The 57,671-nt window shown below is 50.5% G+C and carries 49 protein-coding genes, 4 pseudogenes and 2 other annotated features (1 of these 55 running past the window's edge); of the genes and pseudogenes, 23 read left to right on the top strand and 30 right to left on the bottom strand.

Features of this window, described 5'->3' with window-relative positions:
* The 16 genes from C1H71_RS20320 to C1H71_RS20255 form a co-directional block, all read right to left on the bottom strand.
* On the bottom strand, nucleotides 1-452 hold the start of the coding sequence (locus C1H71_RS20320) for a hypothetical protein (RefSeq protein WP_130108413.1). The gene continues 2,470 nt to the left of window position 1, outside the view; the window shows 452 of its 2,922 coding nt (coding positions 1-452); the start codon lies at nucleotides 450-452; the stop codon falls past the left edge of the window.
* Between the two features lie 12 nt (nucleotides 453-464).
* Nucleotides 465-2,906: a hypothetical protein gene (locus C1H71_RS20315; RefSeq protein ID WP_130108412.1), complete on the bottom strand. Its 2,442-nt coding sequence runs from the start codon at nucleotides 2,904-2,906 to the stop codon at nucleotides 465-467.
* Nucleotides 2,899-3,519, bottom strand: a complete 621-nt coding sequence (locus C1H71_RS20310) for a hypothetical protein (protein ID WP_130108411.1) — start codon at nucleotides 3,517-3,519, stop codon at nucleotides 2,899-2,901. Before C1H71_RS20310 ends, C1H71_RS20315 begins: the two co-directional genes overlap by 8 nt.
* 11 nt (nucleotides 3,520-3,530) lie before the next feature.
* Nucleotides 3,531-5,156, bottom strand: a complete 1,626-nt coding sequence (locus tag C1H71_RS20305) for a baseplate J/gp47 family protein (RefSeq protein WP_188053782.1) — start codon at nucleotides 5,154-5,156, stop codon at nucleotides 3,531-3,533.
* Nucleotides 5,157-5,281: 125 nt separating this feature from the next.
* Nucleotides 5,282-7,132, bottom strand: a complete 1,851-nt coding sequence (locus C1H71_RS20855; RefSeq protein WP_188053780.1) for a hypothetical protein — start codon at nucleotides 7,130-7,132, stop codon at nucleotides 5,282-5,284.
* 18 nt (nucleotides 7,133-7,150) lie between these two features.
* Entirely contained in the window at nucleotides 7,151-7,591 is a 441-nt protein-coding gene (locus C1H71_RS20300) for a hypothetical protein (protein ID WP_130108409.1), read from the bottom strand.
* Nucleotides 7,588-7,986: a GPW/gp25 family protein gene (locus C1H71_RS20295; protein ID WP_130108408.1), complete on the bottom strand. Its 399-nt coding sequence runs from the start codon at nucleotides 7,984-7,986 to the stop codon at nucleotides 7,588-7,590. Before C1H71_RS20295 ends, C1H71_RS20300 begins: the two co-directional genes overlap by 4 nt.
* Before the next feature lie 7 nt (nucleotides 7,987-7,993).
* The gene (locus tag C1H71_RS20290) at nucleotides 7,994-9,598 is read right to left on the bottom strand and encodes a phage baseplate assembly protein V (protein WP_130108407.1); all 1,605 of its coding nucleotides are present in this window, start codon (nucleotides 9,596-9,598) and stop codon (nucleotides 7,994-7,996) included.
* On the bottom strand, nucleotides 9,595-10,344 hold the full coding sequence (locus C1H71_RS20285) for a CIS tube protein (RefSeq protein ID WP_130108406.1): 750 nt from the start codon (nucleotides 10,342-10,344) through the stop codon (nucleotides 9,595-9,597). Before C1H71_RS20285 ends, C1H71_RS20290 begins: the two co-directional genes overlap by 4 nt.
* An 11-nt stretch (nucleotides 10,345-10,355) precedes the next feature.
* Nucleotides 10,356-10,517 carry a hypothetical protein gene (locus tag C1H71_RS20850; protein ID WP_188053778.1) on the bottom strand — a complete coding sequence of 54 codons (162 nt, stop codon included), beginning with the start codon at nucleotides 10,515-10,517 and terminating at the stop codon, nucleotides 10,356-10,358.
* Nucleotides 10,514-11,035, bottom strand: a complete 522-nt coding sequence (locus tag C1H71_RS20280) for a phage tail protein (RefSeq protein WP_130108405.1) — start codon at nucleotides 11,033-11,035, stop codon at nucleotides 10,514-10,516. The genes C1H71_RS20850 and C1H71_RS20280 overlap by 4 nt, the downstream gene beginning before the upstream one ends.
* A 64-nt stretch (nucleotides 11,036-11,099) precedes the next feature.
* Complete coding sequence (locus tag C1H71_RS20275) at nucleotides 11,100-11,546, bottom strand: phage tail protein (RefSeq protein WP_130108404.1); 447 nt, start codon at nucleotides 11,544-11,546, stop codon at nucleotides 11,100-11,102.
* Nucleotides 11,547-11,559: 13 nt separating this feature from the next.
* Nucleotides 11,560-12,957, bottom strand: coding sequence for a phage tail sheath family protein (locus C1H71_RS20270; protein WP_130108403.1), 1,398 nt, complete (start codon nucleotides 12,955-12,957; stop codon nucleotides 11,560-11,562).
* Between the two features lie 252 nt (nucleotides 12,958-13,209).
* On the bottom strand, nucleotides 13,210-13,671 hold the full coding sequence (locus C1H71_RS20265; protein ID WP_130108402.1) for a hypothetical protein: 462 nt from the start codon (nucleotides 13,669-13,671) through the stop codon (nucleotides 13,210-13,212).
* Nucleotides 13,671-14,687, bottom strand: a complete 1,017-nt coding sequence (locus tag C1H71_RS20260; protein WP_130108401.1) for a hypothetical protein — start codon at nucleotides 14,685-14,687, stop codon at nucleotides 13,671-13,673. The genes C1H71_RS20265 and C1H71_RS20260 overlap by 1 nt, the downstream gene beginning before the upstream one ends.
* Before the next feature lie 94 nt (nucleotides 14,688-14,781).
* Entirely contained in the window at nucleotides 14,782-15,051 is a 270-nt protein-coding gene (locus tag C1H71_RS20255) for a hypothetical protein (protein WP_130108400.1), read from the bottom strand.
* Nucleotides 15,052-15,174: 123 nt separating this feature from the next.
* Here C1H71_RS20255 and C1H71_RS20250 point away from each other — a divergent pair, with 123 nt between their 5' ends.
* Entirely contained in the window at nucleotides 15,175-15,456 is a 282-nt protein-coding gene (locus C1H71_RS20250) for a hypothetical protein (RefSeq protein WP_130108399.1), read from the top strand.
* A gap of 30 nt (nucleotides 15,457-15,486) precedes the next feature.
* On the opposite strand, the gene C1H71_RS20245 is transcribed toward C1H71_RS20250, so the two are convergent.
* The 3 genes from C1H71_RS20245 to C1H71_RS20235 form a co-directional block, all read right to left on the bottom strand.
* Nucleotides 15,487-16,965 (bottom strand): hypothetical protein, encoded by a 1,479-nt coding sequence (locus tag C1H71_RS20245; RefSeq protein WP_130108398.1) that lies wholly within the window; start codon nucleotides 16,963-16,965, stop codon nucleotides 15,487-15,489.
* Between the two features lie 324 nt (nucleotides 16,966-17,289).
* On the bottom strand, nucleotides 17,290-18,186 hold the full coding sequence (locus tag C1H71_RS20240) for a ParB/RepB/Spo0J family partition protein (RefSeq protein ID WP_130108397.1): 897 nt from the start codon (nucleotides 18,184-18,186) through the stop codon (nucleotides 17,290-17,292).
* Nucleotides 18,186-18,989 carry a ParA family protein gene (locus tag C1H71_RS20235; protein WP_308418319.1) on the bottom strand — a complete coding sequence of 268 codons (804 nt, stop codon included), beginning with the start codon at nucleotides 18,987-18,989 and terminating at the stop codon, nucleotides 18,186-18,188. Before C1H71_RS20235 ends, C1H71_RS20240 begins: the two co-directional genes overlap by 1 nt.
* A 299-nt stretch (nucleotides 18,990-19,288) precedes the next feature.
* Between C1H71_RS20235 and C1H71_RS20230 the strand changes: the two genes are divergently transcribed.
* A complete protein-coding gene (locus C1H71_RS20230) occupies nucleotides 19,289-19,633 on the top strand; it encodes a hypothetical protein (protein ID WP_130108396.1) in 345 nt (114 codons plus the stop codon).
* Nucleotides 19,634-20,167: 534 nt separating this feature from the next.
* On the opposite strand, the gene C1H71_RS20225 is transcribed toward C1H71_RS20230, so the two are convergent.
* A protein-coding gene (locus C1H71_RS20225) for an IS3 family transposase (protein ID WP_374704445.1) occupies nucleotides 20,168-21,387 on the bottom strand; the annotation gives its coding sequence in 2 pieces (ribosomal slippage) (nucleotides 20,168-21,108 and nucleotides 21,108-21,387; 1,221 coding nt in all).
* Nucleotides 20,996-21,112, bottom strand: a sequence feature (AL1L pseudoknot). (Overlaps the previous gene by 117 nt.)
* A 40-nt stretch (nucleotides 21,388-21,427) precedes the next feature.
* Here C1H71_RS20225 and C1H71_RS20220 point away from each other — a divergent pair.
* Nucleotides 21,428-23,401, top strand: coding sequence for a DUF4132 domain-containing protein (locus tag C1H71_RS20220; protein WP_188053800.1), 1,974 nt, complete (start codon nucleotides 21,428-21,430; stop codon nucleotides 23,399-23,401).
* A 78-nt stretch (nucleotides 23,402-23,479) separates the two neighbouring features.
* Here the strand turns inward: C1H71_RS20220 and tnpA are convergent, their stop codons facing one another.
* Nucleotides 23,480-23,911 carry an IS200/IS605 family transposase gene (gene tnpA / locus C1H71_RS20215; protein WP_130108394.1) on the bottom strand — a complete coding sequence of 144 codons (432 nt, stop codon included), beginning with the start codon at nucleotides 23,909-23,911 and terminating at the stop codon, nucleotides 23,480-23,482.
* A gap of 366 nt (nucleotides 23,912-24,277) precedes the next feature.
* On the opposite strand from tnpA, the gene C1H71_RS20210 reads away from it, so the two are divergent.
* The 6 genes from C1H71_RS20210 (at nucleotide 24,278) to C1H71_RS20185 (ending at nucleotide 34,676) form a co-directional block, all read left to right on the top strand.
* Nucleotides 24,278-27,931 carry a DUF4132 domain-containing protein gene (locus tag C1H71_RS20210; RefSeq protein ID WP_130108393.1) on the top strand — a complete coding sequence of 1,218 codons (3,654 nt, stop codon included), beginning with the start codon at nucleotides 24,278-24,280 and terminating at the stop codon, nucleotides 27,929-27,931.
* A gap of 64 nt (nucleotides 27,932-27,995) precedes the next feature.
* The gene (locus C1H71_RS20205) at nucleotides 27,996-29,087 is read left to right on the top strand and encodes an ATP-binding protein (protein ID WP_374704469.1); all 1,092 of its coding nucleotides are present in this window, start codon (nucleotides 27,996-27,998) and stop codon (nucleotides 29,085-29,087) included.
* Nucleotides 29,084-31,483: a DUF5682 family protein gene (locus C1H71_RS20200; protein ID WP_130108391.1), complete on the top strand. Its 2,400-nt coding sequence runs from the start codon at nucleotides 29,084-29,086 to the stop codon at nucleotides 31,481-31,483. Before C1H71_RS20205 ends, C1H71_RS20200 begins: the two co-directional genes overlap by 4 nt.
* On the top strand, nucleotides 31,484-32,623 hold the full coding sequence (locus C1H71_RS20195; protein ID WP_130108390.1) for a vWA domain-containing protein: 1,140 nt from the start codon (nucleotides 31,484-31,486) through the stop codon (nucleotides 32,621-32,623).
* Nucleotides 32,620-33,663 (top strand): SWIM zinc finger family protein, encoded by a 1,044-nt coding sequence (locus tag C1H71_RS20190; RefSeq protein ID WP_130108389.1) that lies wholly within the window; start codon nucleotides 32,620-32,622, stop codon nucleotides 33,661-33,663. The genes C1H71_RS20195 and C1H71_RS20190 overlap by 4 nt, the downstream gene beginning before the upstream one ends.
* Nucleotides 33,612-34,676, top strand: a complete 1,065-nt coding sequence (locus tag C1H71_RS20185) for a hypothetical protein (RefSeq protein ID WP_130108388.1) — start codon at nucleotides 33,612-33,614, stop codon at nucleotides 34,674-34,676. Before C1H71_RS20190 ends, C1H71_RS20185 begins: the two co-directional genes overlap by 52 nt.
* Nucleotides 34,677-34,694: 18 nt before the next feature.
* Here C1H71_RS20185 and C1H71_RS20845 read toward each other — a convergent pair whose 3' ends face one another.
* Nucleotides 34,695-34,868 carry a hypothetical protein gene (locus C1H71_RS20845; RefSeq protein WP_188053798.1) on the bottom strand — a complete coding sequence of 58 codons (174 nt, stop codon included), beginning with the start codon at nucleotides 34,866-34,868 and terminating at the stop codon, nucleotides 34,695-34,697.
* Nucleotides 34,869-35,174: 306 nt separating this feature from the next.
* On the opposite strand from C1H71_RS20845, the gene C1H71_RS20180 reads away from it, so the two are divergent.
* From C1H71_RS20180 to C1H71_RS20840, 3 genes are read left to right on the top strand one after another with little or no spacing between them, the layout of a single operon-like run.
* The gene (locus C1H71_RS20180) at nucleotides 35,175-36,899 is read left to right on the top strand and encodes a type I restriction-modification system subunit M (RefSeq protein WP_130108387.1); all 1,725 of its coding nucleotides are present in this window, start codon (nucleotides 35,175-35,177) and stop codon (nucleotides 36,897-36,899) included.
* The gene (locus C1H71_RS20175) at nucleotides 36,892-37,926 is read left to right on the top strand and encodes a PDDEXK nuclease domain-containing protein (protein ID WP_130108386.1); all 1,035 of its coding nucleotides are present in this window, start codon (nucleotides 36,892-36,894) and stop codon (nucleotides 37,924-37,926) included. The genes C1H71_RS20180 and C1H71_RS20175 overlap by 8 nt, the downstream gene beginning before the upstream one ends.
* Nucleotides 37,927-37,950: 24 nt before the next feature.
* Nucleotides 37,951-38,832, top strand: coding sequence for a restriction endonuclease subunit S (locus C1H71_RS20840; protein ID WP_188053796.1), 882 nt, complete (start codon nucleotides 37,951-37,953; stop codon nucleotides 38,830-38,832).
* On the opposite strand, the gene C1H71_RS20165 is transcribed toward C1H71_RS20840, so the two are convergent.
* Complete coding sequence (locus C1H71_RS20165; protein ID WP_130108385.1) at nucleotides 38,833-39,432, bottom strand: IS630 family transposase; 600 nt, start codon at nucleotides 39,430-39,432, stop codon at nucleotides 38,833-38,835.
* A 28-nt stretch (nucleotides 39,433-39,460) separates the two neighbouring features.
* Entirely contained in the window at nucleotides 39,461-39,736 is a 276-nt protein-coding gene (locus C1H71_RS20160; RefSeq protein ID WP_130108384.1) for a helix-turn-helix domain-containing protein, read from the bottom strand.
* A 40-nt stretch (nucleotides 39,737-39,776) separates the two neighbouring features.
* On the opposite strand from C1H71_RS20160, the pseudogene C1H71_RS20155 reads away from it, so the two are divergent.
* The 6 genes and pseudogenes from C1H71_RS20155 to C1H71_RS20125 all read left to right on the top strand — a co-directional run bounded on the left by C1H71_RS20155 (nucleotide 39,777) and on the right by C1H71_RS20125 (nucleotide 46,414).
* Nucleotides 39,777-40,996: pseudogene (locus tag C1H71_RS20155) on the top strand (IS3 family transposase).
* Nucleotides 40,052-40,168, top strand: a sequence feature (AL1L pseudoknot). Its footprint overlaps the pseudogene before it by 117 nt.
* A 39-nt stretch (nucleotides 40,997-41,035) precedes the next feature.
* Nucleotides 41,036-41,173 (top strand): annotated as a pseudogene (locus tag C1H71_RS20150) (DUF1016 N-terminal domain-containing protein); the annotation flags it as partial.
* A 352-nt stretch (nucleotides 41,174-41,525) separates the two neighbouring features.
* Complete coding sequence (locus tag C1H71_RS20140; protein ID WP_130108383.1) at nucleotides 41,526-42,494, top strand: site-specific integrase; 969 nt, start codon at nucleotides 41,526-41,528, stop codon at nucleotides 42,492-42,494.
* Between the two features lie 682 nt (nucleotides 42,495-43,176).
* Nucleotides 43,177-44,031 (top strand): ParA family protein, encoded by an 855-nt coding sequence (locus C1H71_RS20135; RefSeq protein WP_130108382.1) that lies wholly within the window; start codon nucleotides 43,177-43,179, stop codon nucleotides 44,029-44,031.
* A complete protein-coding gene (locus tag C1H71_RS20130; RefSeq protein ID WP_130108381.1) occupies nucleotides 44,021-44,968 on the top strand; it encodes a ParB/RepB/Spo0J family partition protein in 948 nt (315 codons plus the stop codon). Before C1H71_RS20135 ends, C1H71_RS20130 begins: the two co-directional genes overlap by 11 nt.
* A gap of 213 nt (nucleotides 44,969-45,181) precedes the next feature.
* Nucleotides 45,182-46,414: a replication initiation protein gene (locus C1H71_RS20125; RefSeq protein ID WP_130108380.1), complete on the top strand. Its 1,233-nt coding sequence runs from the start codon at nucleotides 45,182-45,184 to the stop codon at nucleotides 46,412-46,414.
* Nucleotides 46,415-46,671: 257 nt separating this feature from the next.
* Here C1H71_RS20125 and C1H71_RS20120 read toward each other — a convergent pair whose 3' ends face one another.
* Together C1H71_RS20120 and C1H71_RS20115 are read right to left on the bottom strand one after the other, a co-directional pair.
* Complete coding sequence (locus tag C1H71_RS20120; protein WP_130108379.1) at nucleotides 46,672-48,564, bottom strand: GNAT family N-acetyltransferase; 1,893 nt, start codon at nucleotides 48,562-48,564, stop codon at nucleotides 46,672-46,674.
* Nucleotides 48,565-48,972: 408 nt separating this feature from the next.
* Entirely contained in the window at nucleotides 48,973-49,215 is a 243-nt protein-coding gene (locus C1H71_RS20115; RefSeq protein WP_046353892.1) for a hypothetical protein, read from the bottom strand.
* Between the two features lie 968 nt (nucleotides 49,216-50,183).
* On the opposite strand from C1H71_RS20115, the gene C1H71_RS20110 reads away from it, so the two are divergent.
* From C1H71_RS20110 to C1H71_RS20100, 3 genes are all read left to right on the top strand, one after another.
* On the top strand, nucleotides 50,184-50,513 hold the full coding sequence (locus tag C1H71_RS20110) for a helix-turn-helix domain-containing protein (RefSeq protein WP_130108378.1): 330 nt from the start codon (nucleotides 50,184-50,186) through the stop codon (nucleotides 50,511-50,513).
* Complete coding sequence (locus C1H71_RS20105) at nucleotides 50,506-51,741, top strand: type II toxin-antitoxin system HipA family toxin (RefSeq protein WP_262488488.1); 1,236 nt, start codon at nucleotides 50,506-50,508, stop codon at nucleotides 51,739-51,741. The genes C1H71_RS20110 and C1H71_RS20105 overlap by 8 nt, the downstream gene beginning before the upstream one ends.
* Nucleotides 51,742-51,963: 222 nt before the next feature.
* Complete coding sequence (locus C1H71_RS20100) at nucleotides 51,964-52,668, top strand: transposase (protein ID WP_130108377.1); 705 nt, start codon at nucleotides 51,964-51,966, stop codon at nucleotides 52,666-52,668.
* Nucleotides 52,669-53,502: 834 nt separating this feature from the next.
* Here C1H71_RS20100 and C1H71_RS20095 read toward each other — a convergent pair.
* The 4 genes from C1H71_RS20095 to C1H71_RS20085 form a co-directional block, all read right to left on the bottom strand.
* Nucleotides 53,503-54,267 (bottom strand): hypothetical protein, encoded by a 765-nt coding sequence (locus C1H71_RS20095; protein WP_130108376.1) that lies wholly within the window; start codon nucleotides 54,265-54,267, stop codon nucleotides 53,503-53,505.
* A 224-nt stretch (nucleotides 54,268-54,491) separates the two neighbouring features.
* Nucleotides 54,492-54,866, bottom strand: a complete 375-nt coding sequence (locus C1H71_RS20090; protein ID WP_130108375.1) for a hypothetical protein — start codon at nucleotides 54,864-54,866, stop codon at nucleotides 54,492-54,494.
* 8 nt (nucleotides 54,867-54,874) lie between these two features.
* Complete coding sequence (locus tag C1H71_RS20835) at nucleotides 54,875-55,012, bottom strand: hypothetical protein (protein ID WP_188053794.1); 138 nt, start codon at nucleotides 55,010-55,012, stop codon at nucleotides 54,875-54,877.
* Nucleotides 54,982-55,413 carry a Pvc16 family protein gene (locus tag C1H71_RS20085; RefSeq protein WP_188053792.1) on the bottom strand — a complete coding sequence of 144 codons (432 nt, stop codon included), beginning with the start codon at nucleotides 55,411-55,413 and terminating at the stop codon, nucleotides 54,982-54,984. Before C1H71_RS20085 ends, C1H71_RS20835 begins: the two co-directional genes overlap by 31 nt.
* A 464-nt stretch (nucleotides 55,414-55,877) precedes the next feature.
* Here C1H71_RS20085 and istA point away from each other — a divergent pair.
* Both istA and C1H71_RS20075 read left to right on the top strand, forming a co-directional pair.
* Nucleotides 55,878-57,396, top strand: a pseudogene (istA, locus tag C1H71_RS20080) (IS21 family transposase).
* Between the two features lie 38 nt (nucleotides 57,397-57,434).
* Nucleotides 57,435-57,670, top strand: a pseudogene (locus C1H71_RS20075) (ATP-binding protein); the annotation flags it as partial.
* Nucleotide 57,671: the final 1 nt, after the last annotated feature.

Raw genomic sequence — 57,671 nt, 5'->3', positions numbered from 1 at the left:
GCGCTGATATTTCCTTTCGCCGTGAATGGTTGCTGAGCCAGAATTGCGCTGGCGCTGGCTTCAAACTGGCCGGGTAGATTTAAGCCGCCTTTGAGTGTAGCCAGCCCGCCAACCTCAAGGGATTTCCCTAGGCTGACCGCTTCTTTGGCTGTAAGAGGCAAATGGGCGTCGATGCTGTCTGCATCCACCACAAACTGATTAGGCAGGGAAAGCCCGCCATTGAGTGTACTTAGGCCGGTAATGCTGATGTCTTTATTGAGCGTGATATCTCGATCCAGCAGCACATTGGTGGGGCTGATGCTAAAGCCGTCGTCTTTTTGAATAATGGCCGACTGGATAAAGGTATCGAAATCATTCCCGCTGGGGGTTCGATTATCGGCAAACAGGGTTTTAAGTTCATTCCGGGTTTGCATGATGACGGGTGCTTTCGCTTGATTTTTAGCTTGGGGCATGGCGGTTCCTTGTCAGTCGGCCAAAGGGAGAGGGGTAGAGATGGCAACAACGTAGGGGTGATCGGGATCGTTGATTTTTCCGGATGGTGAAACTGTCCTTCGGCTTGCAATGGTTGGATAGCCGATGGTGAAGTCGGTCTGAATATGGTGTATGCCGATTTTGGTGCGCCATTGTTCCCAATCAGGATCGGGGATGGTTTTTTCATCCGAAAGCAGCAGCGCGCGCAGCGCTGTTGAGGTGTAGATAAAGCGCCGCAGGCGTTCAATATCTGAGGATGGATCTGCTGCAGGGAGCGCCTCTGGGAAATCATTTAAATGTTGATCCTCAGACAGCTCTCTGAAATGAGCCCGCCAGTGCCGGTATAAAATTTCAAACTTATTCATTTGGCCTGCACTGAGGTAAATCACCTCCGGCGTGAGATGCAGCGGGGTTTCTGTATGAATACTGCTATCCACTAGGCGGCGAAAACTGGGCTCGCCTAAGCGTGATCCGTAAGCGGGCAGCACCCAGAATACGGTTGAGGCCAGTTTTTCATTCAGCCCTTCCGGGAGGTTGCTGTTGTTGATGAGCAAGGTGCCTTCAATCAGATACAGCCCTTCACGATTGCCCAGTGATAATGGTTTTTCGTCTTGCAGAACCATCCCTAGCCGGCTGGCCACGCGCTTTTCAGCACCACTGCGGCTGGTGAGCGATGCCATGATGTCGGCCCCTTGCCCTCGGGCGCTGCTTAGCTCTGGGAAGGTGAGCAGTGCAAAGGCCAGATCCAGTACCAGCTTAAGCTGAACTAAATTGGTGCTGAGCTCGCTTTCAGTAAAGGGCAATGCGCCGGGGCCACTAAGTAAGCATGGGCTGTAATGGCTGAACACGCCTCGGTAGCGCAGTACGGCATCATCGAGCGGTGTTTCACCAAAGCGGGCCAGTAAATGTTGCAGGCGTCTTAGGGTGCGCTCCAGCCAGCGCGGGCTGAAAGCACTTTCAATTACGCTGGCCTGCTGCTGATGCAGATAGGCCGTGCGGTCTTCTTCATTTAGCAAATAAGCCAGCGTGGGCACGCTTTGCACCGGCTGACGCAGTATGGTGGGGGGCAGGCTGGAAACGGCTTGCCAGAAATCATGGCAATCGTCCACCGATAAGAGCTCGCTACCCAGCATACGGCTGTAGAGCGTATGTAACGTTTGTAGCCAGTTGCCCGCAGGCAAAGCCAGCAGCTGGCGAATATTCTCTAGCTGGGCGCTTTGGTCAGCCAGTAGTTGCTCCATAAACAGCAAATACGCTTGTAGCTGTAATTGCTGGGCATGGCGCGCCGGTGTATCGCCTGCTGATAAGCCGCTGGCGGTTAAGCCAAACAGCGATGGTAAATCCTGTGTTAGAGCCGGAAAATCAGAAAGCTGGCGGTAACGCCCCGCTGGGCTGTGGATGGCCGGTGTGACAACAGGCTGCGTTTGCGCTTCCAGTGCTTGCCTTAATAGCAAAGCATTGGCTCTGACCTGTTGGCCATCACGCAATAATGGCGGGCTGTTGATGCTGGCTGGCTGCGGGATCTGGCCGCTCCACCAAGCAATTAAGTGCTCTTCATCTAGGCAGATGCTGCTGCCTGGCTCAACAGGCCAGCGCCAGTCTGCATCTTTGCGGTTGCTGGCTGATTCACCATATTGCAATTGGTTTAAGCGGTGTATGCCTGGCAAGGTGTGTGCCAGCCGTATGAGCTCGCTGCTTAATAAAACGTTTTTATACTCAGCTGAGTTTGTTTTTACGCCGCTCTGTAACAGGGGGCCGTTAAATACCTTATCACCACTTTGCCCTTCTGCGAGCAGGGCTTGCGGTGTGCGATACACAGGGGGTGAAGCCAGCTCATTGCGCCATGCAATCAGCAGGCTGGCGAGGGTGGTTTCGACGGGCTGCCCTGCTTGCAGCTCTAAAACGGGGAATAGCTTGAGTGGCGTTGGTGAGATGACGTCAATCTTAGTCAGGCGTGTGCCCAGCGGGCGCTGAGCCTGAAAACGCTGCCACAGCTCGGTTTTAAGTTGGGTTTCTTCTGCCGTAGTGAGCACGCGTATCGGGCTAAGCAATACTTTGTAAAGCCCGTTGTTTGCTGAGGCTAGCTTGGCTGAATTGAGTAGCGGGTGGTCTGCCAGTGTTTTTTCTAGATCTTCCTGACTAACCGGCAGGCAAGAGAGGGCTGTTGCTGCATCGGGCAGCGCTTGCCAGCTTTCATTGGCCTGGCTTGGCGCTAATAAATCGGTGAGCGGGTGAGCTAGCCGATAGCCCAGATCGCTGAGCGCATAGGTGGCCGTTTCCAGCAGGGTGAGCCCCGGCTCGGAAGCATTCATATCGCTCCACTGCCCGCCCGCTAGCTCGGTGACGAGTGCGACAGCTTCGTCTCTTAGCGTGGCGTAATTCTCAGCGGCGGGCAGAGTGAGCGAAGGATCGATGGTCTGTGCGGGCTCAGCCACGTTTCTTTTCCTTACGGCTGCCGAGTGCGCCTAAAAGCTTGCGCAGCGGAGAGCTGCTGGGGGCGCTTTCTGGCGGGGTGAGTGTTTCTGCTGAAATCTCGGGTGCGGGCTCTGCGGCGATTTCGATAGCGGGGGTGAACTCGGCATCGCTGTTTTCGGCCAGCGCTGGCGAAGGCTCTTCAATCAGCGGTGTAATCAGCTCGGCCTCTGGGGCATCTGCTAAGACGGGCTCAGTGGGTGCTGGCGTTGGCTCTATGGCCAAGGGGGCCGCCTCAATCACTGCTGGCTCAGGGTTTTCTAGTAGATGCATACGTTCGGTCAGTTGAGCGAGGCGTGTTTCTATATGGTGGCCTTGCTCGATGGATTGATCCAGGTGTTGCTCAAGCTGATCAAGTTGAGCAATGTGCTTGTTCAGATAAGGCAGCGTTTTTCTGATGTCAAATACAAGATCGATCAACTTGGCAAAGTCATTTTCGCTAGGGATATTGCCCTTTACGAAACGCTGCTTCATTTTGGTTTGCATGTCTTCTAGCTCGGTAATGGATGTTGTATCCAGAGTCAGCGGCGTTACCGGGCGAGTTTCGTCAGCGTGTAGGGGGGGAAAGTGAGTCATAGAGCGTCCTGTTACGAAATCGCTAAGTTGATACCAACACGGGATTGCCCGATGCCGGTGAGCGGTGAAGAAATGGGTAATAAATCCGGATAAACTTGGAAATCAAACTCCAGCGCCGTGGTGCTCAGCCCTTCAAATACGTCATCAGCGTGGGCCAACTGTTGGAAGAGGTGCTGGCCGGCTGGGACTAGGATCTCCATATTGCTTTGGGTTTCCAGCCAGGGTTTGGGGCTGCTTAGCCAGTGCGTGCCATCCTGGCTGGTCTCGCCACGAATGGCGACAACATGGCTGATTTCTATTTGGGCTGCGAGAAAGTCGCTTGCTTCACTTAGATAAAAGCGAGCGCCTAAGCGTTGTGTATTGGCCCATGGGGATAAAAATTGAATCAGCCTTTGATTGAGCTTTTGTAATGTTGCGCCCGCTTCATAATCAGGATTGAGCACCAGATTGCAATTTAAGCGGTAAACCAGATAGCTGGGCGCGCTGATATTAAGCTGCGTATCGGGCGGCATAATGGTTTGGATTTTGGCCAAAATATCGGCTTGCAACTTGCGGCTGGGCAGGGGTTGCAATAAATCAGCGCTTTCTGGCTGGGGGGCCACAATCAAACGCACGCCTGATCGCGTTTTGCCCGCCTGTGGCTGGCGAATTGCTTTGACCATGGCCACGCTCGGAAAATGATCCAATACCAGCTTTTCATAATCGCGTGCGGTGAGTACTCTGCCTTTATGAGCCAGCCTTTCGGCGGCGCGGACGGCAAAAGTGTCGTCGCTTTCACTGGGCAGCCCGTCCTGAGACATGGCGGGCTGTGTGATGCTGGCAACGGCAGGATGCGGTGGCTGTTGCTGGCTGATTAGCCCTGCGGCTAAAGCTTGGCCGAGATGCTGATCATTCTGGCCTTGATAACGTACCCGTACGGCGTGAAGCCCGATATCACGTAAGAGCGCAAATTGCGGTGGTGAAAAGGGGGCCGCACTTGCGGGCGCTTGCCGCACGGCCAGCCAGCTGAGCCCCTGAGCATCTTTCCAGAGTGCGGGCAGGCTTAAGCGCACAATGCCGCTATTGTGCAAACCATTGCTTTGATCACTCAGGATACTTGCCAGTTCTTCGGTCTGGCCTTGCTTGCTGCTTTGCAGCTCTACCCATTTTTGCCCAGTAAGGCAAAACCAGCGGGCTACAGGGCTGTTGTCTGTGGCATTTTGCGCAATAAGATCAGGGCGCAGCGAGAGCACGCTCGAGCCGGGCAAATTTTCTATGCCAATAAATAAACAACTGTCTTTGCCCCAATTGGCGATGGGCGAGAGCGGCTCTGCTGGGTTTTCTGAGCCAATTTGCCGGATCAGGCCAATGGGGTGTGCTTGCCACAGCTGGATATTGTTTTCACGTAGGCTGGCACTGCTGCTATAGCCCAAAGTGAGCTTGCTTAGCCTTGGGGTATAGGGGGTAGGCAGAGTTTGCAGCTGCGGTGGGGCCGCGTGCCCATCCTCTAAATGCATGTAGTCAATGATGAGCGCTGATTCACTTTCGGCACTGACACGATAATGGCTATAGCTGGAGAGCGAAGGAAGTGGAAGCGTGCATAGTGCAGTTTTATTTTTTTGGTCAAAGATGAATATTGCAGCGGTGAGTGCTTGCAAAGTTACCCAGTGGGTTCCATCCGTACTGCCTTCCAGCTTTGGATTTTTCCCCAGGCTGTACTCCTTTTCACTATTGGCCTTGACGACGAGCTCAAAGACGGATGGGGTAAAGCTTTGATCGTAGCTTAGCTGTAGCCACTGGATCGTTGGAGCCTCTGGAGCTGGGGATGGCAGACCATTCCAGAACTTCTGATCGTGCTTGAGCGCATTCTGCGGAATGTTGTCATTTTGAGAAATGCTTGCGCTGATCGAAAGTAATTTAGCTTTGGGGGGTGTGCCTGTTGGCTCCAGCTCAGCATTTCGCTGGTAAAGCGGCTGGCTAGCCAGGTGCTGGCATCTCTTTCTATTTGGTGGCCCAGCGGATCGCCGCCGTATTCCAGCGCAAACCAGAGCGGCCATTCAAGAGGATCGGCGGAAAGCGCTTCTGGTAAGGCAGGCAAGCCTGATGAGGCTGATTTTTTTTCTAAGGCAAAAGAAAATGTTTCTCTGTCAGTGCCTAAAAATGGGGTGATGGTTTTATTTTTATCCTGATAAGGGCTGCTGATGCTTTGAGCAAGTTGTACGGAGGGTTGCGGCCATGTTGCTAATACGGAGTGCTCCGTTGTATTAAGGTAGTCGCGGTAGATTTTGTAATGGGTATTTAAAGACGCCGGCCGCTCTTCCCATTGCAAGGCGAGACGCAGGCTTGAGATGGGTTTAACTAGGCATTCTTTGTGCGCAACAGCCAAGCGGTGCCCTGCTGAAATGGGGCCGGGGAAGGCATCAAAGGGTGCGCTGATATCGGCCACACTGCTGTTACTGCGTACTGCATCTGGGGTGAGGCCATCGCATTCTACCGCCAGCACCATGTCATTCAGTTGTAGTGTTTGCCAGTTGGCTAGGTTGGCGATTCCTGAGCCGGTGCGTAACTGGAAGGCGAGCCAAGGCGTGGCCTGCTCCTCCGTACCAATGGCCGCTGCGGATTCATCAAGCAGCCATGAAACGGTCAGTTTTTCCTGACCTGTGTATACACCATCCGCTGCAATTTTTCTGCTGACTATTGCCTTGTCCAGCACCATTTCGCCCTGCGCCGTACTGGCGCTGACTTGCCAGCAGCGATTAAAAGGATCGCTCAACCCGGTATCAGATCCAAGCGGACTTAGCTTGCTGATCCAGCTGCGGGCATCATTACCATAGAAAGAGATATGGATGCTTCGCTTGCCTGCGGATAGCCAAAGCTGTGGGGAGACCAGACGAAAGCCGGGGGCAAAGAGGGTGCTGCTGGCATCGGGCCTGTCGCTGCCAAATACTGCGCAAGCCGCTTCCGGCCATTTAATGCCAGTGGCTTCGTTGAGGCAATGGCGCTGCCAAAGTTGGGCGTTTAGATCACTGTCGTAACTTTGGCCCAAGGTGATGACGCGGCTTAGCTTGGCTGCTGAAAGGGGTAAGGGATCCAGACTGCTGTAAAGCAATTCTTTTTCCTGCTGATCCAGCCCAGCAGAAAACACGCTGCCTGCAGGTAGCACGGTGCGCTCTGCGCCTTCGGCTAGGGTGAGCAGTAAATCTGCTTCATCGGGTGTGCCAGGCTTGGGGGCCAGATGCAGTATCTGCCGGTAGTAATGCTGGCGATGCTGCTCTGTGAGTGCGGCAAAGGCGGCACGGGGATGGCGCTGCAGCTTTAAAAAAGCAAGCAGTAAAGCCAGATCCGGGCGGGCAATGCGTTGTTTTAATAAAGGCGGTAGCGCCGTGCCATGATCCAGCCAGGCGGCCAGTGCTGGCCAGTCGTCTCTTGCTGGCAAGAGCGCCGCCCAGTTGCCCGCAACGGATCCTGACGGCGCATAAAAGCGTAGGCGCTCGGCAAGGTCTTGCCATTGTTTGAGCCAGTCTAGGCTGTTACGTTCTTCAATGCTGAAGTGGGTGGCAGCCTGCGCGGGCAGCTTGCGCTGATCCTGCAGGCTTCCTGTAGAGGACAGGGAGATGAGCGTGTCTTGGTCCATATCAGCTTTAAGAGAGGTTTAGACGGTTTTGAGTTTGATGGGCGCAGGAAGCGCTTTACCAATTTGCGGTGCTTTGTATTCGCTGTGGTCATCCGGCTTGGGCGGCCCCGGTGGATTGGGCTGCATGGCGGGTGCTGTGGTTTTTCCTACAACAGGCACAGGCGCTTGCAAAAGCACGGCTTTGTTTTCAACTTTCAGTTTTTTACTGAGCTGCTCGGGTTTTTCTGCGTCGGCCTGTACCAATAAAGCGCCGGGAATCACAAAGGCACCGGCCATATAGGGACTGGGCATTTTGACTTTGGCGATGTCACCCTGGAGTACCACTGGTTTGCCCATTACTTTTAGTTTGCTTGCACTGCTGCTCAGTGTGAGCATCACCGGCGCTAAAAGTATGGCCGCACCCAGCTGTGGCTTGCACATGATCTGCTGGCTGGTGCACAACACCGGTTTACTGCTCACAAAACGGCCTCGGATAAATAAAACGGATAGACCATATTGCTGCGGGTATTGGTTGCCCGCACGGTGTAATCAATGTGTAAATTGATACAGCCATCGCCTCCCGATTGCGCCATAACGCTATTTAGATCAATGCGCGGCTCATGATTGAGCAGGGCGTCGTGCACGCTGAGCTCCAGCTGGCGAATCGTAGATGCCTCAATCGAGCCGAACATTTGCTGCGCAAGCTGGGAGCCATAATCTGGGCGCATGACGCGCTCGCCCAGGGTGGTGCCAAGGATCAAATTCAGGGCTTGCTGTATCAGTGGCTCGCCCTGATGCATAAGTGGTGATACGCCAGGGGCGGTAAAGGTGGGAGGAAACGCCCAGCCTGAGCCTAAAAATGGATAGTTGTTCATCGTTGCCTTAGCTGATGTTGACGAAACCAGATACTTTTATTTCGACATTGCTTGCGCTTTTGATGGCGATTTTTTTTCCTTCGATGCTTACATTTGCATCTTTGCTCTTGATGGCAATGCCTTTATCAAAAACCAGCGTGCTTTTCTCATCGCCTATCGATAGCCCTTTTTCTGCAGAGAGTTTGATCGCCGGTTTTTTTTCTGCGGCGGAGAGCGTTAATTCTTTGCTTTTCTCATCCATCAGCCATTGCAAGCCTTTCTCTTCGAGTACCAATCCAAATTTGGGCATTTCTTTGGCATAGCTGATGGGGGGAAGCTGCTTGGGGTTGTGGACTGAAGCTAAAATTACCGGGCAATTCCAGTTGTCGCCAATAAAGCCGACCACCACTTCATCGTCTTTTTTAGGGGGTAAATACAGCCCTTTTTTATTCCCTGCTAAAGGCGTACCCAGCCTTGCCCAGACTAAGGCCTCGTTTTTTAGACCGGATAACTTGACCTGAAAGCGCAGTAATCCATCTGGGTCATCTTTAAAATCTGCAATTTTCCCAAACATCAGCGGCGGGATAGGAAGTACTTCTGGTGCCCAGTAGCGCTCCGGCTCCATGCCGAGCGTCAGGGTGGTGCGCACGCTCTTTTTTTCTACAGATAAATTAAAACCGCTGATCCAGTACGGCTCTGCAAAACGGGTGCCTGCTTTGATGATTTTGATGTTGTCGCCCACTTTTGCGGCAAAATAGCCCTCAATTTCCACACTGCCCTGCCGGTGGGCCAACCGAGCCGCCAGAATTCTGGCTTTGGCATCGGCCTCGCATTCTTCCTTGCTGATTGCGGAAGATTGTGTGTATGCCAGTTTTTTTAAGCCGAGTTTTTTAGCCGCCTTATCCGCTCTACCTGTGGCTTTGGCTGGAGGTGATTTAATCAGCTTTTGTGTTTTGATATCCCATGCAGAAACTTCTGTTTCAGCCAGTAGCCGTGTGGCGTCTTCCCCTAAATTGAGGCTGATAATGGAAGACAGGCCAATAGTGATTTCCTTTAGGTTAGAAGAAAAAGAGGGGGCGCTGACCGTGACGCCCTCTAAGCCGGAAATCAGGACTAAGCCATTTGCTGCAGCACGGTGGCGGGCAAAATTCCAAGGGCTGGTGGGGGGTAAAATACGCTGTTTGCAAGCTAGGCTGGCGGCGTTTCCTGTTTTAATGGTAACGCCCGCATCCTTGAGTATTTTCTCAATGAGCTTGTTGTCGTTGCTTTCTGTTTGCTGATTATTAACGTTGCCGAGTAACCCCTCCCCGGCTTTAACCGCAGAGCAATAAGCCACCAAAAGCATTTGTGGGTGTTTGTCTTCTATTTGAAAGCGACGCTCAATCAAAAATCCTTTAAAAAGGGATACTGCTTTGGTTTCTCCTGCCGGGGTAATGCTGAGGGTGACTTCGCTTCCCAGTTCAGCCGTGTCATACCCCTTGGGCCAGCTCGTGTTTTCTATATTTTCACCATCAAGCGTGATACTGACGCGGCTGGGGTGGTTGGCGCCTGCGTCGTACTCCAGATGGCTGATGGTTTCTAAGCTTAGCGGTGTGTTGCCAGCTAACAGATACGAAATACGGGCCACTTTCATGCCGCCCCTCCGCTTAGCGTTTTGCTAAATGGGGAGAATTCCAGTACCTGGCCTGCGTGCAGCTGACGCGGGCTATTTAGCCCATTCAACCTTGCCACTTGTGGGGCGAGCGTGGAATCGCCATAAATTTGCCAGGTTTTATGATCCAGCCGATCGCCTTCAACGACTTGGCGATAATGGGTTAAATCGGGCGAGTTGAGCTTTGCTTCTTTATCCCGCTCTTTTTTGGTAATGGCCTCGCCAAACTTGCATTCGATTTCTACGTGTGTGGGAACGCCCTTCCGGCTGCTATGTTTTTCTTTGACTTTCATCGAAAGCAGCACGCCCTTAAATGCGCCATTGCTACTGGATGAAAGCGGCATCCCCCAGCTGATTGTGAGGCTGCGTGGCTTATGCGAGCTGCCCTCGACTTTGTATAAATGGTTATATAGCTTTTTGAGCAGACCACTGGCCGAGTTATTCGTGGTGTCATTAAAGCTGCGAACGTCTTGAAAATGGACTTTGTGAATCACCAGTGTGATCGACATTTCTGCATTCTTGCTGCCAGTAAAACACATGCCACCGCTGGCATCGCCAATAGTGGAGGACTGGCGGTATTCATTGCCCATCTCGACATTAAGGCTGTCGGGTAAATAGGCAATTTCCAGCACCTCTTTAGACTTCATGCGCTCAGCATCAGAGAATGCTTGGATTTTTATTGTGGGCAGAAATTTTTCAATTCCGGCTTTGGATGTAAGGGTGTTCATTGGCGGAGTCCTTACCAGCGTTTGTATTCTTGGCACTGACGCAGCGCCTGTTGCAGCGCTTGTCGTTGTTGAATTTTGGGCTGAGTTTGTGCCTGAGCCGTGGAAACAGGCGGAGGGCTGCTTCTGGCGTCAATTTCTACCCGGACGCTTAGCTCGCGAATCAGAATAGTCATAGCGTAAAGGGCCGGATATAGCAGTAATCGAAGGACATTTCTTCGATAATCACGTCATTACGGGATGCATCTAGCGTGCCCCAGTCTATTTTGCGTAATATCGCGTTTTCAATTTGCCACGCTGCTTTGGGTAGCCCCAAGCTATCGATTGAGCAGACCATTAAATCGCAACGTAAAAGTCTTTCATTCCAGTAATGCATTTGCGCCATATTGCTGGCAGAGAGCATTGAAGGCTTGCCGTCACCGCTAAAGACTAAACCCCGTTTTAGCGATAATTTTTTGATTGTTTCGTCTTTGACTAAGAAGGGCTGATTGCTTTCCCATTTCACATCCCGCTCAATATCTAAATTGCCGACGGATTGAAAACGGATATCGGTGGCTAATGGCACAAGGCCTGCGCTGATAAAGACAGAGAAACGATAGGCGGGCAAAGGTGGGATCTGGCTGATGAGGCCCTGGCCGATCCCTTTGCTGACTTTTGCGGCTTTTGTTGCGATTTTGCCCAGGCTTAAAGCCATATAGCCACTCCTTGCTTGTGGGGAAAAAGCTGGCTGTGTGAACAGCCAGCCAACTCACAGACTTTTAGTGAAAGGTGATGGAGATGTTGTCTGCCATCAGCTCTAATTGCTCTAGAGCCACTTCATTTGAGCCGCCATTAAAGCTTGGAGCGGTCAGCTTTTTAGGGAAAGCATTGGTAACGTTCCAGCTTACAACCGGCGTGGTACCCGTTGCGTCGGTCAGGCTGACCACAATGTCGCGTTTCTCAACTTTGTTAAGAGAAATGCTGTTAATCCATGTGTAAAACTCGCTTTTGGCTTTGACCAAACCGCGTTTGAGCGTGATGTTGATATCCGATTGCTGGCCCGGCATATGCAATTTGCCCATGCCATCTTTATACGTAATGGTTTCATACGCGATGTCCAGACCAGACACTTCAGAGAAAGAGAAAGATTCCCCGCCCACGCTCACAACAAAGCGATAGACCGGAATAGGGTAGTTATTGGCGATTTCTTCAGGTTTTACGGCCATGATCAGCTCCTAATCAGGAAATAGTTTTGTGAGAGAAAGACAACTCAATAAATTCGGCAGGGCGAACTGCGGCCAGACCGATTTTTACTTTCATCAAGCCGTTATTGATATCGTCTTCGGTCATGGTCTGATTCAGGCCAATGTTCACGTAAAAGGCTTGTTCGGTACTTTCACCGAATAAAGCACCATCTAGCCACATTCCACGCAAATACGATTCGATCATGGATTTGACTTTGAGCCAGGTCATTGGGGTGTTGGGCTCGAATACGGCAAAGTAAGTGGCTTTTTTGATGGACTCTTCCACTGTATTGAATAGACGGCGAACGTTGATATAACGCCATTCGTTATCATTACCCATCAGCGTGCGGGCACCCCAGACTAAAGTGCCCTTGCCGGTAAAGGCGCGAATCGCATTAATTGATTTGCCGGCTACCGGATCCACATTGAGCGAAGCTTGATCATCATTAGTGATCAGTACTTCAGGCCCGATCACCTGTGCCAGTGCTACATTAGCGGGTGCTTTCCATACACCGCGTGCGGCGTCGGTTTGGGCATAAACGCCTGCGATGGCTGCCGAAGGTGGCAGGGAGACTGTTTTCTGGGTTAGGAAGGCTTTGACTTGGGCGTATTCGGCATCATTGACTAATTTTAAGGCGTCGAGGGTTACTACCTTGTCAGGTGCAGTGCCATAGGCAAAACCCTCGAGTTTGATTTCTTTGTCTGCGTAAGGGTATGCCAAAGTTGTTTTTAGTTTTGGGTAATAGGCGGCGCCATACTTGAGGCTGGAGTGCGCAGGCACCTTTTCGCGCAAGTTTACTGCTGACGTGGCCACTTCTTTGTCATGAATCACATCAATTAATACAAAACGATCTTGTAGTTTTTCCGCTTGCCTGAGCGCAGGAACGGCGAAACTGTCGTAGTAAATTGTTTTGTCTTCAAATTGAGCCGCATCGGGGCACAGTAATAGCGTGACTTCATCGATTTTTTCGATCGCGGCCAAGCCCTTATCAATTTGCTCTTTTTTGGTTTTTACGTCTGTGTCAGCGTAAGTTCCAACGGCAATAATATATGCAGCACCACCGCCATTAGCAAAGTAGTTGTTAATGGCGTAATACATTGCATAGAGATGGCCTGTTGTGGCAACAAACGACAAGTTAGCGCTAATTGCGTCTTTTGTAACCGTAGCCGTAATGTTTTTGGCTTGGCCAAAATACTGAATATATTCCAGTAAAGAGGTAATACGGCGAACGCAGACATTGCTTGCGCTGGGCGTTGTTTCTTTGCCGTCGTTATCGTAGGCTTTTTCAACTAGGCCGATAAAAGCGGGTACAGCGGTTTCAACCTGTGCTACGGAGGAAGCAAAAAAAGGGACTTCCTTGATATAAACGTCTGGGGTTTTGTATGTGCTCATCCGAATGATCCTTGCTGTTCCCCGGGGAACGCCGGCCCATCGTGAAACGACAGGCCGGGTATAGGGGCGGGATAAATAGAGGGGGTATTGCGGGGCGGTTACTTGTGAATATGCAAGTGTGTTGCCGGGGACGGGCAAGAGCCGTTGTGGTGAATCTATCTTAGCCCTAGTCTGCCTGATTAGGGGCGGTGCACTTCACGCTCTGTGTATGCGCTGGTTTTTTGGGTTTGTATGGCGCTAAGAAGAAATGATTTATTGCGTGCTGACAATGGCATACCACTGCTGCCAGCCTTCTAGGGCTTCCCTCCAGCTGAGGCAGCTGGCGTAATTAAGGCTGACTGTGCTGAGTGCGGCAAGGTCATTAGTGGCTCCGGCTTGATTAAGAGCTGGGGCGGCGGTGGGGGAAGAGGCGGGCAAATGGGTGGCGCGGTCGTGCTGCATGCGCCAAGCAACAGGTAAAATAATCCGCTGCGGAAGCTGTTCACGGTAATCACGAAATTGCTGCTCCAGTTGTTCAAGTTGTAAAACCTGGCGCTGCTGCTGCGCTGTTTGTTGCTTACGCAGTGCATGCAGGGCTACTTCAGCTGATTGCTGTTGTCTAACTATTTTTACCGCAACTTCTTTTTTTTGCGCTTGCATTGCCCGCTCGCGGGCAAACAGAAACCCTGCCGCAAAAGAGAGGCATAGGCTGCAAATTAAAAGGGCTATTTTCATTACACGTTGGCAGATTGCGCATCTAAAAATTGATAACGATTTCGGCGCTTGAGCATGATATTGCTGACGTATTCGCGGCTAATGGCATAAAAAGATCGCTTGCCATAGCCTGTAGTGCGGCTGGGCCCAGCGGCTAATTCAACATGCCCAAACCAGTGATCGGGCTTACACCCGCGCTGTGCTGCGCAGCGGCTGCGGCTGATGGCCAGCATGCCCGGCCCCGCGTTATAGCAATTGAGTGACATGGCCAAGTGTTCTTTGGTGTTGGCAGTGCCGCGGATTGGGGTGTAGCACTGTTTATCCTGTAAAACCAGCGCTCGGGCCTGTAATGCTGGGTTGTAGGGGGCCGCCCACGACCAGTTGGCAAGCAATGCGCCGTATTGGCGTTTGAGCGCGGATAAAGTATCAAAGCGCGCTGTACGAGTGATTTGCCCCAGGCCGATGCCGTGTTCCCTGGATGTTTTTAGCTCGGCACGCTCAGACCAGCATTGAGCCGAGTGCAGGCTGGGGCAGGTTTCTTGTTCTACTTGAGCAGCAAGTACGGAAGGTGCAGGATGATCCGGCCAGAAGCGTTGTTGCTCAGTCAGTAAGATGGGCAGATTGCGGTAGGCATGGGCGGGCAGGCCGCCAGGAAGGCTGCTTGCGTGGCCGGGGGCAATAAATAGCAGAACAAAAGAGAGAATCAGCACACTTTTAAATAGAATGACGGCCGCAAAAATAATGGCACTGGCTAAGGGGTCCTCGTATGCCTTATGAACTAAGGTGCCCATTTGAACAAAGGGGAGCAATACTCTGCGCAAAATATGCATCATGAGAATCATGGTGATCAGCACAAAGGCAAGGGCAGAAAGCAGATCGCCAGGCGTGCCGCCCCAGGATAAATGATTGAGCGCCAGCATGGTGATGCCAGCAACTGCCGCTAACAGTAACAAGCGTTGGAAATCACCACGCAGATCGTGGATATGGCGTTTTAGCCATGGGAGATCGGCCCAATGACGCAGCAGCGTTTTTAGCATGGAAACCTCGGTCAGTGAGAAGGTGGTTCAGGGGGCTTGAGGAGTTAAGGCGACTTACTGAATGGTGCGGAAAGGGCTGAGTATAAAAAGGAGGTTATTTAAGGCTGTATCTGAACCATATCCAAAGCGCGAGCAGCGCTACGCTTACAGTCATTAACCAGCGGGCCATATTACCTAAGGCACGCAGCAGGTTAAAAGCGCCGCGCGTGGTTTCCCATGCGGCCAGTAAATCGCGTAAATCATGCAGCACCTCGCTGAGCTCACGTAGTGTTTTTTGCTCGGAATCACGCTGGCGCACGACTTCTGCCAGCGTGTTCTCGATGGCATTGAGCCTTTGGTCGTAATTGGAAAAGCGGTCAGTCATTGAACTTCTCGATCAGAATGATTTGTTTTTATGATGGTTTAATTCATCCGTGGGCTTGTCTGCTTTTACAGGGAATGACTTTAATGTACCTAGATAGGGTGGCCTGCCAATTGGCGCTGAGTAATGCAAAAATATTTCCCAGCGGTTTTTGAAGAAGGCCTTAAGGTATTGGTGTTGGTGTTGGTGTTGGTGTTGGTGTTGGTGTTGGTGTTGGTGTTGGTGTTGGTGTTGGTGTTGGTGTTGGTGTTGGTGTTGGTGTTGGTGTTGGTGTTGGTGTTGGTGTTGGTGTTGGTGGGAATAATTGGCGAAGAGTGCTTCGATCATCTAAGACATACAGAGCCGTCAGTTCGTGTTTTTGGTTATCTTTTGCAATATAGATTTTATCCAGCAGGCGGGGCGGGGTGAGTCCTGATGACGGGATGAATAGGCTCATGGTTAGCTCACTTTATAAGTGCCGACTAAGATGGCGCCTGCAGTCAGATGCTCTTTTATTTTTTTTTGTATGTTGTCTGGGGTGTCAGAGGCCTCATCAAGAAAAACAAAAAGTTGCTGGATGTTGAGAGCCAAGCCACTGTTGTCGCAAATTAATCCACTGATGTTTTTATCACCTACACCTTTTTTTAAATGAATTGCGACGCCTTTTTCGTCACAAATTAAGCCACTATTCTCTGGTTTCTTTAAAGATAAAGTTTGCCCTTCTTTGTTAAGCCCAGCGCCAGCTTTCAAGTAATCCAGATCGGCTCTGCGTACCCATTGGGGGTTAGCAATATCGGTGCTTTTCATAATCCATAAGGTGCCGCCATTGATATCCCCTTGTTTAATAAAAACAGCGCTACCTGTTTGTGGGTTTTCTTGCTTATCCCAAAGCCCCACACTTATTTTCCATAAGCAATTGTGTGTCTTATTTGCTTGATTCGTTAAAAGAACAAGATTTCCTTCTGTTAGCTTGACGTTATCGACGCTTGCGTCTTTGCCGGGTATTCCTTTATATCCGTTGGCACCGTCATTGATGGGCAGGTTTGCAGTGACAACCGCTTCTGCGTTGTCATATTGGGTGAGCCCCACTGCGTTATCTGTTACATATTCGCGAATGGCCTGAACCGTGGCCAGGGTGCTGTTTGCCTCTTCCGTACTTCCCAATCTTGTGTTGATGACTTGACCGATCGTTGTGCCGTTGCCGATGGTTAAAGTTTTGCTTATTAAGTTTCTTTCAAAAGTAGCATCACTTTTGACCAGCAGATTACCTGATGTGTTGTCGCCAATAGTTATGGAGCTGGCGGTTAAGCCTTTTTTAAAGGTGGCGTCATTTTTGACCAACAGCTTGCCTTGCTCGCTTCCATCTGCAGCCACGGAACCTATGCTTAAGTCTTTTTCAAAGGTAGCTCCGCCTTTAACCAGCAGCGCGCCTTGCCCGATTCCGTTGATGGTCACGGAGTCAGCGCTTAAACCTTTTTTAAAGGTTGCGTTATTTTGGACCAGCAGCTTGCCTTGCTCGCTTCCATCTGTAGCCACGGAACCTATGCTTAAGTCTTTTTCAAAGGTAGCCCCGCCTTTAACCAGCAGCGCGCCTTGCCCGATTCCGTTGATGGTTACGGAGTCAGCGCTTAAACCTTTTTTGAAGGTGGCGTCATTTTTGACCAACAGCGAGCCTAGCTCGCTTCCATCTGTAGCCACGGAGCCTATGGTTAAGTCTTTTTCAAAGGTGGTAGCACTTTTGACCAGTAATTTATCTTTATCGTTTTCGCCGATGGTCAGTGATACCCCTCCACTTTCTTTGATCGCAACAATTTTGTCTTCTTGCTGATGGATGGTCTGGTCAAAGATCATGGAAAAGTCGCTTTGGCTGGGCTTGTCTCCTGCCTGAAAGCGCTCACGGAGGGTGGATCTAGATTTTGTGGGATTAGAATTGTTCATGTTTTGCTCTGAAAACGAGGGGGGACCACCCAAGCTGTCCGCTTGGCGAATGCCGTCTGTTCAGTATTTGGATTTGATGAAGGGGTATTTCGCCTTGGAGCCAAGGCGTGGGTGGCAAGGCCATTATGGCAAAGCTAGGGTGATATGGTGAAAGATGCGCACACGCTGGGTGTAGATCAGTATAAACGGCCTTAGCGGCAGGCATGAATCTGGTGCAGATTCAGGTGTGGGTATTGCAGAGCGGTGTAGCAACTTGCTACACCGTGATGATCGCCGCTGCGTTATGTTAATAAGCAAGCGGCCATAGTAACTTGCTGTATGTATTTAACCAATGAGCTTATGCAGGAATTGTTCCAGCTTGGTAATTTGCGCGCTACTGAGCGCTTGCCGCTGCAATTTGATGGTGAGGTGCTTATGATCGCAAACTAAAGTGCCTAGTTTTTTCCCTGCTTTAGAAAAATCAACAGGCAATGCGCGCTCGTGCGGATCGCTATCTGTGTGGGTTCTGATCTTTATTTCGCGGCTTATCCAAGCGGCCAGCTTGGATTGCTCCAGCTCTCCCCGCTCTAATTGTTGCCAGCCATCATCAAGCACGACCAGCGCGAGCACTTCGTCAACACCTTGCAAAACGCGGCGGACATCGGCGGCCGCAGCGCGGGAAAGCAGGCGTGGATTTTTTTCAAGGCTGTTTTGAATATGCTCGGGTAATGTTTCAAAAGCGAAGTAGCGGTACATATCTTCGCGGTTGATCCCCACTGATTCTGCCAAGCGTGTTTTGCTAGGGAACAGGTGCTCAATCTGGCGCAGGGCTTTGCCAATCTCATAGTCTGATAGATCAGCACGGTCTACGTTTTCGGCTAGCGCCATGACCGCCATTTCAGCATCGTGCATCGGGATAATAATGGCTTCAATCGATACTTTGCCTAGTAACTTGTGCGCACGCAGCCGGCGCTCACCAGCAATCAGCTGATAGCGATCCCCGTTCTGGCGTACGGATACGGGCTGCAGCAGGCCCGATTCTTGAATCGAAGTGGCCAGCATTTCCAGCTCATCTTGCAAGAAAGCTTTGCGGGGCTGATACGGGTTAGGGTCAATCAGCGCCACATCCAGCCGAGTGTGCTCCCTGCCTGCATCAAAATCTGTTTCTTGCTGGGCATCAGCGTGGCGTTGGCTGTTCTCGGCCAGTTTTTTTGCGAGCAGTGCTTTTAGATCTTTGGCCATTATTTTACGTCTGCCTTCATATTTAACTCATTCATAATATATTGCGTCAGCTCTTTGAATTCGCGCGTTACTTTTGCGGTGCGATCAATAACATGCAAGCTGGTCTGCGCCATAGCGGCCTGATTCACTTTGGTGCTGGTCGGTATTTTGATGGGGATAAGCTTGCCCAACTGCTCACGAGCCGCGTTTTCAATCAGCTTACAAACGGTTTGGCGCTCATCGTGCTTGATCAGCAAAGCCCCCAGTAGCTCCAGCCGCGGATTCACTCTACGAATTTTATTAACGTGCTTGAGCAAATCCGTTACGCCATACAAACCGTATTGCGACCCGGATTCAATTGGAATAATAAGATGGGTGGCTGCTGCCAGCGCATTGCTGGTGAGCAGTTTTAAAGAGGGCGGGCAATCGATAAGCACCACATCGTAGATGCCTTCAAGCGGCGCAAGCTTGGTGCGTAATTCTTCTGATGGCCGTGGCGTATCGTCTTTTAAATCATCCTCCGCTCGGCCCAGCCCCAACGAGCCATAAATGAGTGAGACACCCTCAATATTGGTGTCGTCATAAATAGCTTGGGGCAATTTTTCAATTTCAGATAAAAGCAGCTCAGCACACGTCACCGGCACTTCGCTGGGGTGCTTTTTGCCAATATGCATGCTGGCATTGGCTTGTGGGTCTAAATCCACCACCAAAACCGTTAAGCCATTACGGGCAAACTCCGCAGCTAAATTAACCACGGTAGTCGTCTTGCCACAGCCCCCTTTATGGTTGGCAACGGCAATCCATTTGGTCGAAATGTCGCTCATCTGTGTTCACTATGTATGATTTTTGTGCACGATACACTAGAAAATTTACGCTGTACACGGTGAGTTTTACGAGTAAAGAAAGTGTAGCAAGTTGCTACAGTTGTACATGTTTTGTTGTTTTTCATTATTGGGCAGGATGAACCAGCTGCTGTTTTGTGCGCGGGTATTCCTGTTTTGCAGGCTTATCTTCCTTAAAGAGGAGTGACCGCTTTGCCTGTGAGGTGTGGTAATTAAAGTAGTATCAAAAGGACATAAAATAAGTATCAAAAAGATATCAACGGGTTTCAATGGAAGTCAGAATGGTATCAAAAGGATATCAAAAGGATATCAAAAGGATATCAAAAGGATATCAAAAGGATATCAAAAGGATATCAAAAGGATATCAAAAGGATATCAAAAGGATATCAAAAGGATATCAAAAGGATATCAAAAGGATATCAAAAGGATATCAAAAGGATATCAAAAGGATATCAAAAGGATATCAAAAGGATATCAAAAGGATATCAAAAGGATATCAAAAGGATATCAAAAGGATATCAAAAGGATATCAAAAGGATATCAAAAGGATATCAAAAGGATATCAAAAGGATATCAAAAGGATATCAATGGAAATCAAGAAGGCATCAAAAGGACATCAAAATTAAGTAGATTAGCGAATATATTTTCCTTTGACCGTCCAAAAAGAGTATTTCCATTTTTTTTCCCCTAAAAATTAAGCATTTGCTATGCATTTGTTGCGAGGAAATGAGCAGTTGTGAAATAGCTCAATGTTTTTAGTTTTTTTCGAAAGGAGGCGTTCTTTTGATTTTCTTGTGTGATGTTTGGCGGTTGTCAAAAAATGGAGGCGTTTTTGAGGTAATGGATCGAATTGACTTTTATCTTATGAAAACAATAAATTTTCACCTAAACCCTAATAAAAATGCCATTTGGCAAAAAAAATGCCTATTTTTGAGGTAATGACGTCAAGAGCTCATTTTGAGGTGTAAATTTAAAGGTCATCTTCTTGTGTAAATGTTGGACACCCTTTTCCTGGGGCCTGAGGCGGGGCGTCAAGCTCAGGGTGATTTGGTGGAGTTTTTGCTAGCCCCGACGTTCAACGCCACACCCTAGTGATGAGAAAATGTGGAAATACTTATTAGTGAATCGCACCGGGTTTCGCGGAGGCTGTTTGGTTTGAGTCAGACCAACATGGCCTGCTCGCTTTGATTACGATAATAATTTGCTTCTGCTTCCGCAGGTGGGATATGACCAATCGACCCAAGCAAACGATGGTGATTGAACCACGAAACCCATTCTAATGTCGCTAGCTCCACAGATTCTAGGCTTTTCCAAGGCCCCAAACGATGAATCACTTCCGCTTTGTAGAGTCCGTTAATCGTCTCAGCGAGTGCATTGTCGTAACTGTCGCCGGTCGTACCAACCGATGGCTCGATGCCTGCTTCAGTCAATCGCTCGGTATATCTAATCGATACATACTGCGATCCACGGTCGCTGTGATGAATCAGCGCTTCTCGCTCCGGTTGCCGCGCCCAAAGGGCTTGCTCTAACGCATCCAGCACAAACTCGGTTTGCATATTGCGACTCACTCGCCAGCCCACGATATACCGAGCGAATACATCAATCACAAACGCCACATACACGAAGCCTTGCCAAGTCGATACGTAGGTAAAATCCGAAACCCAGAGCTGATTCGGTCGTTCGGCGACAAATTGTCGGTTCACATGATCGAGTGGGCAAGCAACGGCAGGGTCTGGGCGTGTCGTGCGCACCGCTTTACCACGCGATATTCCGCGCAAACCTAGGCTGCGCATCAAACGCTCAACGGTACACCGCGCCACAAGATGCCCATCGCGCTTGAGTTGCCGCCAGACTTTGACGGCACCATACACCTGATGATTCTCTTGCCAGACGCGCGTAACTTCACCGCTCAGTTGCTCGTCACGAATGGCACGTTGGCAACGTAACGCGGGATTGCGCTGTCGAGCGACATAACGTCGATAGGCAGACGGAGCGACCTGTAACAGTTTGCAGATCGGCTCGACCCCGTGCTGACCACGATGGGAATCGATGAATGACCTTACGATTTCAAGCGGCGGTCGAGCTCCGCCTGTGCGAAATACGCGCTGGCTAGGCGCAGAATTTCATTGGCCTTTTTAAGTTCGCGTACTTCTCGTTCCAGCGCTTTGATTCGTTCGTTCTCTGCTGAATTTTTGTTGGCTTGAACGGTATCGCCGCCTTGTCGACGGCACCATGTGCGCAGTGTTTCGGGCGTGCAGCCTATTTTGCTGGCAATTGAAACGAGGGTAGCCCATTCGGATGGGTATTCAGCAAGGTGTTCAATGACCATGCGAACTGCTCGTTCACGGACTTCGGGGGAAAAGTGAGTTGATTTCTTCATGGCGCCATTCTCTCAAGAATTGGAGCCTCCGCGAAACCCGGTGCGATTCACCAACGATGCCGCCGGTTTATGCGCCGCCTATCTAGCCTACAAGGCGTCCGATCTCAGCCGCCAAATAGTCCCGCATTCCTACTGCCTGCTACTGCTGCCGGAGGACATGGCGCAAGCGGTTTGGCCGACCTTGGCTGCTTACGATGATTTCTTCGACTATTTTTTTATGGCGAAAGTCGGCCTGAAAGGGCTGCAGGGTTTGCTGGCGGCCGTTGAGCGTCGCACGGAAAGCGGTATTGCCATAGCGCAGCACTTTGGCTGGAGTGTGCTAGCCCCAGCCATTGCGCAAGCCTATGTCAAAATAAAAACAGTGCGCGCCAACGCCCGCAACTGGCTACTGAAATTCCCCGAACACGCCATCACCGGCCTATTACCGGCTGCACTCGGCAAAGCGGGTAGCGCCCGCGATACCGCTGTCACCGTACTGCGCCTGCTGGTTGCCCAAGGCCATACTGAACTGATCCGCCAAGTTGCGGCCCGCTACGAGCAGAAGGCAGTGAATCTGGCCGTGCAGGCCATGCTCGACGCCGACCCGCTGGATGGCTACCCCGCTAAAATCAGCAAGGCACCGGGATTCTGGCTACCACACCTTTGGCCACGACCACTACTGCTGGATGGCACGCCGCTGCCCAATTCGGCACTGGAGCACTTGGGCAGCATGCTGCGTTTCCCGATGACCGAAGGCGTTTACCCCGGTATCGAACAGGTTAAAGCCGCCTGCCAGCGCGAAAGTCTAGCCGAGTTTGCTTGGCATGTATTTCAGCAATGGGACTACTACGCTGGCGTACCCGCCAAGGAGAGTTGGGCCTTTACTGCTCTAGGGTTGCTGGGCACGGATGAGACGGTGCGTCAGCTGGTGCCGCTGATTCGCACATGGCCCACAGAAGGCTTGCTAGCACGGGCGCAAACAGGGCTGGATGTACTGGTGCGAATTGGCAGCAACTATGCGTTGCTACAACTGAACGGCATTGCGCAGAAGGTGAAATCCAAACCACTGCAATTGGCAGCCCAGCAAAAAATGCAGGAGCTGGCCGACAACGCCGGCCTGACCGCCGACGAGCTGGCCGAGCGCATCACGCCCGATCTGGGGCTGGATGCGGCGGGTGGGCTCATGCTGGATTTCGGTCCGCGCCAATTCCACATTGGTTTTAATGAGCTACTCAAACCGGTGGTGTACGACAGCGATGGGAAACGGCTGGCCGATTTGCCCAAGCCCAATGGCAGTGATAACGAATACCGCGCCAGCGAAGCACAGCGTCAATTCAAAGCACTCAAACGCGATGTTAAAGCACTGGCCGATCAAACACTCAAGCGACTAGAACGCGCGATGTGTCAGCAGCGGCGTTGGGAACGCGAAATTTTCGAAAGCACACTGGTGCAGCACCCGCTATTGCAGCATGTGGTGCGCCGACTGGTGTGGGCCTACAGCGCAGGCGAACACATGCAGACTTTCCGCGTGGCGGAAGACCTGAGCTACACCGATGCGAGCGACAACACCATCAGCCTGCCTGCCACTGCTGTCATCGTGTTAGCTCATCCATTCAATCTGGTGCCCGCCATCGTCGCGAGCTTGAGCCAACTGTTTGCTGATTACCAACTAATCCAGCCCTTTGCCCAACTCAGTCGAGAAGTCTTCCGCGCTAGCAATGCGGATGCGGCAGTGACCGAGGCGCTGAATAAGGCCGTGCCGACCAATGCCCTACGTGGTTTGGAAAGCCGAGGCTGGGAAAAAGGGAATAATTTTAGCGGGGAAATCGGCAGCTACCGCACCCAACTCAGCGCCGATTGTCATGCTGAACTGCATTTTGAACCGCCGTATTCTTTAGCCGTCGCCGATAAAACCCTGCGCCATCAACTCGATCATTTGACTCTGGAAAACAAAGGTCAGCCTGTTGCCGCAGCACAGTTGGATGCCATCGTCCTAAGCGAATTACTACGTGATCTTTACCATCTAAACAATTAAATTACCTCCGGCAAAGCCGGAGGTTTATTGCTGGGGCGCCTCGAAGGCGCTGGTAAATCAGGAGCCGCCTAAAGGCGGCTAGAGGCCTAGCTTCATTTGATCGTAACGATCATCCTCTTTTGCCTGATTACGAATGTAGGATCGAACCATCTCTTCATCCAATCCAACTGTCGATACAAAATATCCTCGAGCCCAAAATACCTCTCCCGTGAAATTTCGTTGCCGCCCACCAAACTGACGTGCAATTGAAATAGCACTCTTCCCTTTAATAAACCCAACGACATTCGATATCGAATGCTTTGGCGGCACGCTCAAGCACATATGCACGTGGTCAATCATCAAATGGCCCTCAACAACGAGGCACTCCCGTTGCTTTGCCAGCTCACGGAATATCTCTCCGAGGTGCTTACGCAACGCGCCATAAATCACTTTCTTGCGCCGCTTTGGAATAAACACGATGTGACATTTACAGTCCCATCTCGTGTGGCTCAAACTTTGATATTCTTTCACTTTGAAACGCCTTCTTTTGGTCGAGATAGAAGTTTCAAAGCGACCGACGTATAGGTCAAACCTTGGTGAGTCCCCCGGCAGAGCCGGGGGTTTACCTCATTAAACTAGGGTCTGTTCTGATTACGTGTTGATGAATGATTTTGAGTCGCAGCATTCCCTCCCCTTGACGGGTGAGGGTTAGGGAGGGGGTGATGCTACGGAGTGCATTTTAGGCTCAACACCCCCATCCCAGCCTTCCCCCGTCAAGGGGGAAGTGCATAGCTCACAGAAAAAGGATTTAATTAAGTTACAACTGCCTATGTTTTAACGCATCAACACCAAATTTGTAAACGCCCAACAATTAACAGGTATAGGCAGCTAGCCATTATGAATAAGAGCACAGAGAACAATACCCAACCATGGCTATCCGAAACGGATGAGCTACCGCTAACGAAAAAACAAGCTGAAGCCATCCTGCCCAGCCGGCGCAATCCTGGCAAAACGGCCAAATTGAATGCCCACGAAGCATGGCAATCGTTCCGGCAAACCTTGCTGGCACACGACCCCGCCAGCTGGCAGCACCAGCATCCCTCGGATGAACTGGCGACCGCCTTTGACGAAGCGACGGCGCTATTGCAGCAAGCTGAACCCGCTCCTGCCAGCGATGCAGCTTATGCCATCCTACTGCGCCGCGCCATGCAGTGGTCGGCGCGACTGCAATCAGCACCAATCCATGGCTGGGACAGTTCGACCATCAATGCAGTCGCCGCTTGGCAAGTGTGCATGAGTGCCATCGAGCTATTTCGTCTGTGTAGCCAGTTTTTATTGGCCACTCTGGGCTACGAGCGCACGCTTGGCATTGTGTTACAGGCGCTTCGCTTTCGGCTGGAGCTGCAAAATGATAGCGTGAGCATCAGCCGCGAATTTTTCTACGAGGCGGTGACTCAGAGTAATACTTACGAACCCAGCCTGCTCAATGTGCTGACCGGCGATCTGACGCTACGCTGCGCGCTGGCCCAAGCCGATGAAGCAGTCTGGCTGCGTTGCGTCGAACAGATACAGGCTGCTTTTGACAGCCAGCATGTACTCCATCGCATCTATCTGCTGTGGCTGCTGCCCGATTGCCACGACTGGGTGAAAGCCGAAACGCTAGCGCTATGCCAAAGTCCCCTAAAAATTGCTCACTGGTTCACCCCCTTGCTGACCATCGCACCGGACAGGGAAACCGTACAAGCTTTACGCACCAGCAAGGCGTTTTACATACTGTACGATGGGTTCTCACAACTGTTACGCACGCATGGCGTCATTGGTGTGCCGACCAACTGGTCAACCTGGCTGCCCAATCTGGTGCAGCAACTGGGAATGGACGCGCTGCCCGAAATCATCCGCAACTATGACGAAACGACCGTGAGGAACTGGCTGGGAACGGTCAATCATCCTTTGGTACTGCGTAGTTTGGCCGAGCGAGCTGGACAGGATAATACTGCCCTTGAACATTTTAGTAAGGCGTGCCAACGCTGGCCTTTGACCGCTATCGCCGTTTTAGCCGACTTACTCAGCACAAAGACTGACAAAAAACTACCGTATGCCAAACAATGGCGCGATCTGTTGGACCAACTTTTGCAACAAAACGCCGATGCCGCCACGCAATTACAAGCGTGGATTAGCGTAGAAGCGCATACCTTCCTATTGCAGCGCAGCAAATCGACGGCAGCGAAACAAGTGTTCGCCGCCAACGAGAAATTGCCTGCCGTACTGGCCAACCCACCATGGCTGAGTCAACAAACTCGTAGCGAAATGCCCGTATTCACACTGGATGTGTTGCCACTCGACCCCATTGAGCGCTGGGACGCACAAGCAAAACAACGTTTTTTAAGCTGCCCAAGCTACAACGAACACTACTGGGGAGGATCAACCGATTTTGAATGGGCACAAAAGGCCATCGACAACACCTCACCAGAAAGCATTTTGGCGGCGCTAGGCTTTCGTCCTTATGAAACCCGATCGGACAGCATCCGTCTGAGTAACGAAAAAAAGCGCCAACACTTGCTCGAGGCACTCAACGCTGGTGATATACCCGAGCTAGCGCTCCGCATGGAAGCGAAAGATGTAGTGTCGCGTATTAGTAGCTATGCCCTGCCCCTACTCAGTGACGAACAAGCCTTATGGTTATGGAATGAATATACGCCATACAGACTAACTGACACGCCCTATCCAATGGCGGTCTATGGCTTGCGCGCCTTACCCGGTCTACTCAAACGCGTCACCCAACCCAATAGTGCCTTGTTGCCCGTGACACTCTACCTTGGCGCACTTGAGTTGGCCGCCATAATGGCTAGAAAATACCGAGGCAAGGTGAAAAGCCAGCGCGAGCTGGGGCAGCAATGGCTGCTCAATTTCCCCGAACACAGCATCACAGCGCTACTCCCTGCTGCGCTAGGGACGCAAAGCGAAGCGCAAGATGAAGCCCGTTTAGCGCTGCGTCTACTAAGAGAACACGGCTATGCCGAGCTGATCCGGCAGTGTGCGGCACGCTATTCATCTGACGATGTCATGGCGGCGGCTGAAGCATTCATCAGCGAAGACCCGCTTGATCGCTTCCCGAGCAAAATCAGCAAGATGCCCGCTTACTGGCAACCATGCAGCTGGCGACGTCCGGTGTTGGCCAGCAATGGCAAGGCGATCCCCGACAGCGCGGCGGAGCATTTGGCGACGATGTTGCGCTTTCCTTTGGCGGGAGGTCGTTATGCGGGCTTGGATCAAGTCAGTGCCGCCTGCACCCGCGACTCACTGGCTGATTTTATCTGGGATGCCTTTCAAAACTGGCTTACCGGTGGTTCGCCATCGAAAGACAGCGTGATTTTTCAACACCTCGCGCCATATGCGAATGATGAAACTACACGCAAATTGGGTACCTTGGTGCGCCAATGGTCAAGTGATTCGATTTGGGTGCGCGCCATTGCTGGGCTGGACATGCTAACTCAGATCGGCACCGATGTCGCGCTACTGCAAATTAATAGCATCGCCTTCAGTTGCAAGAAAAAAACCATGCAGGAGCGTGCCAAAGAGAAAATCGCCCAGATTGCCGAGGAAAGAGGACTCACCGTTGCCGAAATGGAAGACCGCCTCGCGCCCGATATGGGCTTAGATCAAAATGGCAGTTTGCGTTTAGATTTTGGCCCTCGGCATTTCACGCTGAGCTTTGATGAGACGCTCAAACCCTTTGTTCGTGATACTGAAGGGCTACGTTTGGCTGATCTGCCCAAACCCCGCAAGACCGATGATGAGGCAATGGCCAAAGTAGCCACTCTACAATTCAAAGGGTTGAAAAAAGACGTCAAAACCATCGCCAGCCAACAAATTCGCCGCTTAGAGCAAGCCATGTGCCAACGGCGGCGCTGGCCTGTGGCGGTGTTTGCTGAATTTCTGGCGCAGCATCCACTCATTCGTCATTTAGTACAAAGACTGGTTTGGGCAGTGTATCCCATCAACGATGATACGCCACTGTGCTTATTCCGTGTAGCTGAAGATGCCAGTTACAGCGATGCACAAGATGATGCATTGACCCTGCCAGAAGGCGAAATATGCATTGGCTTGCCACATCCGCTGGATATCAGCGCAGAGGACTTAGCCGCTTTTGGTCAATTGTTTGCCGACTACGAGTTATTGCAACCCTTCCCGCAACTGTCGCGCCCCGTTTACCGACTCAACGCCGAAGAAGCAGCCAGCAATGTGTTATTGCGCTGGAATGGCAAAACCACGCCTTCTGGTCGCGCCTTGGGTTTAACCAATAAAGCGTGGATACACGGCTCAGTGGAGAACATGAACTATCAGGATTTCGTCCTTCCATTGCAAAATGGGGTATCACTTCGCCTCGATATTTCTCCCGGTGTGCCCTTATTCGCACGGGAGGCGGGTGAAACACAAACCGTAGAAAAAGTGAGTTTAAATCGCAATATAAATGAAGTGATCCCATTTGGTAGCCTCGATGCGATTACCAGTAGTGAATTAGTCCATGAATTAGAGATGCTAACTCAGTAAGGGTCTATCTACACAACCAATATTAATAAATAGCCACACAAGAAGACCCTTAATAGAGAAAATCATGGACCAGAAAAACTTACAGCGCCCGCCTGCCGAAATGACCTATGCCGATGAATTGGCGCGCTTGCGGGATAGTGATTCATCACCACGGCCACCGGGTTGGCAAATGAGCTTGAATGCCGCGCGCAAATTCATTTTGGGTGATGCCAAGCTAAAGATCAGCGCCAAGATGGTCGCTCCGGTGGCGGCGATTGAACGGATGTTGGTGACACTGGCAACGGGCCGTGGCTTGATGTTAGTCGGTGAACCGGGCACCGCGAAATCGATGCTATCCGAATTATTAGCGGCAGCGATTTCGGGTAATTCGGGCCTGACCATCCAAGGCGGCGCGTCGATTAGCGAAGATCAAATTAAATACTCATGGAATTACGCCCTGCTGATTAATGAAGGCCCTAGCCCCAAAGCGCTGGTACCAGCGCCCTTGTATCAGGGCATGCAGCTGGGGCAGATTGTGCGTTTTGAAGAAATCACCCGTGCGCCATTGGAGGTGCAAGATTGCTTGCTAGGGATGTTGTCGGATCGGGTGATGGCGATCCCTGAACTCAGCGGTGAACACGCCATGCTGTATGGGCGCGCCGGTTTTAATATCATTGCCACCGCCAATACCCGCGACCGCGGCGTCAATGAAATGAGCGCGGCATTGAAGCGCCGGTTTGATTTTGAAACGGTGTTCCCGATTATGGATTTCGCGCAGGAATTGGCCTTGGTGTCGGCCAGCTCGGCCAAACTACTCGCACAAAGTGGCATTCCGCATACCGTGCCAGAATCGGTACTGGAATTACTTGTCACCACCTTCCGCGATTTACGCGGCAGTACGCAGCAAGCAGCGGGCGACAACAGCATGGATAAACTCACGGCAGTGATGTCCACCGCCGAAGCGGTCAATGTCGCACATGCCGTTGGCGTGCGAGCATGGTTTTTAGAGCAAAGAACGGGTACGCCAGCCGATTTGGTCGATTGCATTGCGGGTACGGTAGTGAAAGATCATCAAGATGATCGCAATAAATTACAGCGTTATTTTGAGCAAAAAATCAACCGGCGTAGTGGCGAACATTGGCAAGCGTATTACACTGCGCGTCACCGTCTGCCATGAGCGCGGTCGAGATTATTGGCGTTCGGCACCACAGCCCCGCTTGTGCACGGCTGGTGGCCGAACGGATTCGGCGCGAATCGCCAGCTTGGGTGCTGATCGAAGGCCCAGCCGATTTTAATCCGCGCTTGGATGAGCTATTTTTAGGCCATCAACTGCCGTTGGCGATTTATAGCTATTGCAATATCGGCTCGAAATTCAGCCGCGCCTCATGGTCGCCACTGGCCGAGCATTCGCCCGAATGGCAAGCTTTGTATGAGGGACGTGCCGCTGGCGCACAGCTGGCATTTATCGATTTACCCGCCTGGCACGATGCTTTTGCCGAGGTCAGTAATCGTTACGCCGATGTGGCCGACGCCGAACAAGAAGCCCGCGCCGAGCAGTACGAGTTTGAGCTAAGTCGCCAATTGGGCATCGAAGGCCGCGATGCGCTGTGGGAGCATTTGTTTGAAGGCGATTGCAGTAGCGATGATTTGGCTGACCGCCTGCAGCAGTATTTCATCCATCTGCGCGGCGACAGCGCTGGCAGCACAGGCAACCAACAACGTGAGGCCATGATGTCGAGCTGGATTGCGTGGGCGCAGCAATTTGGCAAAGTGATCGTGGTGTGCGGCGGCTATCATGCGCCAGCTTTGGCTCGCATCTGGCCACAATGTACGCCACAGCTCTTGCCCAGCAGCGCACCAGAACTTCCGCAATTGGCAGAACATCTAGCAGAGGTATTGGCTGATGAACAAGATATGGAAATCCATAGCGGCTCATACCTAATACCCTACACCTATAAACGGCTGGATGCTTTTCAAGGCTATGCATCTGGGATGCCGTCGCCCTCGTTCCAGCAAGCAATTTGGCAGCATCAACTCGCTGGCGCGGGTGAGCAATTATTACGCGACGTGATGCAGCGGCTGCGGCAAAAGAAACTCCCCGCCTCCACGGCTGATGTACAAGCGGTGCATGTCCGCACCCACGCTTTAGCACGCTTACGCAGCCATAGCTCGCCTTTGCGCTGCGATTGGTTGGATGGCTTGGCGGGCAGTTTAATTAAAGATGCATTAGATGCGCCCTTACCATGGACGTATCGCGGCCCCTTGCGCCGTTGCACCGAACCGATTCTGGTCGAAATTATGGATGTACTTGCTGGTGATCAAGCCGGAAAACTAGCCGCGAATACGCCACAGCCACCCTTGCTAAAATCAGTCTACGCCGAGCTTGCAGCGCATGATTTAATGCCACCCCAAGCACTCAATTTATCCTTGCTGACGCCAGCCGAGCGGCAACGTAGCCAGATTTTGCATCGGCTACGCATTTTGCAAATTCCCGGATTTCAGCGCACGACAGGCCCCAATTGGGCGATGTCGGGTGAACGCAGCGAACAATGGTCATTAAGCCAACCGTTTGAACAACAATCGGCCTTGATCGAAGCGGCAATTTACGGCGCAAGTCTTGAAGCGGCAGCACTGGCCAAGCTCAGCGAGCTGGCTTCGGGCTACAGCAAAAGTGCTGATTTAGCGCAATTACTCAATACCGCAGCGATGGCGGGTTTGTCTGACTTTAATCCTGCCTTGCTGAGCCGCTTGCAAAATGCCATCACGCAAGAGCCGCAATTTGATGCGCTGGGCAGTACCTTGAGTTTGTGCCATGCGCTGTATCGGCACGGCCATGAACTGGGCATGGCGCAAGCACCCGCCTTATTGCAATTGCTGCACACGGCCTTGGATCGTGTGCTGTGGCTGGCCGAAGATCATTCGGCCGTTGCCATTGCGGATCAAAGCGATCACCTTGTCACTTGGCAAGCCTTGCGGCATTTAATCCGCGATGCGCTGGCGCTTAATAATGCAGAATTGTCGCAATTACCGCATGCCCGCGCATTAGCCATTTGGCAACGCAAAGCCGCGCATCTGCAAGCGGCGGCACTCAGTCGCGGCGCGGCCTTGGGCTGCTTATTGAGCGTGAATCAATATGCGGCTCAAGACGACGACCGCGTTTTAGATCAAGCGATTGCATTATTGGCTACGCTAACCGCCGCGCATTTAGGCGATGCTTTGCAAGGTTTATTGGCTTTGGCTCGACATGAACTGGCTGAAAATCCGCGTTTTATTCAAGCCTTGGATGCATTGATAGGCCAACTTGATGATTTGGATTTTGTGCTGGCGCTCCCCGCCATGCGCGCCGCCTTCAGCTGGCTACCCAGTCGCGAGCGTGGCACATTGGCGCGCTTAGTGCTCACACAACAAGGCGTACATGGTGTGAGCGCAGGTGAGTTAGTCGCCCGATTCCATATCGATCCCGTGGCGCTGGCCAAACAGCAGCTATTAGAACAACAAGCTATGCAACGCTTACGGCACTGGGGTTTGTGCCTAGCGCCTGATGATAAAAAAATGCAAGGTATATGCAGCTAGATGAATAACAACAATACCGCCCTTAAGATACCCAATAATCTACAACGCTGGCGTTTATTACTCGGCGAAGCGGCTCAATCCCAATTAGGCAATTTAAGCGGCGAAGCGATGGCTGCCGATGCGGCGTTGGAATGGCTGTACGGCCGCGATCCTGATCGCGCGGCGCGGGGCGAGCGCGGGGCAACGCTAGATCCTTCGCAACTGACAATTCCCGATTGGGTCAACACCATCCATACGCTGTTTCCACAAGAAGTGATCGAACGGCTGGAACGTGATGCCGTTGAGCGTTTTGGGATTGTGGAAGTCGTCACCAATCTGGATGTGCTGTCCCGTATTGAGCCATCGGAATCATTACTGCGCGCGGTGCTGCACACCAAACATTTGATGAATCCCGAAGTATTGGCGGCAGCACGCAAAATCGTTGCCGCCGTGGTTCAGAAAATTATGGAAAAACTAGCCCGCGAAGTGCGGCAAAGTTTTAGCGGCACGCGGGATCGACGTCGCCCATCGTTGCGGCCGGTAGCGAGTAATTTTGACTTTAAACGCACGCTGCGCGCCAATTTACACCGCTGGCATCCCGAGCATAAAAAACTGTATATCGAAACCCCGTTGTTCATGAGCCGCAGTAAACGGCACACCGAGCAATGGGATATTATTTTATTGATCGATCAAAGTGGCTCGATGGTCGATTCGGTGATTCATTCGGCGGTGATGGCCGCCTGCTTATGGCAATTACCAGGCATGCGCACGCATCTGATCGCCTTTGATACCGAATTCGTCAACCTCACCGCCGATGTCAGTGACCCAGTGGAATTATTGATGAAAGTGCAATTAGGTGGCGGCACGGACATCGCCAAGGCCATGCGTTACGCGCAATCGCTCATTCACAATCCACGCCGCAGCATTGTGGTGTTGGTGAGCGACTTTTATGAGGGTGGCAGCCCGCACGAATTAGTTCGTCTGAGCAAAAGCATGGTGCAATCAGGCTGCACGGTGCTCGGTCTTGCCGCACTCGATTCGGCTGCCAAGCCCAATTACGACCGCGACATGGCGCAGCAATTAGTCAATGTCGGCGCACATATCGGGGCCATGACACCCGGTGAATTGGCAGCATGGCTGGCTGAAAAGGTACAACAATGAACGCGCTTCGCCCCGATTTATTAGCTCTCAGTAGCGAAGCTTTAATCGCGCTAAGCAATGCAGGTTTTGTTAAAAAAGCACAAAAAGACCTTAGTGAGGGCAAATCACCCGAACTGAACAGTGAAAATGGTGAACTGATTGCTCGCTATAGCGATGGTCATATCAGCACCTTGCCCGCTGGTGCAGGACTGCGCGATGCCCGCTGCACCTGTCCAGCCAATGGTTTGTGCCGCCATCGCGTCACCATGGTGTTGGCGTATCAACACCAAGCCAGCATGGCAAACGAAGCAGAAAATGAACCGACTGCCTCCAGTCACGAAGCTGCTGTTGAGACATGGAGCCCTGCACTGTTTAAAACCGAGCTGGAAACATTACCTAGCAGCCTCCTCAAACGTGCCTATCGTTTAGCGTCCGCCAATACCTTAATCCGCCTCACCGCATGGCAAAGCGACAGCCCCACCCCTACTGCACATTTACCCATGTGCAGTGTGCGTTTTTTTTCCAGTCACAGTTTGAGTCATGCGCGCTGCGATTGCAGTGATCAACAAGTCTGTGAACACATCGCCTTAGCTGTCATGGCCTTTGCGCAAGCGCCGACCGAAAACTGGACGCAATTAAATGTCACAGTCATACCGCCACAGCAGAATGCTACGGCGTACGATTTATTTTCTTCAGAAGCCGCCATGGCCCTCGATCAGGCCATTCAAACCATTGCCTTGCAACTTTGGCAAGAAGGCAGCAGCCAGCCACTCCATCATCTGGAAGCCTTATTTGCTCAGGCTTTACAACTCGCCGAGAGCCTAAAATGGCGCTGGGTGCTTGAAAGTTTGACCGCCTTGCGACAAGCCTTGCTGGATCAAGCAGCCCGTTCCAGCCGCGCCCATCCGGAGCGCACCTTGGCCTTACTGTGTGAATTACAAGCGCGCTGGACCAGCAGTCGCTATGCCTGTCAGCCCGATGCGCCAAGCACACCCCCCCTGCTGCCTACTTGCTGGGTCTTGGCATCCAAGGTGAAGTCGCGCTGGATCATTTACGATTAGTTAGTCTAGGGGCGCAGCTCAGCCGCGACGATCAAAACGAATCGGTACAAATTATTTTTTGTGATCCCGATACCTTGGCGTTGATGGTGATTGAGCACGAATGGCCACATAGCGAACCGAGCACGCCGATCTTGCAACGCCGACTACTGAGCCAACCGCTGCATAAAATCATGCAAAGCCAAATTGTGACGCAAGCTGCCAAACGCCACGCCAATGGCACGCTCAGCATCGCCAACACCGCTCGTCATAGCAATATTTTGCCGATGATGCACGATGCATGGCAACAAATCGCACATCCCCTACGCCATCCCAATGCACAAAGCTTGCAACGCTGGTTGCAGCAAGCCGACCCAGCCTTTGCCCAACCCCAACAGGTGGTTAGCCAGCTCTATCTCTTGCCGGTCACTGAAATCCTCGCATGGGGCTGGGATGCCAGCAGCCAAACCTTACGCGCCAGCCTGCAATGCGGTGAGGATGAGCAACTTGATCAAGTGGAATTAAGTCTGCATTACTCGGCCTGCGCACCACAGGCCATCGATATTTTGGCAAAAATTCTACACGATGACGCGCTCAGCATGATCTCTGGCTGGGCGCACCGCCATGGTGAACGTTTATATTTTGAACCCATAGCCGTCTGCGACAAAGATCGAGTCATCATGCTGCAAGCACAGCAAACAGCACAAAGCATTGAGATGCCATCGTGGCAGGAGCACGCCACACTCGCCCCTTTGCACGACTTATTACAACAAAGCCGAGCCCTACTCGCCCAATGGCTACTACAAGGATTGATTCATTTAGGCAGCAATATTGCGCAAAAAGTGCAATACCGAGCGCAGCAACTCCGCCAGCATGGACTAGGTGAATGCGCTGAACGCCTGCAACGCGCCTTGAACTCACTGCAAAGTAGTGCACCAGAGCAGATGCCCCACTATTTAACTGAACTGTATTACTTAATATTTGAATATGAAAAAGAACAGTCCACCGTAAAAGACGTCATAATATTACCTGATTAACTATCCATCTCAGCTTTCTTACACAGCCACTTCTCCGGTCGTGGCGAGCACATTGCGCTCGCCTAATGGAGATTGCTTAATATGAACACCAATGCTTAAGACTAAATCAGTCAATAATAATATCGTGAATGTCCGCAAAGGCCGAGGAGCTAGCGCTCGCGACACAATTTGAGCGTCTGCAATCAAGGTCATTGCAGACGCTCATTTGGCCTAAAATTGTTGCGCCTCAGCGTCTAGCGGCCTGTCGCTCAGTCTAACTCAGTCGTTTCAACCGAGCATCAACCCTCGTTTGATGGTCGCTAAACTGGTAAGCGGAGAGGTGACGTTCGATGGATTTGGGTGGAGAAGTTGAGTAAGATTTTGCACCTCTAAATAAGCTTTCGTTTTTAGGGTAAGATGTCGCCCTTAAACGGTTGCTCTTTACGCCGCCTCATTTTGCGTTTCGTTAATGCTTTAACGCGGCGCACCGTATTGCCCCCTAGATTAAAAAGAATTCGTATGACTCAAAAACTCACCCTCCAACAGCTCGAGTCCTATCTCTGGACTGCGGCCGATATTTTGCGCGGCAATATGGATGCGTCGGAATATAAAGATTACATTTTCGGCATGATGTTCTTGAAACGCTTGTCCGATAGCTTTGATGAAGAGCAGGAAAAAGTGCTAGCTCATTATCTGAGTATTGGTAAGACGCAAGCGCAGGCAGCGGTGCTGGCGCAGGATGAAGATGAGTACGATCAGACTTTCTTTGTGCCCGAACGCGCCCGCTGGAATACGCTGAAAGATTTAAAGCACGATATTGGTGCCGAGCTAAATAAAGCCACCGAAGCGATCGAAGAGCACAATAGCAGCCTAGAAGGCGTATTGGTTTCGATCGACTTTAATATCAAAAATAAATTATCTGATAAAAAGCTGGGCGACTTACTCAGCCACTTTGGCCAGCATCGCTTGCGTAATGAAGATTTTGAATCGAGCGATTTACTAGGCACGGCTTACGAATATCTGATTAAGATGTTTGCCGATTCTGCTGGTAAAAAATGCGGTGAATTCTATACGCCTAGCGAAGTCGTGCAATTACTAGTGGCTTTACTCAAGCCCCATGCCGGAATGCGGATTTATGACCCTACCGTTGGCTCGGGCGGGATGCTGGTGCAAACGCGTAATTATCTAGTGCAGCATGGCGAAAATGCCGCCAATCTGTCGCTATATGGCCAAGAAATGAATCTGAATACTTGGGCCATTTGCAAAATGAATATGTTTTTGCATGGCGTATTCAATGCAGATATCCGCAAGGGCGACACCTTGGGCGATCCTAAGCATATTCAAAACGGCGAGTTAATGACGTTTGATCGCGTGATCGCCAATCCACCCTTTAGCTTGGCCGCTTGGGGCAAAACCGAGGCCGATAACGATGGCTTTGGTCGCTTCCCCTACGGCACGCCGCCGAAAGATTCGGGCGATCTAGCCTTTGTGCAGCATATGATTGCCTCGCTGAATAACGATGGCATGATGGGCGTGGTAATGCCGCACGGCGTGTTATTCCGTGGCTCCAGCGAAAAAGCCATTCGCCAAGGTATTTTGAACGACGATTTGCTAGAAGCCGTGATTGGCCTACCTGCGGGCTTGTTTTACGGCACCGGCATCCCAGCCAGTCTGTTGATCATCAACAAAGCCAAGCCAGCTGAGCGTAAAGGCAAAGTACTGTTTATCAATGGCGAGCTGGATTATGCCGAAGGTAAAAATCAAAACAGCCTACGCAGCAGCGATATAGCAAAAATCGTCACCACCTTTGAGCAATACAGCGATATCAAGCGCTACGCTAAGGTGGTCACGCTGGCTGAAATCAGCGACAACGATTACAACCTAAATATCCGCCGCTACGCCGATACCTCACCCCCTCCCGAAATTTTTGATGTGCGTGCCTTGCTGCATGGTGGCGTGCCCGTGCGCGAAGTGAATGACGATTATATTCAGGAAGAAATCCTGCAAGGCTTTGATGTCACGGCTGTTTTCACGCAGCGCGATGCAGATTATTACGATTTCAAACCGGAAATCACCAGCAAAGAAATGATTCGCACATTATTGCCTGCCGATCAGCAAGCGCTGATCGCCCAGTTTGAACGCTGGTGGGATAAATATCGCGTGTCGCTGCATCAATTAGATGCACAAGTGGCAAAGGCCGAAGGCGTGATGAAGGATTACTTGGCGGAGCTGGGGTATGAATAAACTGCCGCAGCAGGATGCGCTGTTTCAACAAGTTAGCCAGCTTATTCAGCAGGCGCGCCATCAGATTCAGCGCAGCGTCAACACCGCCATGGTGCAAACCTATTGGCAAATCGGCAATTTGATTATTGAGCATGAACAGCAGGGCGAAAGCCGCGCCGCCTATGGCAAACAACAACTAGAGCTGCTCTCTGCCCGTTTGAGTGCAGAGTTTGGCAAAGGCTTTGATGTCACTAATTTACGCAATATGCGGCGTTTTTATGAGGCTTTTCCAATTCGGGAGACAGTGTCTCTCGAATTAAGCTGGTCGCATTACAACCACTTGGCGCGGATTGAAAGCCCGAGTGCCAGAGAGTGGTATCAGCAGGAAGCCGTGCAACAAGGCTGGAGTGTTCGTGCACTAGAGCGCCAAATCAGCGTGCTGTATTACGAGCGATTACTGGCCAGCCAAGATAAAGCCTCGGTCGAGGCCGAAGCAAAAACCAACACCCAGCTTTTAGCGCAGCAGCCACAAGATTATTTGCGTGACCCCTATATTCTGGATTTTCTCAATCTGGATTCAGGCCGCTATCAAGAAGCCGATTTAGAACAGGGCATTATCAATAACCTACAGCAATTTTTATTAGAACTCGGCAAAGGCTTTGCATTTGTCGAACGCCAACAGCGCATTCGTACGGATGATCAGGATTTTTATATTGATCTGGTGTTTTACAATTTCAAACTTAAATGTTTTTTGCTGATTGATTTAAAGCTCGGCAAACTCAGCCATCAGGATGTCGGGCAAATGCACACCTATATCCGCATTTACGATCAGCATAAAAAAGGCGATGACGACAACGCCACCATCGGCTTGATCTTATGCAGCCAAAAAAGCGAAGCCGTCGTGAAATACTCGATCCTCACCGACAGCGAGCAAATGTTCGCCGCCAAATACCTGCCCTATTTACCTAGCGAAGCCGAGCTTAAACACGAGCTAGAACGTGAACGCGCATGGGTGCAACAACAGCTTGGGGTGAGTCATGATGAATAAACAGCAATTTGGCGGGGTTGGGGTATGAGTAATCAAATTCCACGTGATTGGCGAGCGCAGCGGTTAGCTGACATGGCAAAAATTGGTTCGAGCAAGCGTATTCTGCAATCTGAATATGTGTCAGAAGGAGTGCCTTTTTTTAGGTCAAAAGAGGTAATTCTTCGTAGTAAAAAACAGTTTATAAGAGACACTCTTTATATTTCAAAAGAGAAATTTAGCGAGCTAAAAAAAAAATTTGGCGCGCCTAAACAAGATGAAATTTTAGTAACCGCTGTAGGGACGATTGGCGTCATATACTTAATTGAAGACTTAGAATTTTATTTTAAAGACGGGAATTTGCTATGGATTAGAGAAATAGACAAAACGGTTAGCCCGAGTTACCTTGCTAAATATCTAGATTCAGACGTATTTCAAACGGCAATAGATAGAATAGCAGGAGGCTCAAACCAAGCCGCATTAACTATTGAAAAACTAAGTGAGCTTGAATTCAACATCCCGTTATTTGCCGAACAACAAAAAATCGCCGCTATTCTCACCGCCGTTGACGACGTAATTGAATCCACCCAAGCGCAAATCAATAAACTCAAAGACCTGAAAACCGGCCTGATGCAAGAGCTATTAACTCAAGGCATCGGCCACGCCGAATTTAAAGACAGCCCAGTCGGCCGAATTCCGAAGAGTTGGGAGGTGATGACTTTATCTGAAGTTACAAACGTAATTGACTCTTTGCACCAAACGCCAATATTTTCACCTACTGGCTACCCAATGGTTAGGGTAACAGATATTAAATCTGGGAAAGTTAATTTAAAAAATACCGTAAAAGTTGATGCACTAATTTTTGAAGAATTTATTAAAAAATACAAGCCAGTGAAAAATGACTTGTTAATGAGTCGCGTAGGTAAGTAGTTAAACAAAAGTTATCTTGTATTTTGTACCGAACAAAAACAAAATATTTTTTACGTTTTCCTTCAAACAACCATAGCTTTTGTAAGCCGACATCGGCAGCCATTCATACTTCAATTTGCGCCACAGAATTTCAATCAAGTTCAGCTCAGGACTATAAGTCGGCAAATAATGTAAACAGACCCCTTGGGCGATCCAATCGTCAATTTTGGCTTTAAATACACCACTGTGATGGGTTGGCGCATTGTCGAGCACGACTAAACAGGGCACTTTAGTTGCGGCATATTCTTCAGCGTACCGCGCAGCAAATGCATCAAAGGCTTCGATCACATGTCCTGAGTTAACACTTTCTTCAACAAAATGGCATTGACCTTCATTCTTCCGATTGATAAAACCCAGTATATTCAATCGCTTGCTGCGCTTACTGGGTAACTCTCTCGTCTTACCTATTTCCTGCCACGCATACGGAATACTGGGTGTTAAACTCGCGCCAGATTCATCAAAAAAGTAAATATTGAATTTACCATTCGTTTCTTGTTCACGTAAAAATACAGCGACCTCTTGGCTTCTGCGAAAATGTGTTTCATCTCGCAGGCCGCGCAATGAGGCGCGACACCGCTTCCAGCCGTAGTTAAAATTTTTTAATTGCGCGACGGTAGGTAATTAACTCCGCTTTTTTGCCGGATTTATCCTCAAATTGCGCCACAGCCATTTTTAATTGATGTGGATTCTCATCAATCAATATTTTCAATTCTTGCAAATCGCCTTCTGTCAGCACAGCGGGTCGGCCTAAACGCACCTCATCTTGTAGCCCCCTGAGTCCTTGTGCAGCCCAAGCATCCAGCCAAGCACTAATTGCATCGCGGCCAATGCCAAACACCTCGACCAATTGTGGAATGAATCGCACCGGGTTTCGCGGAGGCTCCAATTCTTGAGAGAATGGCGCCATGAAGAAATCAACTCACTTTTCCCCCGAAGTCCGTGAACGAGCAGTTCGCATGGTCATTGAACACCTTGCTGAATACCCATCCGAATGGGCTACCCTCGTTTCAATTGCCAGCAAAATAGGCTGCACGCCCGAAACACTGCGCACATGGTGCCGTCGACAAGGCGGCGATACCGTTCAAGCCAACAAAAATTCAGCAGAGAACGAACGAATCAAAGCGCTGGAACGAGAAGTACGCGAACTTAAAAAGGCCAATGAAATTCTGCGCCTAGCCAGCGCGTATTTCGCACAGGCGGAGCTCGACCGCCGCTTGAAATCGTAAGGTCATTCATCGATTCCCATCGTGGTCAGTACGGGGTCGAGCCGATCTGCAAACTGTTACAGGTCGCCCCGTCTGCCTATCGACGTTATGTCGCTCGACAGCGCAATCCCGCGTTACGTTGCCAACGTGCCATTCGTGACGAGCAACTGAGCGGTGAAGTTACGCGCGTCTGGCAAGAGAATCATCAGGTGTATGGTGCCGTCAAAGTCTGGCGGCAACTCAAGCGCGATGGGCATCTTGTGGCGCGGTGTACCGTTGCACGTTTGATGCGCAGCCTAGGTTTGCGCGGCATATCGCGTGGTAAAGCGGTGCGCACGACACGCCCAGACCCTGCCGTTGCTTGCCCACTCGATCATGTGAACCGACAATTTGTCGCCGAACGACCGAATCAGCTCTGAGTGTCGGATTTTACCTACGTATCGACTTGGCAAGGCTTCGTGTATGTGGCGTTTGTGATTGATGTATTCGCTCGGTATATCGTGGGCTGGCGAGTGAGTCGCAATATGCAAACCGAGTTTGTGCTGGATGCGTTAGAGCAAGCCCTTTGGGCGCGGCAACCGGAGCGAGAAGCGCTGATTCATCACAGCGACCGTGGATCGCAGTATGTATCGATTAGATATACCGAGCGATTGACTGAAGCAGGCATCGAGCCATCGGTTGGTACGACCGGCGACAGTTACGACAATGCACTCGCTGAGACGATTAACGGACTCTACAAAGCGGAAGTGATTCATCGTTTGGGGCCTTGGAAAAGCCTAGAATCTGTGGAGCTAGCGACATTAGAATGGGTTTCGTGGTTCAATCACCATCGTTTGCTTGGGTCGATTGGTCATATCCCACCTGCGGAAGCAGAAGCAAATTATTATCGTAATCAAAGCGAGCAGGCCATGTTGGTCTGACTCAAACCAAACAGCCTCCGCGAAACCCGGTGCGATTCAGTTCGGAACGCACTGCGTTCCGAATTGAGCTGGACGCACTATCGCTTCTTGCTTCGGGTTGAAAATACACAGGTGCGTGAGTGGTATATGCACGAAACTGCTAACCAAAATTGGAGCCGCCGTTTACTGGAGCGCCAACAACGCCCCGCCGGGCGTTCCTCATCTTGTTAAAAGCGTCCAGAATCGCTTAATGGGGCAAGTGATGCCACAGTGGGAAACAGTGAAAAGCCGACTGGATGGAATGGCGAATGTGCTACTTAACTGAGTTATGCGTAATGCATCTCTCACCTTAACCCCCTTAGTCACGATAACTGTCATTATCGTGACTGCTCGCATAGAATGAATTTTGGTGGCAAAGTAATGGTTTGAATATTGAGGGATGGTTTGTTTTGGGGCTATTACTCACTATTATTTGTAAGAAATTTTTTGGGCTTTTTGTAATAGAATCTGTGAAGCGTTGTTTGATAAAAATTTGCTATTGGAATACGTGATGAGCGATTTGGTGATTAGCCTGGGGTTTAGTGGTGTGCCTGTGGAGCTGCAAGCAAATTTTGCTGCGGCACTGGCGTATCTGCGTGCGCAAGTTTCGCCGGCTACGCTGCGTGCTTATCAGTCTGATTTCAAGATTTTTTGTAGCTGGTGTGATCTGCATGGCCTTTCCAGAGTGCCGGCAACGCCTGAAAGCCTGATCCTGTTTTTGGCTAATCAGGCGCAAGGGGGGATTTCGGCTGTAACGCTGGAAAGGCGGATGGCTTCGATTCGCTATATTCATCAGCTTAAAAATATTCCATCCCCAACCGATCATGTTCATGTTCGGGCCACTTTGGCGGGGATTAAGCGCACGCATGGCAGCCAGGCCCGCCAGCAAAAAGAACCTTTACTTGATCATCAGCTATTAGAGATGCTGGCATTCACTCCCAATACACTTGCGGGCGCTCGCGACCGGGCTATTTTGGCGCTTGGATTTGCCGGGGCTTTCCGGCGCAGCGAACTGGCTGCGCTTGAGTTTGCTGATCTTAAATTTGATCGTTTGGGCCATCTTATTTGCAATATTCAGCGTAGTAAAACGGATCAATCTGGCAAAGGGTTTGAAAAGCCAATTTATAACGGCAGCCAGTTTCAGGCAGTAGTGCGCTTAAAAGCTTGGCTAAATGAAGCCGGTATTACCGAGGGGCCAGTGTTCAGGCGGATAGATTGGGCGGGGGGCGCTACAGAGCAAGCGCTGAGCGGGCAATGGATAGGCCGTGTGGTTAAAAAATACGCAGGCCTTATTGGATTAGAGGTTAAAGATTTTGGTGCACATAGCCTACGCTCGGGCTTTATCACCTCCGCCGGTGAGCGTGATGTGCAGCTGTATAAAATTATGGAAGTGACCGGCCAAAAAGACCCTCGCACCGTATTACGCTATTTACGCCGCGCTAATTTATTTAAGAACCACGCCGGTGATAGTTTCTTGTAATAGATTGCAACGTGCTTTTATTTCCTTTCAATGAAATCTGCAATAGATTGGCCTCTGGCACTGGCCACCTCATTCAAAGTACTTTATATAGACAGTCCCGTTTTAGTTCTGGGGCTTGGCCGCTGCTCATGCTTAGTCCCCTTCCCCTTCCCCTTCCCCTTCCCCTTCCCCATTCTCTGCCCTGAGATTTAGCCCTTCCTTCCCCTTCTCTTTTTGCATGAAACTGACTGGGGAAATAACTTATGCCTGCTCACCTAATCCGCCCGAGCTTATGAGCAGTCTTGCTGGAAAACCCCAGCCGAACACCGTGAGCGTGCATATTTTTCTAATGTAGTGCAGGGCAAATCAAGGTATTTTTTAGCGTGGCACTGGGGTCTTTTGTTCGACATTAAAGGTTTTTTGTATTTTGTTTCATGCAAAATTGAGAAGTGATCTTTTGTATTTATTTGAAAATAGCCGTGTTTATGTTTATTAACATGCAAGATTATCAGTTTGTTTTTGCATGATTTTTGTTGTTCAGGTGATTGTTACTATGTTTTTTGTGTGTGTTTTAATGTTTTTTATGCTTTTTATTATTGTTCGGAATTATTCCGAACGCTAACCTCTTGATTTTAAAGTGTTTATTTTTATTACAACAATCGGATAAATATTTCACTGATGGTGTTGCTATGCCGCTATTACCGTGCAACAATTAGCGGTGTTTATTGCAATTTTGGTCGGTAAAATGGATGTCGTTGCGGTTTTTAATCAAAAGGGTGGCGTTGGTAAAAGCACGACTACCGTTCAATTGGCTGATGGATGCTCCAGGCGGGGTATGACCGTGCTAGTGATCGATCTGGACCCTCAAAGCAACTCATCCACAACGCTTAGCCCGACCAATCCAAAAAAATTAAATTACACCGCCGTAACCTTAATTCAGCGCCCAGATATACGTATTGATGAGTGTATTTACGACTCTATTTTCCCTGGCGTTTTCATCTTGCCAATGGTGATGAAAATGCGCGAATTAGAGATTGAGCTTTGGCGTAAAGATACTGATTTAATTGCGATGCAATTGGCAAAAATTAAAGAAGGCACTTACGATATTATCCTGATTGATTGCCCGCCTAATTTGGGGAAGTTAACGCTTATGGCGTTAACGGCAGCCACGCATTATCTGGTGCCAGTAAAAGCGGGTGATCAATATGCTTTAGATGGTATTGAAGATCTAGAAGCGACCGTACTTGAAGTAAAAAGAGCAAAAAATCCAAAACTTAAATTTATCGGCGCATTGCTTACTATGTTTGATGGGCGCAAAGGCGTGGATAAAGTAACAGAAACGCGTGTAATAGAAACCTTTCCCGGAATGGTTTTTGATGAAAGGCTGCCTGAATCTGTAAAAGTGAAAGAGGCGATTATGCGCAGAGTTTCGGTTTTTTCAGAGCCCAATACGGCGGTGGCCAAATCGGTGGCCCGATTATCTAAAGAGTTTCTGACAAAATTAGGCTACGAAGGTTTTGCAGATGAATTAGAGACGGCTGGAAACGATGTTGAATAAGCCAGTTAAAAAGCCAACTAAAATAGACCAGCTGCTGCAATCATCACGGCAAATTAGTGATGAAAGCGCGGGCGGGCGGGCTGAAATAGCAAAAGGGATTGTATCTGCGCTGCTTGGGCCCAGCCCAGAAACGCCGAGCATGAAAATTCCGCTTTCTAAAATATGCAGAAACCCATTTCAGCCACGTGTTGAATTTAACCCGCAAGAATTAAAAATACTCGCAGATTCGATACTGGAAGCAGGCGGCTTAATTCACCCGATTATGACCAGACGGCTTCCTAATGGCGATTATGAATTACTGGCGGGCGAGCGACGTTTGCAGGCGCATGAAAAAATACTTTTATGGCCAGAAATAGATGCCATTGTTCGTGATCTGGATAACGCAACATCAGCCAAAGTAACAATTATTGAAAACTTGAATCGGGTTGATTTAAGCGATTTCGAAAAATCCAGAGCATTGCCTATTTTACGTGATCATAATGCCGCCACTACCAATGTAGAGCTGGCGAAGATTTTAGGCTGCGATGAAAAGCTGATTCGTTCTTTATGGAAATTTCAAAGCCTGCCGCCGGTTATTCTCGATCAATTAATGATTACCCCGCGTATTTTAACGGTTACTTTTGTTGATGAGGTTTTAGCGTGGTGCGAGAAAGGCTTTGAGGCGATTGTGGCAGAAGCTTTAAAGCTGGCCGCAATGGGCAAGCTTAAAAACAAAGGCATTCTTACTTTTATTGAACGTAAAGCTGTGGCACGTAATGGCCTGAAAATCAGTAAAGGCCACGAATTAAAAAATGCGCAAGCGCAACACCTAGCCACCATGCTGGTGGGGCGAAGCAAAATTACTTTAGAAATTCCAAGAGGAGTAGATATCTCTTTGATAGAGCGCGCAGTTTCTGCGGCGATTACTGAGATTCAAACGGCTGAAACGCCAGAGTAAACAAAACCAGAAAAACAAAAGCCGCCTTTGGCGAGGCGGCTTTGGATAATCAGTAGGGCTGTTGGTACGGTAGAGTCTTTTAACAGTAGAGTCTTTCAAGGTTTGGCGACCTTTGAGAGAAAAACCTACATCAAGGAACAAACACATCCTTGATTCTACGTACCCTCTCCCGATTTTGCAAGATTTTTGCAACCGCTAAGCGGGTGGCAGGGTATGTCTCAACCTTTAAAAAGTGAATTAAAGACTTCTGTTATTGAAAACGAGCTATTGCCGCGCTTCCAGCAGGAGGGCACGGCTCTCTATCGTTTACTGCAAGAGGCGGCTTTTTTAGCGCGTTGCAGTGATAACAAAACAGCCGCGCTGATTCGCCCCCGCGATTACGCGATCAAATATCCCTATATGCAGATTAACCGGGCTAATTTTGTTAGCTGGCTGATTTTTGATCTTGACCACGATAACGCAATGATCTGGCAAGACAAAGGGCTGCCCGCGCCTAATCTGATCGTTCAAAACCGCCAGAATGGCCACGCGCATTTGTATTACGCCATTGTGCCCGTCTGTACATCTGAGCGCGCCCGCTCTAAGCCTATTCATTATATGAAGGCGATTTACTCGGCATTTGCACGCGAGCTAAAGGCAGATTTGGAGTATCACAGTGGCCCAGTTGCCAAAACACCGGGGCATCAGTGGTGGCGCACCTCAGAGCTGCACCCTCATATCTACGAGCTATCCGAGCTGGCAGATTGCGTAGAGCTGGCCAGCGCATCGCCATGGGCTAAAAGCCCCAATCTGGATGCCGTTTCTCATTCGCGCAACTGTATGTTGTTCGAAAAACTCCGCTATTACGCGTATTCAATTGTCAGCCGGCAAAAAGCTGAAGGCTCTTTTCTGAGCTTTACCCGCTTGCTTGAAGCCTTTGCCCACAATAAAAACGCTTTCCGCAGCTTGGGGTTTCCTGCTGATTTAAGTGTGTCTGATCTGCGGGCCACGGTTAAATCAGTAGCAAGGTGGACATGGGATAAATACAGCGGTAGCAGCCGCTGCCACAGAGGGGTCATGGCGCTTGATCAAAGCTTGCCGCTGGCTGAAAAGCAAGCATTAGCAGCAGAGCGAACGCATTCTACCCGTAAACAAAAAACCGAAGGCCAGATTCGCGCTGCTTGCCGCCTGCTGCAGGAGCAGGGAAAAGCGCTGCTGCATGAAGCCATCGCCCAGGCGGCAAAGCTATCTCGGCAAACAGTGGCCAAATACAAGCATGTGCTGGAAGAGGTAAAAAAGCCTCTTGCTGTATTAGCGCTGAGACAGGCTAATGGCGTGCCTGGGGGTGTTAAGTATGCTGCACATCAGGTATCTGCCCCGCTGGGGGAGGTGGTTGATTTTGGGGGCGAGCAAGTTCTGAGAGGTCCTGATGATGGATTCACACTTTTACCTTTGCCTGAAATATAGGTTGATTACGCTTTTGCCTTACTTATGCTTTCTATAATTTTCTCTATGCTTACGAATTGCTTATTCTTGCACACATCCTACCTTTTGTCTGTATGGGTTTTTCTGCTTTAAAACACTTTATTTTGTTTATTCCGTGCTATTTGTTTTTGTAAATCTTCTTAATTATTTTTGTTTTGTGGTTTTTTTGTTGTTTCATTTTGTAATGTATCGCCTTGTTTGATGTCTTTTTTCATAGCTGTGCTCCTTTACAGGTTTGTTTATTTCTTTAATAGGTTTGCTGATCTTTTATTTCCTAACCATCTTTCTGATTCAAAACCTTTCTCTTTAACCAGCTTTAGCACGGTGCTGCCTATTCCTTTTTCCTGCCATTCTGGGGCTAGGCTAATACACAGGTTTTTATGTTGGCCAAATTTTAAAATTAAGATGCCTACTAATCCTGCTTCTGGCAGCGTAATAGCGAGTGCGCAGGCGTTTTCATCTGTATTATTTTCTGCTATCCATTGTGCTGCCCATGCTCTGCCTGATAGATCAGGTAAGCGGGTAAGGATAGATAAATGTTTATCTCGGCATGCCCATGCTAATTCTCTGGCGTGTTGTGGCCCTAGTGGCGTTAAACGCAGGCCCGTTTCTTTATCTTCAAGTGCTTCAATGAGATGTTGTTTAGCTTTTAGGGTTTCTAGCCATTCTTGATAGCGTTGTTGTAATGCACGGGTTTTGGGGTGATTTGGATCAATGCTGGTCAGTGCATGGATTAAAGTGCTGGCGTGTTCTTGATTTCCGGTGGTGATTTCAATCAGTGCCAGATTATGTAATGCGGGGCCGGGTGTCTCTGCATGCTCTAATACATCTAAAAAACCTGCACGGGCTACGGCGTATTGGCCGATATGCACGGCAAAATTGGCTAATTCAAAGATATTTGCATCATTGGGGCGGCAGCGTTGCCATACCTGATCAAGCGCGCGGCACCAATTGGCTCTTTCTTCCAGATCAACACCATTACTGCATAAGTCTTTTAAATGGGGTAATAGCCAAGCGGGGTTATAGCTATGGCGGATCAGCGCATTTAAGCTGGGATTGGTTTCTTTACTGCCAAATAATATTTCAGCATCGGCATCGTTTTGTGCCAGCGTGCTTAATAAAAGAAGGGCTTCATTGCCTAATACGCCGCTGATGCATAGTTTATTTGTATTGTGGTGCTGTTTCAGGCCGGGCCATTTAATAGCCAGTGCTTCGCTATTGAGTGGAATAGGCTGCGGTGTGGATGGTAAGGCTAGTGGCAGATGGCGGCCGTGGGCTACATCGCTGATGCAAAGTAATAATCCTTCTGGGTGTGCCTTACTGAGTGCATCAACTTCTGAAAGCAGATCAATGGCTAAGCTGACTACGCCCCTGTCTGCACGGCCCTGCTGGTTGCCGACCAGTGCTTGCTCTTCAGGATTACTAAATAATGGCGCTAGTGGGGCTTGATCATTGCTCTGGCCTATTTCAACGCTGATTACGTTTTTATGCGGTGGGTCTAAAGGCGTGATTCGCCATTTTAGCGCCTCATCATCCAAAGCCACTTCGGCGCTATAAGCTTCGCCATAATCACACCACGCCATACGGGCCGGGCGCTGGCTGTAATGGCCGTGGGCAATTAATGCGGCATGTTTGGCCGTCTGTGGTTCAGGATTGCCCTCGGCTAAAATCCACAAACCTTCTGTGATTAAATCAGCAATATCTTCTTGCTCCGCCAAATGGGGCAGCGCGTGATAAAGGCGAAATACCAAAGGCGGTAAACCCAGCTGCCCAGCGCGCTCTAAAAGATTGCACCACAGCTGCCAGGCAAAAGCACCATCATGGCTGCCGGGTAAGTGCACGGTAAGCAGGGTGGTGTTGTCCATCTCCCCAGCAATATCTAATAAATAAGCAAATAAAAGCTTGGCAGCATAGCCTGCTTGGCCTGCATCGTTGGCTAAGGCGGGGGCTTGCTCGCAAAGTGGGGCATCCCAAAGTGCGGCTTCTTCAAATGGCCAGCTCAGCACATCATCCGCCGCATTGCTTTGCGGTGGCGCTAAGCGTGGTATAGGGCTGGATGAATACTCCTCAAAGGCGGGGGCTGGTTTGATTTGACGCAGGGGATGAATAGCGGGGTGGCTGGGTAAGCTCATAGGGTATCGGCATGGGCGCGGCGCGCCAGAGTTGAAGGGGAGGGGATTTTTCCGCGAACGCGGTTAAATCAAAAGCGGGCTGGCCACAGCAAAGGGCTTCCCGTTAAGGGTGATGATTTGATACTACGCCATTGGGCTAATGCTGCACTTTGCTGGCCCACGATTTGTGGGGTTTGTGTGTTTACTGGCCCGGTAAGGTAAAGTTTTTGTTCATTTATGGTTTACGAAACGCGAACATCTCAGATTGATGAACATGCGGTATTTAAAAAAACACAGGCAAGATGACCTATTGGTTTTAATTAAATGATGTAAAGCAGAAATCGGACTTTATGGCATGAAGCAGCGCCGGTGATGATGGCGGGGGTGTGGTTGGATCAGTTTTGTAGCGGCTTAGAATAGGCAGCTGATTTAATTTTCCAGACTTTCAATTCGCTCGCGGCGGCAGCTTTGTCTTCGCCTTAGCCGGGCATAGGGGGCGTAAATGCCTTTCCAATCGACTTTGCCTTCGCTTAATTCCACTATTTTTAATGCCTGTTGCGGGCTGGGTGCTCTTTCCATTCTGCGCCAAGAGCTGGCTGCGCGCAGTGTTACGCCAAATAATTGTGCGGCGGCCTGATCGCCCACGCAGTGTATATAAACTGCAAGCTCCATTGATGCTCCTTTGCCATTGCTGGCTTTTTTGTTAAATTAAGTGACAGAGTCACGTAATTATCTGGGTGCGCAGGGGTTTTTGCAAGGGTTTTCAAATGATATGTGGTGTTTTAGTTCAATATTTTGTAAGGTTTTTTAAGTTTGGCGTGTGAAATGGCGGTGGAATATAGCGTAAGACTAAAGCTGTAGCAACTTGCTACACCCAGTTTTTACAAGCGTGTAGCCAGAAAATTGGCCCATTGCGTGCATGAAAATGAGGATGTTTGTAGGTAACTGATGTTACGCAGCGATCCTCTTTTTAGTGCCTTCGGCACGTTTATTTTGGTGCGGGCGTCCCGCTGGACCTTCCTTTCTTGTGTGGCCAAAAAACGAAGCCAAGCCACAACCCCAATAACACGAAGGCCCCTACTGCGGTCCAATCGAGTCGGCGGCGGGCGGGATTGGCTCGTTCCTCGCTCCCAAGCGATCCCCCGCCCCGCTTGTTCCTCGCTCCGGCGTGTTTCAAGGGGACTTTTAAGCCCTATGCAAAGAGCGTGGTTGTTATGCTTTTTCGCTGTTTGCTAATGAAAACCAATTTGGTTAGCGCGTATGTCCCCCGCCCCGCTTGTTCGGAGCTTGCGTGTTTCAAGGGGAGATTTAAGCCCCGTGCCACTCGCTGCTATACGAACCTTAAGTACTGGAGTTTTAAAATACTTAAAACCTACAAAACAACTTAACTCAAGCCTTGTCTATCTCCGTGCCCTCTGTGGTTCAAGATTTGGGTTTGGCTGCGTAACATCAGTAGGTAAGTGCCGAGTAATGCGGCGACAAGTATGGTTTTTTGTTTAAAGTGCAAAAACATGGCTGTTATGTATGTTTTATCAACATAAACATCAAATGATTGGTTTTTATGTTTTATAAAAGCATTGCCTTGTAGTTATAGCTAGTATAATGGCTATATTGATACTGATTTACTTCTAAAAGACAAAATGTTGGACTTTAATTTTGCTACGTATACAGAAATTTGCGCTGAGCTGGGTTTGCGGCTTAAGCGCCAGCGCTTGGCGCAAGCCATCACCCAAAAAGACTTAGCCGCCAGCGCGGGTGTGGCCGTGGGCACGGTTAAAAATATGGAAAGCACGGGGGTTGCGTCTTTGGAATCTGCCATTCGCATTGTGATGGCTTTAGGGCTTGCCGATGAGCTGGCAGCGCTGTTTCAGCTGCAAGTGGCCAGCTCAATAGCCCAAATGGAACGCGCCCAACTGGCCGAGCGTAAACGCGCACCCAGCAAAAACACACATGTAAAAAAATATGATTAAAAAAGTGGATGTATTTTATGAAGGCTGGGGCGAGCGTTGGCACCTTGCTACGCTGGCGGATGATGGGCGCAAACTGCTGTTTGAATACAGTACACAGGCCATCACGCAAGGCTTGGAATTATCCCCGCGCCACCTGAAAGTACGCCAGCAAGCTTATAGCGATTTTCCTGCACACCAGCTGGGCCTGCCGGGCTTGATTGCCGATGCGCTGCCCGATGGCTGGGGCTTATTGTTAATGGATAGGCTGTTTCGCCAAAATGGCATGACTGCAGAGCGTATATCGGTACTCGATCGTTTGTCATTTATTGCAAACCGGGCGATGGGCGCATTAAGCTTTTTGCCCGCCAGCGAGGTGAGCTTACCTACGGATGACGTGCACTTAATGAATCTGGCGCAGCAAGCGCAAGCCTTACTCAATGGGCAAGACAGTGCCATCTTAAAACAGCTGGCCTTGATAGGTGGCTCGCCACACGGTGCGCGCCCTAAGGTATTGGTGCATTACGCAGCGGGCAGTGCCCACATCAGCACACAAGCCTTTACGGGAAGTGTGCCTTGGCTGATTAAATTTCAGGCGCAAAACGAGCATAAAGAAGTGTGCGCGATTGAAAACCTATACGCCCAATTGGCGTGTGATTGTGGTTTGGCTATTCCCGCCACACGCTATATAGATCTTGATAACAAGCTTGCCGCATTTGCAATAGAGCGCTTTGATGTGGCAGGGGCGATGCGTATTCCTACGCACACGCTGGCTGGCCTGTTGCACGCTGATTTTCGCTTGCCTGGCACGGTGGATTACACCACGTTTTTGCGCGCGACGCGGTTTTTAACTAAAGACGAGCGCGAAGTACAAAAAGCATACGAGCGCACCGTTTTTAATGTGCTATTCAATAACCGCGACGATCACCCAAAAAACTTTTCCTACCTATTGCAACAAGACCGCCGCTGGGTGCTATCCCCTGCTTACGATCTAACCTTTTGTGCTGGCCCCAGTGGCTATCACCAGATGGATGTTTGCGGTGAAGCGCTAAATATCACCCGCGCTCACCTATTGCGGCTGGCCGAACAATGCACGGTGGATATGCGCTGGGCAGCGCAAATACTGGAGCGGCAACTGGCCGTATCCGCCACCTTTGCCCAGCTGGCTAAGCAATACGATATCCGCAGCAGCAGCCAAAAACACATAGGCAACATCATTGCGCAGAACGCCACGCGCCTACAAAACCATTAAAATGGCCAAAGCCGAAGTCGGTTTTTTAGCCACCTGGTAAAAGTGTAGCAAGTTGCTACACCCTCTATAAACCACAGCAAATATGAAAATTCCACCCACCCTTAGCCAGCGTATTGCCGATGACGCCAATCTGTGAATAACTGGGGTCAGAGCAAATTAAACCTCCCCCTCCTTCTCACCGTCCTATACTTCCTTCGTCCCATTTCCTCTCGGTTTTTCCCCATGGCTAGACTACCCAGAGCCTGCCCTGTTGATATTCCCCAGCATGTGATACAGCGCGGCAATAATCGGCAGGTTTGCTTTGCCAGCGAGCAAGATTTTGTGGCCTATGCTCATTGGTTGCTTGAGTATTCCGTCAAATATCATGTTGAAATTCATGCCTGGGTGATGATGACCAACCATGTGCATTTGCTCTGCACGCCACGCACAGCAAATGCCGTTAGCGAGATGATGCAGGCTGTGGGTAGGAATTATGTGCGGTATTTCAACTTCAGCTACAAGCGCAGCGGCACGCTATGGGAAGGGCGGTTTAAATCCTGTTTGGTGCAGGAAGAGGGCTATCTTTTGCAGCTTTATCGTTATATCGAGCTCAATCCTGTCCGAGCTGGGATGGTTGAGCAGCCTTCCGATTATGTTTGGTCCAGCTACCAGATCAATGCCTTGGGTAAAGAATCGGCGCTGTGCACCCCTCATCCCTTGTATCTGGCCTTGGGTAGCGACCCCGCGTCGCGGCAGGCGGGCTATCGTGATTTATTTAAATACCATGTGGAAAATCAACTGTTGGCCGACATCCGCTTAGCGACGAACAAAGGCATGGCGCTTGGCAACGGGCGTTTTGAAGTGGAGGTTGCAAGCCTGACTGGGCGACGCATGACGGCAAACAAGGTCGGGCGGCCTGTTGGCTGGCGGAAGAAATCCGAGGAATAATTGAAGCTTTCACTTCTCTTGTTTTTCTGTTTATTGGGCCGCTGCTAGCCGATTTAACTTTGCTCTGACCCCAGTTATTTCCTGGGCAGCGCAAATACTGGAGCGGCAACTGGCCGTATCCGCCACCTTTGCCCAGCTGGCTAAGCAATACGATATCCGCAGCAGCAGCCAAAAACACATAGGCAACATCATTGCGCAGAATGCCAAGCGGTTACAAAACCATTAAAATGGCCAAAGCTGCATTCAGTTTTTTAGCCCCTTGGTAAAAGTGTAGCAAGTTGCTACACCCTCTATAAAATGTCAAATGTAAGACCTGACCCCATCGTTTTCTAAGGCATGGCGCTTGGCAACGGGCGTTTTGAAGTGGAGGTTGCAAGCCTGACTGGGCGACGCATGACGGCAAACAAGGTCGGGCGGCCTGTTGGCTGGCGGAAGAAATCCGAGGAATGATTGAGGCTTTTGCTTCTCTTGTTTTATGAATTATCGGCCAGCGGCTAGCCGATTTAACTTTACTCTGACCCCAGTTATTTCACCCCAGTTATTTCTTGGTGTCTGAAAATACTTGACCACTACAGCTAGCCTATTTAACTTTACTCTGACCGCCGTTATTTCTTATTTCTATTCCTCGCCCAATTCCTTCTTAAATGATTTTGATTCGGTTGGGTAAACTGTGGCGGTACTTCTTGCTGTAAGTTTATGTTAGACAAGGGTGGAGGGCTATTATCATTCATCACGCTTAGTTGATAATTCCCGCCCCCCCCTTTCGCCTTTTCTACTATCTCCGCGATCCTTTTTTTCTCCCGCCCCTTCGCCGATAACCGTTCCAATTCCTTTTTATTTCTTTCCTCGAGGCCTTGTTCCCCTGATGTGGCTGGCGTTGAGCGCTGCTTGACCTAATAGGGGCAACGAGGCGTGTGCTACTCTCCCCCCCTTCTTTTCGAACACCCTCTCCACCTCCTCCTTTACGTTCGCTCCTATCATGTTAAACCCGGTTGCCATTACTAACTGGGATACACCACGACGCGCGTTGCTATCTCTGCCAATCTGTATCCTCGCCCCTTCCGTAAGAAAACCATCGTACTTATGCAACAGAGCCCTCTTCTGTATCTCCTTATTGCCGCTTGACGGAAAGTGCCCCGAATTCGCGTTCCATTCCTTGATTTGACCTTTCGAGATTATTACCTCGTCTGCGCTCATGACCCCTTCTCCCTGCAATGACGCATGCGAGGTCCGAGGTAAATTTGTGGTCGGCGATGTAAAAGCCACCTTCTTCTCCAATCTCGAATTGTTCAACTCCATATTTAATAAATACCTGTTCCCACTCGAAGCCGTCACCATGTCATATGTGCCCGACCTTGCGGTCTCCAGTACGTCAAGGTCTCCGCCGACAGGCATTTTTATCTTTCCACCGACGCTCAGCGCACGCAACTTCACCATTTCCTTCTTATCAACCAACGGCACACGATTCAGCCTATCATAGGCGTCCATCTTATTTGGCTTCGGTGGAAACAACTTCGCTATTTCCATCTTCTTCTTTCTATCACTCCCAACACCACTCTCTTCCGTCTTCCACATGTTTCTGTCCTCCTTTTTCATCATGCATCCAAATGTACCTTCCGATACACATTCCACTAAAATCAAACATCCTTTAAAAATTGGGGTCACAGTGTAGTGGTCAAGTCCTTTCTGACACCAAGATCGGTTTTTTTTGCTTCCATTTCTTGTTCGTAAATCATCGGTGGCAATCGCATGAAATAACCGGGAAATAACTGGGGTCAGAGCAAAATTAAATCGTTCCGCCAGTGGTCACGCTCAGCCGACCCTCAATACCTCCAATCCACCCGCATCCCCCTCGGCACCCCACCCCCCTCATCCTCAACCGTAAACATCCCCAAAGAAACCGCCTTGAGCTTTTTATCGTAAGGCACCAGCTGGGGTACGTAATCCCCAGGAGGTAGCGTGGTGAAGGCGAAATCGCCGTTGATATCCGGACGGGCGGTGTAGCGTTTGCCTTCGTCCAGCGCGATCAGCTTGACTTGCAGCTGGTCTGGTGGAAACGGGGCGGTGATGGTGCCGCTGAGGGTTGGGTTGAGCGGTGGCTCTAACGTGTCTTGCGGTGTTTTGTGTTGGGTGTCGTATTTGGCTTTGTGGACTACCGGCAGGGTGATAGTGGTGCCTTCGGCCAGCGGGATGGTCACGGTAAGCTCTACCAGCGGCGCGGGGCCGAGCCGAGGGCGCTCCAGTAATCGCCGCTGCGTACATCGCTGTCTTTATCCAGCATCAGATCGATCAGCACCGGGTAATCGCCAACGATCAGGTCATCCGGGCCGGGCAGATCGCCCATGCGGTAGAGCGCCGGTGGCAGCTCTGGGTGGCGGTAAGGCCTTGCACCACGGTATAGAGCAGGCTTTGCTCGGTGATGGCGTGGTCTTTGGTGGCTTTGCTCCACGCGGTGATCATATAACTTAGCTCGATCACGCGCGGGCGGCGGTCAAAGCTGGCGGTGTTGGGGCTTGGGCTGGCGGTGGCCGCTGCTGGCGAGAGCACATCGCTCATGCGGCGAGGAAAGCTTTGCCGCAGGCCGGTAAGGTACAGATTGAGCGCGGGCGCTTGGCCGAGTTGCTCTCTGAATTGCTGATCCGGGATGTCGGTATGCACGGTGACATCGGGGTGGGATTTGAGGACTTGCAGCTGGAGCAGGCGGGTGAGTGCGCGGGTTACGCTGCTGAAGTTGGTTTTGTACATAAGGGAGGCCTTTTTCATTACGTGGGAGGCGGTTGATAGCGTTGTGTCTGATCTTTTTAGTGCCTTCGGCACGGTGGTTTTGGTGCGGGATTCCCCGCGTGGGCTAACCCAGGTCAAAAAGATCTTTTTTGTGCCTTTGGCACGGGGGTCTTGGAGCGGTTGGCCACCGCGGGGCCTTCCTTTCTTGCTTCGCCAAGAAACGAAGCCAAAGAAGGCGACCCCACGAAACACGAAGGCCCCTGCGCTGCGGACAATCGAGTCGGCGGCAGGCGGGATTGGCTCGCTGCCTCGCTCCCTGGCCGAAACCCCGCCCCGCTTGTTCCTCGCTCCGGCGTGTTTCAAGGGGATTTTGTTGACGCCGACCGAAAACTGACCCACCACAGCTAGTTCTGCCGATCCAAAATTGACCCAGGTGCTTTACTTATTCTGCTTAACTCTTGAGCAGAGGATAAAAGGTGATCACCATGGAAATGATGGGCAAAATCCGCAGGATGTATTTTCGCGATAATCTGTCGCTGCACGAAATCACCAAGCGCACGGGGCTGGCGCGTAACACTATTCGCGCTTGGGTTCGCAAACCCGCTGCCAAGGCTGAGCCGCAATACGTACGGCAGCGTAAGCCTGGCAAACTGACGCCTATCATGCCACTCTAGAACAAGCCCTGACTGCCGACTCCTTCCGATCCAAGCAGAATCGTCGCACCGCCAAAGCCTTGTTTGAGCAGATTCAAGCTGAGGGTTATACAGGGGCTTACAGTGGCGTCACTGATTTCGTTCGTGCTTGGCGGGGCAAAGCCGGTAAGACCCCACAGGGTTTTGTGCCCTTGCAATTTGCTTTGGCGAAGCCTTTCAATTTGATTGGAGTGAGGAGCATCTACTTATTGGTGGTATTTATCGGCGCATTCAAGTTTCCCATCTGAAATTGTGTGCCAGTCGCGCCTTCTGGTTAGTGGCCTATCCCAGTCAAGGGCATGAAATGTTGTTCGATGCGCATACTCGATCCTTTGCGGCTTTAGGGGGTGTGCCGCGCCGAGGCATTTACGACAATATGAAGACCGCTGTTGATAAGGTATTGAAAGGCAAAGGCCGGATCGTGAATGCCCGATTCTCGGTGATGTGCGCCCATTATTTGTTTGATCCCGACTTTTGCAATGTCGCCTCTGGCTGGGAAAAAGGCGTGGTTGAAAAGAATGTCCAAGATAGTCGGCGGCGAATCTGGCTGGAGGCGCAAAGCATCAAGTTCAGTACCTTTGACGCATTGAATGCGTGGCTGGCCGAGCGTTGTCGCGTCTTATGGGGCGTGCTCAGGCATCCCGAATTCAAAGGTCTGAGCATTGCCGAGATGTTGGAGCAAGAGCGTTTAGAAATGATGCCGATGCCGACCCCGTTTGATGGTTACGTTGAGCATCTGGCTCGGGTTTCCAGCACCTGTTTAATCACCGTCGCGCGCAATCGTTACTCGGTGCCTTGTGAATGGTCGCGGCAGCGTGTGAGTGTGCGCTTGTATCCCACGCAAGTTGTGGTGGTGGCGAATAATGAAATCATGGCCCGACATCAGCGGCTGACGGGGCAACAGCAGGTGAGCTTTGATTGGCTGCACTATATTCCGCTGATTGCCCGTAAGCCGGGGGCCTTACGCAATGGTGCGCCCTTTACGTCGATGCCTGCGCCCTTATTGCAGCTCAAGGAAAGGTTGTTACGGCGTAACGGGGGAGACAAGGTGATGGCGCAAGTGCTGGCCACGGTTCCGGTGGCGGGTTTGGATGCAGTACTGGTTGCGGTTGAGTTGGTACTGGAGTCAGGCGTCATCAGCATTGAACACATTTTAAATGTAGTGGCGCGATTGAATGACCCACCGTCCGCTATTAGCGCTGAAACGCAGCTGCAATTAGTAGAAGAACCGCAGGCGAACACCCAGCGTTACGACGGCTTGCGTGCAGCGAGCGAGTTCGACAGCGACCACGAGGAGTCGAGCCATGCATGAGATGAGTGTTTGAACTCAAAGCCTTGCGCTTGCATGGGATGGCGGCCGCTTGGCTGGATCTGAAGAGCCAGGCGGCCAGAGTATGGAAACGTGTGGCTGGCTGATTGAGCATTTATTGCAAGCAGAACACAGCGATCGTAAGGTGCGCTCGATTCAGCATCAAATGAGCGCAGCGAAGTTTCCCGTGCATCGTGATTTAGCGGGATTTGACTTTAGCGCGAGCAAGGCAGATCAAGCACTGGTCAATCAACTGGCGACATTGGCCTTTACCGACA

This window comes from Iodobacter fluviatilis (genome assembly GCF_004194535.1).
GTDB lineage: Bacteria > Pseudomonadota > Gammaproteobacteria > Burkholderiales > Chitinibacteraceae > Iodobacter > Iodobacter fluviatilis_A.
Note: the sequence above shows the minus strand (reverse complement) of the source record. Positions and strands in the feature narration are given on the sequence as shown.

Excerpts from the sequence above, each read along its gene's own strand:
- C1H71_RS20310 (WP_130108411.1), bottom strand. The coding sequence starts at position 3,519 with ATGACTCACTTTCCCCCCCTACACGCTGACGAAACTCGCCCGGTAACG.
- C1H71_RS20855 (WP_188053780.1), bottom strand. The coding sequence starts at position 7,132 with ATGGACCAAGACACGCTCATCTCCCTGTCCTCTACAGGAAGCCTGCAG.
- C1H71_RS20295 (WP_130108408.1), bottom strand. The coding sequence starts at position 7,986 with ATGAACAACTATCCATTTTTAGGCTCAGGCTGGGCGTTTCCTCCCACC.
- C1H71_RS20290 (WP_130108407.1), bottom strand. The coding sequence starts at position 9,598 with ATGAAAGTGGCCCGTATTTCGTATCTGTTAGCTGGCAACACACCGCTA.
- C1H71_RS20285 (WP_130108406.1), bottom strand. The coding sequence starts at position 10,344 with ATGAACACCCTTACATCCAAAGCCGGAATTGAAAAATTTCTGCCCACA.
- C1H71_RS20850 (WP_188053778.1), bottom strand. The coding sequence starts at position 10,517 with ATGACTATTCTGATTCGCGAGCTAAGCGTCCGGGTAGAAATTGACGCC.
- C1H71_RS20280 (WP_130108405.1), bottom strand. The coding sequence starts at position 11,035 with ATGGCTTTAAGCCTGGGCAAAATCGCAACAAAAGCCGCAAAAGTCAGC.
- C1H71_RS20275 (WP_130108404.1), bottom strand. The coding sequence starts at position 11,546 with ATGGCCGTAAAACCTGAAGAAATCGCCAATAACTACCCTATTCCGGTC.
- C1H71_RS20270 (WP_130108403.1), bottom strand. The coding sequence starts at position 12,957 with ATGAGCACATACAAAACCCCAGACGTTTATATCAAGGAAGTCCCTTTT.
- C1H71_RS20265 (WP_130108402.1), bottom strand. The coding sequence starts at position 13,671 with ATGAAAATAGCCCTTTTAATTTGCAGCCTATGCCTCTCTTTTGCGGCA.
- C1H71_RS20260 (WP_130108401.1), bottom strand. The coding sequence starts at position 14,687 with ATGCTAAAAACGCTGCTGCGTCATTGGGCCGATCTCCCATGGCTAAAA.
- C1H71_RS20255 (WP_130108400.1), bottom strand. The coding sequence starts at position 15,051 with ATGACTGACCGCTTTTCCAATTACGACCAAAGGCTCAATGCCATCGAG.
- C1H71_RS20250 (WP_130108399.1), top strand. The coding sequence starts at position 15,175 with ATGCAAAAATATTTCCCAGCGGTTTTTGAAGAAGGCCTTAAGGTATTG.
- C1H71_RS20245 (WP_130108398.1), bottom strand. The coding sequence starts at position 16,965 with ATGAACAATTCTAATCCCACAAAATCTAGATCCACCCTCCGTGAGCGC.
- C1H71_RS20240 (WP_130108397.1), bottom strand. The coding sequence starts at position 18,186 with ATGGCCAAAGATCTAAAAGCACTGCTCGCAAAAAAACTGGCCGAGAAC.
- C1H71_RS20235 (WP_308418319.1), bottom strand. The coding sequence starts at position 18,989 with ATGAGCGACATTTCGACCAAATGGATTGCCGTTGCCAACCATAAAGGG.
- C1H71_RS20230 (WP_130108396.1), top strand. The coding sequence starts at position 19,289 with ATGGTATCAAAAGGATATCAAAAGGATATCAAAAGGATATCAAAAGGA.
- C1H71_RS20210 (WP_130108393.1), top strand. The coding sequence starts at position 24,278 with ATGAATAAGAGCACAGAGAACAATACCCAACCATGGCTATCCGAAACG.
- C1H71_RS20205 (WP_374704469.1), top strand. The coding sequence starts at position 27,996 with ATGGACCAGAAAAACTTACAGCGCCCGCCTGCCGAAATGACCTATGCC.
- C1H71_RS20200 (WP_130108391.1), top strand. The coding sequence starts at position 29,084 with ATGAGCGCGGTCGAGATTATTGGCGTTCGGCACCACAGCCCCGCTTGT.
- C1H71_RS20195 (WP_130108390.1), top strand. The coding sequence starts at position 31,484 with ATGAATAACAACAATACCGCCCTTAAGATACCCAATAATCTACAACGC.
- C1H71_RS20190 (WP_130108389.1), top strand. The coding sequence starts at position 32,620 with ATGAACGCGCTTCGCCCCGATTTATTAGCTCTCAGTAGCGAAGCTTTA.
- C1H71_RS20845 (WP_188053798.1), bottom strand. The coding sequence starts at position 34,868 with ATGACCTTGATTGCAGACGCTCAAATTGTGTCGCGAGCGCTAGCTCCT.
- C1H71_RS20180 (WP_130108387.1), top strand. The coding sequence starts at position 35,175 with ATGACTCAAAAACTCACCCTCCAACAGCTCGAGTCCTATCTCTGGACT.
- C1H71_RS20175 (WP_130108386.1), top strand. The coding sequence starts at position 36,892 with ATGAATAAACTGCCGCAGCAGGATGCGCTGTTTCAACAAGTTAGCCAG.
- C1H71_RS20840 (WP_188053796.1), top strand. The coding sequence starts at position 37,951 with ATGAGTAATCAAATTCCACGTGATTGGCGAGCGCAGCGGTTAGCTGAC.
- C1H71_RS20140 (WP_130108383.1), top strand. The coding sequence starts at position 41,526 with ATGAGCGATTTGGTGATTAGCCTGGGGTTTAGTGGTGTGCCTGTGGAG.
- C1H71_RS20130 (WP_130108381.1), top strand. The coding sequence starts at position 44,021 with ATGTTGAATAAGCCAGTTAAAAAGCCAACTAAAATAGACCAGCTGCTG.
- C1H71_RS20125 (WP_130108380.1), top strand. The coding sequence starts at position 45,182 with ATGTCTCAACCTTTAAAAAGTGAATTAAAGACTTCTGTTATTGAAAAC.
- C1H71_RS20120 (WP_130108379.1), bottom strand. The coding sequence starts at position 48,564 with ATGAGCTTACCCAGCCACCCCGCTATTCATCCCCTGCGTCAAATCAAA.
- C1H71_RS20115 (WP_046353892.1), bottom strand. The coding sequence starts at position 49,215 with ATGGAGCTTGCAGTTTATATACACTGCGTGGGCGATCAGGCCGCCGCA.
- C1H71_RS20110 (WP_130108378.1), top strand. The coding sequence starts at position 50,184 with ATGTTGGACTTTAATTTTGCTACGTATACAGAAATTTGCGCTGAGCTG.
- C1H71_RS20105 (WP_262488488.1), top strand. The coding sequence starts at position 50,506 with ATGATTAAAAAAGTGGATGTATTTTATGAAGGCTGGGGCGAGCGTTGG.
- C1H71_RS20100 (WP_130108377.1), top strand. The coding sequence starts at position 51,964 with ATGGCTAGACTACCCAGAGCCTGCCCTGTTGATATTCCCCAGCATGTG.
- C1H71_RS20095 (WP_130108376.1), bottom strand. The coding sequence starts at position 54,267 with ATGATGAAAAAGGAGGACAGAAACATGTGGAAGACGGAAGAGAGTGGT.
- C1H71_RS20835 (WP_188053794.1), bottom strand. The coding sequence starts at position 55,012 with ATGGGCGATCTGCCCGGCCCGGATGACCTGATCGTTGGCGATTACCCG.
- C1H71_RS20085 (WP_188053792.1), bottom strand. The coding sequence starts at position 55,413 with ATGTACAAAACCAACTTCAGCAGCGTAACCCGCGCACTCACCCGCCTG.